The 46,427-nt window shown below is 49.9% G+C and carries 33 protein-coding genes and 2 pseudogenes; 20 read left to right on the forward strand and 15 right to left on the reverse strand.

Translation table 11 applies throughout. The features are described 5' to 3' along the window. The coding region (locus AC1S52_RS25910; RefSeq protein ID WP_482031935.1) for an HNH endonuclease at positions 1 to 420 on the reverse strand (420 nt) is incomplete at its 3' end. Positions 421 to 495: 75 nt separating this feature from the next. Further along, the gene (locus tag AC1S52_RS25915; RefSeq protein WP_224344736.1) at positions 496 to 708 is read right to left on the reverse strand and encodes a hypothetical protein; all 213 of its coding nucleotides are present in this window, start codon (positions 706 to 708) and stop codon (positions 496 to 498) included. Positions 709 to 805: 97 nt separating this feature from the next. Here AC1S52_RS25915 and AC1S52_RS25920 point away from each other — a divergent pair, with 97 nt between their 5' ends. Next, a complete protein-coding gene (locus AC1S52_RS25920) occupies positions 806 to 1,201 on the forward strand; it encodes a hypothetical protein (RefSeq protein WP_482031936.1) in 396 nt (131 codons plus the stop codon). Positions 1,202 to 1,286: 85 nt separating this feature from the next. Here the strand turns inward: AC1S52_RS25920 and AC1S52_RS25925 are convergent, their stop codons facing one another. Further along, the gene (locus AC1S52_RS25925; protein WP_482031937.1) at positions 1,287 to 2,204 is read right to left on the reverse strand and encodes an AraC family transcriptional regulator; all 918 of its coding nucleotides are present in this window, start codon (positions 2,202 to 2,204) and stop codon (positions 1,287 to 1,289) included. Between the two features lie 178 nt (positions 2,205 to 2,382). Here AC1S52_RS25925 and AC1S52_RS25930 point away from each other — a divergent pair, with 178 nt between their 5' ends. Both AC1S52_RS25930 and AC1S52_RS25935 read left to right on the forward strand, forming a co-directional pair. Beyond that, positions 2,383 to 3,150: an SDR family NAD(P)-dependent oxidoreductase gene (locus AC1S52_RS25930; RefSeq protein WP_482031938.1), complete on the forward strand. Its 768-nt coding sequence runs from the start codon at positions 2,383 to 2,385 to the stop codon at positions 3,148 to 3,150. Positions 3,151 to 3,183: 33 nt separating this feature from the next. After that, positions 3,184 to 3,921: an SDR family oxidoreductase gene (locus AC1S52_RS25935; protein WP_482031939.1), complete on the forward strand. Its 738-nt coding sequence runs from the start codon at positions 3,184 to 3,186 to the stop codon at positions 3,919 to 3,921. Positions 3,922 to 4,136: 215 nt separating this feature from the next. On the opposite strand, the gene AC1S52_RS25940 is transcribed toward AC1S52_RS25935, so the two are convergent. From AC1S52_RS25940 to AC1S52_RS25950, 3 genes are all read right to left on the reverse strand, one after another. Then, positions 4,137 to 4,673, reverse strand: a complete 537-nt coding sequence (locus AC1S52_RS25940) for a DUF4174 domain-containing protein (protein WP_482031940.1) — start codon at positions 4,671 to 4,673, stop codon at positions 4,137 to 4,139. 84 nt (positions 4,674 to 4,757) lie between these two features. After that, entirely contained in the window at positions 4,758 to 6,236 is a 1,479-nt protein-coding gene (locus AC1S52_RS25945) for an alpha/beta fold hydrolase (RefSeq protein WP_482031941.1), read from the reverse strand. Positions 6,237 to 6,500: 264 nt separating this feature from the next. Then, a complete protein-coding gene (locus AC1S52_RS25950; RefSeq protein ID WP_482031942.1) occupies positions 6,501 to 6,785 on the reverse strand; it encodes an HNH endonuclease in 285 nt (94 codons plus the stop codon). 251 nt (positions 6,786 to 7,036) lie between these two features. On the opposite strand from AC1S52_RS25950, the pseudogene AC1S52_RS25955 reads away from it, so the two are divergent. After that, positions 7,037 to 7,507, forward strand: a pseudogene (locus tag AC1S52_RS25955) (transposase); the annotation flags it as partial. A gap of 78 nt (positions 7,508 to 7,585) precedes the next feature. Here the strand turns inward: AC1S52_RS25955 and AC1S52_RS25960 are convergent. Continuing rightward, entirely contained in the window at positions 7,586 to 14,395 is a 6,810-nt protein-coding gene (locus AC1S52_RS25960) for an amino acid adenylation domain-containing protein (RefSeq protein WP_482031943.1), read from the reverse strand. A 682-nt stretch (positions 14,396 to 15,077) separates the two neighbouring features. Between AC1S52_RS25960 and hppD the strand changes: the two genes are divergently transcribed. From hppD to AC1S52_RS25985, 5 genes are all read left to right on the forward strand, one after another. Then, positions 15,078 to 16,163 carry a 4-hydroxyphenylpyruvate dioxygenase gene (gene hppD, locus AC1S52_RS25965; protein WP_482031944.1) on the forward strand — a complete coding sequence of 362 codons (1,086 nt, stop codon included), beginning with the start codon at positions 15,078 to 15,080 and terminating at the stop codon, positions 16,161 to 16,163. A gap of 172 nt (positions 16,164 to 16,335) precedes the next feature. Next, positions 16,336 to 17,460, forward strand: a complete 1,125-nt coding sequence (gene tyrA, locus AC1S52_RS25970) for a bifunctional chorismate mutase/prephenate dehydrogenase (protein WP_482031945.1) — start codon at positions 16,336 to 16,338, stop codon at positions 17,458 to 17,460. 376 nt (positions 17,461 to 17,836) lie between these two features. Further along, positions 17,837 to 18,955: an iron-containing redox enzyme family protein gene (locus AC1S52_RS25975; RefSeq protein WP_482031946.1), complete on the forward strand. Its 1,119-nt coding sequence runs from the start codon at positions 17,837 to 17,839 to the stop codon at positions 18,953 to 18,955. Between the two features lie 105 nt (positions 18,956 to 19,060). After that, a complete protein-coding gene (locus AC1S52_RS25980) occupies positions 19,061 to 19,804 on the forward strand; it encodes a class I SAM-dependent methyltransferase (protein WP_482031947.1) in 744 nt (247 codons plus the stop codon). 109 nt (positions 19,805 to 19,913) lie between these two features. Beyond that, on the forward strand, positions 19,914 to 20,123 hold the full coding sequence (locus AC1S52_RS25985; RefSeq protein WP_482031948.1) for a hypothetical protein: 210 nt from the start codon (positions 19,914 to 19,916) through the stop codon (positions 20,121 to 20,123). A gap of 222 nt (positions 20,124 to 20,345) precedes the next feature. Here AC1S52_RS25985 and AC1S52_RS25990 read toward each other — a convergent pair whose 3' ends face one another. Together AC1S52_RS25990 and AC1S52_RS25995 are read right to left on the reverse strand one after the other, a co-directional pair. Continuing rightward, complete coding sequence (locus AC1S52_RS25990) at positions 20,346 to 22,829, reverse strand: VIT domain-containing protein (protein ID WP_482031949.1); 2,484 nt, start codon at positions 22,827 to 22,829, stop codon at positions 20,346 to 20,348. A gap of 301 nt (positions 22,830 to 23,130) precedes the next feature. Then, on the reverse strand, positions 23,131 to 23,304 hold the full coding sequence (locus tag AC1S52_RS25995; protein ID WP_482031950.1) for a phage integrase N-terminal SAM-like domain-containing protein: 174 nt from the start codon (positions 23,302 to 23,304) through the stop codon (positions 23,131 to 23,133). A 453-nt stretch (positions 23,305 to 23,757) separates the two neighbouring features. On the opposite strand from AC1S52_RS25995, the gene AC1S52_RS26000 reads away from it, so the two are divergent. Continuing rightward, positions 23,758 to 24,306, forward strand: a complete 549-nt coding sequence (locus AC1S52_RS26000; protein WP_482031951.1) for a hypothetical protein — start codon at positions 23,758 to 23,760, stop codon at positions 24,304 to 24,306. Then, positions 24,303 to 25,463, forward strand: coding sequence for a hypothetical protein (locus tag AC1S52_RS26005; RefSeq protein WP_482031952.1), 1,161 nt, complete (start codon positions 24,303 to 24,305; stop codon positions 25,461 to 25,463). Before AC1S52_RS26000 ends, AC1S52_RS26005 begins: the two co-directional genes overlap by 4 nt. Positions 25,464 to 25,752: 289 nt before the next feature. Here AC1S52_RS26005 and AC1S52_RS26010 read toward each other — a convergent pair whose 3' ends face one another. Continuing rightward, positions 25,753 to 27,006, reverse strand: a complete 1,254-nt coding sequence (locus AC1S52_RS26010) for an IS110 family RNA-guided transposase (protein ID WP_482031953.1) — start codon at positions 27,004 to 27,006, stop codon at positions 25,753 to 25,755. A gap of 485 nt (positions 27,007 to 27,491) precedes the next feature. Here AC1S52_RS26010 and AC1S52_RS26015 point away from each other — a divergent pair, with 485 nt between their 5' ends. From AC1S52_RS26015 to AC1S52_RS26025, 3 genes are all read left to right on the forward strand, one after another. Further along, complete coding sequence (locus AC1S52_RS26015) at positions 27,492 to 28,019, forward strand: AbiV family abortive infection protein (RefSeq protein ID WP_482031954.1); 528 nt, start codon at positions 27,492 to 27,494, stop codon at positions 28,017 to 28,019. 406 nt (positions 28,020 to 28,425) lie between these two features. Next, a complete protein-coding gene (locus AC1S52_RS26020; RefSeq protein WP_482031955.1) occupies positions 28,426 to 28,575 on the forward strand; it encodes a DUF5615 family PIN-like protein in 150 nt (49 codons plus the stop codon). A gap of 129 nt (positions 28,576 to 28,704) precedes the next feature. Further along, positions 28,705 to 30,462 carry a Rieske (2Fe-2S) protein gene (locus tag AC1S52_RS26025; protein ID WP_482031956.1) on the forward strand — a complete coding sequence of 586 codons (1,758 nt, stop codon included), beginning with the start codon at positions 28,705 to 28,707 and terminating at the stop codon, positions 30,460 to 30,462. Between the two features lie 90 nt (positions 30,463 to 30,552). On the opposite strand, the gene AC1S52_RS26030 is transcribed toward AC1S52_RS26025, so the two are convergent. After that, on the reverse strand, positions 30,553 to 31,164 hold the full coding sequence (locus tag AC1S52_RS26030; protein WP_482031957.1) for a YdeI/OmpD-associated family protein: 612 nt from the start codon (positions 31,162 to 31,164) through the stop codon (positions 30,553 to 30,555). Beyond that, positions 31,130 to 31,792 carry a helix-turn-helix transcriptional regulator gene (locus AC1S52_RS26035; protein WP_482031958.1) on the reverse strand — a complete coding sequence of 221 codons (663 nt, stop codon included), beginning with the start codon at positions 31,790 to 31,792 and terminating at the stop codon, positions 31,130 to 31,132. Before AC1S52_RS26035 ends, AC1S52_RS26030 begins: the two co-directional genes overlap by 35 nt. Positions 31,793 to 31,899: 107 nt before the next feature. Between AC1S52_RS26035 and AC1S52_RS26040 the strand changes: the two genes are divergently transcribed. Beyond that, complete coding sequence (locus AC1S52_RS26040; protein WP_482031959.1) at positions 31,900 to 32,127, forward strand: nucleotidyltransferase domain-containing protein; 228 nt, start codon at positions 31,900 to 31,902, stop codon at positions 32,125 to 32,127. On the opposite strand, the gene AC1S52_RS26045 is transcribed toward AC1S52_RS26040, so the two are convergent. Continuing rightward, positions 32,076 to 37,013, reverse strand: coding sequence for a PAS domain S-box protein (locus tag AC1S52_RS26045; RefSeq protein WP_482031960.1), 4,938 nt, complete (start codon positions 37,011 to 37,013; stop codon positions 32,076 to 32,078). The two genes, AC1S52_RS26040 and AC1S52_RS26045, sit on opposite strands and share 52 nt — an antisense overlap. A gap of 507 nt (positions 37,014 to 37,520) precedes the next feature. Here AC1S52_RS26045 and AC1S52_RS26050 point away from each other — a divergent pair. From AC1S52_RS26050 to recD2, 3 genes are all read left to right on the forward strand, one after another. Continuing rightward, complete coding sequence (locus AC1S52_RS26050; RefSeq protein ID WP_482031961.1) at positions 37,521 to 38,123, forward strand: PAS domain-containing protein; 603 nt, start codon at positions 37,521 to 37,523, stop codon at positions 38,121 to 38,123. 4 nt (positions 38,124 to 38,127) lie between these two features. After that, the gene (locus tag AC1S52_RS26055; protein WP_482031962.1) at positions 38,128 to 38,487 is read left to right on the forward strand and encodes a response regulator; all 360 of its coding nucleotides are present in this window, start codon (positions 38,128 to 38,130) and stop codon (positions 38,485 to 38,487) included. A 319-nt stretch (positions 38,488 to 38,806) separates the two neighbouring features. Then, entirely contained in the window at positions 38,807 to 41,044 is a 2,238-nt protein-coding gene (gene recD2, locus AC1S52_RS26060; protein WP_482031963.1) for an SF1B family DNA helicase RecD2, read from the forward strand. 279 nt (positions 41,045 to 41,323) lie between these two features. Here the strand turns inward: recD2 and AC1S52_RS26065 are convergent, their stop codons facing one another. Further along, positions 41,324 to 45,118: a DUF4347 domain-containing protein gene (locus AC1S52_RS26065; protein WP_482031964.1), complete on the reverse strand. Its 3,795-nt coding sequence runs from the start codon at positions 45,116 to 45,118 to the stop codon at positions 41,324 to 41,326. A gap of 404 nt (positions 45,119 to 45,522) precedes the next feature. Here AC1S52_RS26065 and AC1S52_RS26070 point away from each other — a divergent pair, with 404 nt between their 5' ends. Further along, a complete protein-coding gene (locus tag AC1S52_RS26070; protein WP_482031966.1) occupies positions 45,523 to 45,666 on the forward strand; it encodes a S26 family signal peptidase in 144 nt (47 codons plus the stop codon). A gap of 36 nt (positions 45,667 to 45,702) precedes the next feature. On the opposite strand, the pseudogene AC1S52_RS26075 reads toward AC1S52_RS26070, so the two are convergent. Further along, a pseudogene (locus AC1S52_RS26075) lies at positions 45,703 to 45,900 on the reverse strand (IS3-like element ISAcma13 family transposase); the annotation flags it as partial. A gap of 6 nt (positions 45,901 to 45,906) precedes the next feature. On the opposite strand from AC1S52_RS26075, the gene AC1S52_RS26080 reads away from it, so the two are divergent. Continuing rightward, complete coding sequence (locus tag AC1S52_RS26080) at positions 45,907 to 46,302, forward strand: transposase (RefSeq protein ID WP_482031965.1); 396 nt, start codon at positions 45,907 to 45,909, stop codon at positions 46,300 to 46,302. Positions 46,303 to 46,427 lie beyond the last annotated feature (125 nt).

Here is a 46,427-nt window from a genome sequence, read left to right on the forward strand (position 1 = left end):
GCGATCGGCTTTGCATGAATTGCACTTCTCGCAGGCGGTCACCACGTTGTCCCAGGTATGGGTTCCGCCTTTTGAGCGGGGAATGACGTGATCTAGCGTCAGACGCTTGGTGCTGCCGCAGTATTGACAGGTGTGGTTGTCACGGCGAAAAACTTCCCGACGATTGACTGGAGGAAGCTTCCAGTGCCGCTCAGGATTATCACTCGTCAAACGAATGTGATCTGGGATTTGTAGTACGACACTGGGGGAGCGTACTTCCCACTGCTGGGTACTGCTAAACTCCAGAGTTTCTGCTTGCCCTGTGACGAGCAAAACAATTGCCCGTTTAAGGTTGATGCGTGCTACAGGTAGGTAGTTCTTAGAGAACACTACAACCTGGTTCTGGAGTATTGGAATTTTCTGTCGCTGTTCGGTCTGCATGAGTTTTCTCCTCAAAAAATAACCCCCGCCTCTGATGACCAGGAGCAGGGGTTGGGGAAGTTGATATAGCTTTCCCTATGTCGGTGTCAGGGTTGCCCTGCACCTGCCGCTGCTAGTGGGTTGATCCGGATTGAGCCATCCGGTGATATTGCTATCAATGCCTTCGCTGACGGATTTACCGCCGCCAAACCGATACGTCCCCTCAAACGCAAACAGCGCCGCTGCTCTACCCGAACAATGTTGGGGTCGAACATGGACGCTGGTTAAGGTGGCGAGGATGCGTATCATGGAAGGCTGTAGTATTTGTATTACAATTCTGGATGTCTAATACTACACTTGTAGTATTAGATTGTCCACCCTTAATTGAAATTCAGGATGTTCGGTTATGGATACACGTAAACGAGGTAGCACTTCGGAAATGCAGGTGACAAGTATCCGACTGGAACCAGAACTTAAAGAGCGATTGCGGGAGATTTCTAGAGAACAGGGCTATCAAACCCTGATTCGGGAAGTCCTTTGGCAGTTTGTGGAGCAACAGGCGGTGTCGGATGAGGTGAGTTGGCGTAGCCTCTCAAATGGAGAGTCGTATTCTGTTGAGGACAGGGGATTTTCTTCCCATTCCTCACAATTATCAATGTCAGATGTTCGAGCGACGTTTAGAGCAATCGCGCAACAGAAGGAACGGTGTGCAATTACGGATCAACTCATTGAGCCGCAACAACCGATGTGGTTAGGACTAACGATCGCAGGTGAACTTGTTCCCATCCGCTTGAGCGAGTAAGGGTAAGTCAGCATGAACTAAAAAACGGGTTAAACGACGTTCGGTTGGCTTGATACAGTGTGAGAGAGTTGTCGTTGAACACTGCTCACGCCATTCTCAAACGCTCAATATCTTTAATCGGTGGTGCACCAAACATTCGAGAATACTCACGGCTAAACTGTGAGGGACTTTCATACCCAACTTGGTAGGCAGCAGTGGTCGCATCAGCATTTTCGGCAAGCATCAGCCGACGTGCCTCCACCAGTTTTAGCTGCTTCTGATATTGCAGCGGACTCATCGAGGTGACTTCCTTGAAATGGCGATGGAATGATGCAGGAGACATATTCGCTTGCTCAGCTAATTCCTCAACCCGCAGCGATTTTGTGAAATCAGCCTTGATTTGTTTGATCACATCGGCGATGCGCTGCATGTTACTTCCTGATGTAGCGATTTGACGGACGGCTTCACCTTGTTCGCCCATCAGAAGGCGGTAATAGATCTCACGAATTATCATCGGTGCTAGAAAAGGGATGTCTTGCGGCGTATCTAAAAGACGTGTCAGTCTGATGGCGCAATCCATCAATAGGGCATCTACATCGCTGATAAACAACCCTCTGACTGAGCTTTCTTTTTTATTCGTGCTGGGTCGAACTTGGGCAATAATGTCGCAGAGTTGGGCTGGGTCTAAATTCAGCTTGAATCCTAGATATGGCTTGTTGGGTGTGGCTTCGAGCACAAATCCATTGAGGGGCAAATCGACCGAGACCACTAGATATTGACCCGCACCATACTGATAGGCTTCTTCACCCAGCAACGCTTCTTTTTTGCCTTGAATCACGATCGCCAAAATCGGCTCACACACTGCACACATCGTTGTAGAGACAACGGTTTCTCGCATGAACTCTAACTGAGCGATCGCCGTTGGGTGAGCGCCGTTTCCCTTACCGTCCGTGTGTCGCGTCACTAATGCTGCCAGTTCTTGGCACGCACTTCTGGTTCTATCAGACTTCGGTAAATCAATCATTCTGTTAGTTTCTGATTGTTTTAATCGCCCTCATGCACTCATTATAGAGAACATTCTCGCCTGTCCCGAACCAATTTGAGAGGATTAGGCAACACTATGCGAGATTTGTGTATTTAGAGCCAGCTTTCTCACTTCTATGATGAACCCATGCTCAAGACAGCAGTGAAAGGATAAGGCAATGGCACAAAACACTAAAAAAATCGCTTTGGTGACCGGATCGAGTCGCGGATTGGGCAAAAATACTGCTTTAGCGTTGGCTAAAAAAGGAGTTGATGTGATTGTGACCTATCGCAGCAACGAGGCAGAAGCCCAAAATGTTGTCGCTGAAATTGAAGCACTTGGTGGTAAGGCAATTGCGTTGCAACTAGATACGTCTAACACAAAAACCTTTGATGATTTTGCAACACAAATCCAGCGAGCGCTTCAGGAAAAATGGCAGGTAGAGCAGTTTGATTTCCTCGTTAACAATGCGGGAATTGGGGTTTATGCACCATTTGTAGAGACGACTGAAGAAGACTTCGATCGCTTGATGAACATTCATCTGCAGGGCGTTTTCTTCCTGACCCAGAAGTTGTTGCCGTTGATCAAAGATGGCGGGCGGATTGTCAATCTTTCGTCTGGTCTTGCCCGATTTGCTTTACCTGGTTATGCCGCTTATGGAGCAATGAAGGGGGCGATCGAGGTATTGACCCGATACATGGCGAAGGAATTGGGACACCGACAGATTGCGGTAAATGTGGTAGCTCCAGGTGCAATTGAAACGGATTTTGCCGATGGTGCAGTGCGTGACAATCCACAGATAAATCAGTTTATCGCCTCGCAAACAGCGTTGGGTCGAGTTGGGCTTCCCGACGATATTGGAGGGGCGATTGCAGCTTTACTCTCCGAAGACAACCGATGGGTCAATGCTCAGAGAATCGAAATCTCTGGCGGCATGTTTCTTTAATTCACACCAACTAAAACAAACAGGAAAATCAAAATGTTAAACGTAGAAAACAAAGTGGTGGTCATTACAGGAGCTAGTAGCGGTATTGGTGCAGCCACCGCAAAACTGCTGGCAAACAATGGGGCAAAAGTAGTTCTGGGCGCACGTCGCAGTGATCGACTGGAAGCACTTTCCAAAGAGATCCATGCAGCGGGTGGAATCGCTGAATATCAATCGCTCGATGTGACACAGCGGAACCAACTAGAGGCGATCGTCCAATATGCCCAGCAAAAGTTCGGTCGGGTCGATGTTTTGATTAACAATGCAGGCATCATGCCATTATCTGCCCTCGATCAATTGAAAGTGGAAGAATGGGATCGCATGATTGATGTCAATATCAAAGGAGTTTTGTACGGCATTGCCGCCGCACTTCCGATCATGAAAGCTCAGAAATCAGGTCAGATTATCAATCTCTCTTCAATCGGTGGACATGCCGTGTCTCCCACGGCGGCGGTTTACTGTGCGACGAAATTTGCGGTTGGTGCGATCTCAGAAGGGTTGAGACAAGAAGTGGGGGGTGATATTCGCGTCACCGTCATTTCACCAGGAGTTACAGAATCTGAGTTAGCTGACAGTATCACAGATGAAGCTGCCCAAACCGGAATGCGGGAATTCCGCAAAGTATCCATTCCCGCTGAGGCGATCGCCCGTGCCATCATGTTTGCGATCGCACAACCAGATGAGGTGGATGTGAGTGAAATCATCGTCAGACCCACAGCCAGTCCTTACTAACCCGACCCATTGAAGACTCTACAGGGCTAATCGGCGATCGCCATACCACTGGCTCAATTCCTGCTCAATTTCATCCAGAATAGCGATCGCCTTCCTGATTGATTCTGCATCTACCGTCAACAACACAGACACTGGCTAACTCGTTGCTGTTGCTTCGCATTCAAGACCGCACCAGAGGTGAACAACCAAGGCAAACAAACACTCCTCACTATAAACTACTGACGGGAGCGCATCTCCTGCTGACGCATCGGCATTGCATCGATCGTGTGGAATAGCATCGCTAAATCAATCGGAGTTTGGCTACGTTGCTTCTCCGTACCATCCTTACCCACAAGAATCACTGCGAACTCTTCAGGAGGAATCCCAAACTGTTGTCTCAGGCTCTCCGCTGATATTGCACTGAGCGATCGCCCATCAATCTGGCTCTCTCCAGTTCCCAAAATTTGCACCAGTTTCAGATCGCGATCGTTGGTTCCTGCCACATCAGCCTGCCATACCTGCATCTGTTGGCGATAATCCGCTGAACCAGCCGAGGGGGCAAAGATCAACAGGACACGGTGTTGCCATTGAAAGTCGCTCAGCTTAAATTCAATCCCCTGAGAACGACTGGGTTTTGCTGCGGCAACACTGGCTACCTCTGGTGACCGAGAATGAGAAGGGTTTGGCGAATCACTCATAGCAATAAAAGGCTGAGGAGAGGCACAGCCCTGTAGGAGGGACAAAAGGACAACGAGTACAGTTAAAGACTGCATTGGGGAACGGAGATAACTTTCTTACTGTAACCAGATCGCTGCAAGAGTATCTAATTCCCAAGGGAGAATTTGAGAGTACGCAGGTCAGGCAGAGAGGGGAAAACCTGCTGCCAGCAACCAACCGAAGAATAAAGCAGAGCCGATCGCATAGATCCATGCTCGATTCAACAAACCTGCAACCAGAGACAAGATTCCCATCAGTGGCGGAAATAGCGGCAACAGCAAAAACATAAATCCCAATTGAGGCAAAAAGTTGAGCGTCAACACGAAGCCGCCAATCAAAACGGCACTCTGTCCCAGCCACCAGAGAATGCGTTTGCCGACCCCAATATTCTCTTGCACGATTCCCGCCGCCAGAAACCAGGGAAAACAGGCGATCGCCACGGGCAACCACACTCTTAGCCGAATTGGAATCAGCCACCACTGAAGCCAAGTCATCTGTGCCAATGCACCAAAGGCAATCCAAAGGATGACAAACAGCGCAACTCCCAGCCCAACAGCACGCAGGGTAGGACGAGGTAGACGCGCCAGCACTCCCAGCCAGGTTAACCCGGCAATCAAAAACCAGACTCCAACCGCTCCACCGACTTGAACGCCACCCAGATTTTGGAGGTCAAACCGTAGGCTCAGAAGTACCAACCCTGCGGTTGCTGCCAGTGGTGCAACGATTAAGCCCGCCCATCGTCGGATAGGAGCTATTTTTGCGGCTATCGATGGAGAGTGGGTTAGGAGGGGTGAGATTGCTGCTAATCCGATTAACCAACCTAGCAGGTGTAGTCCATACCAGGCTATGCGGCGGTCGCGGTAGCGTTGACTCGTCAAATCGCGATACTGGCTACCATTTGCTCTGCCAAACGTTGCATCCAGCCACCGCAGTGCTGCCTGATGACTACCATCACTGAACAGGATTGTGATGTGTTCAACACCCGGAATGACCACCAGTTCTCGCCCCTGCCCTGTTGCCAGGTTTGTGTTTTCTCCCCCCGCCTGTGCCAGCAATCGCTCGGCATTGACCACAAATCCTCCCTCTCCATTCCCTGCCTGTAGTTGTAGATTTCGGGGAGATTGGGGAGTTACATTCGCCCCCGTTGGAGAAACCGCAACGGTTGCCGCAAAGCGATCGCGCTCACGAATGCCAGCATTCATCACAATGCCGCTGCCCATCGAGTGCCCCAGGAGTGCCAAGCGACTTGGGTCAACCTGGGGTTGTTCCAGGAGAGCTTGCAAAGCCACATCCAGATTCTGCTGTAGCTCATAACGCTGTAAGCGAGTTCCATTCGCGCCATGCCCATCAAAATCCCAGAGCATGACCGCATAACCTGCATGAGCCAGGACGTGCCCGTAGCCCAACATCAACTGTTTGGAGCCTGCAAACCCATGTGCAACCAATACCCCTGGGACTTCACTTGCCCCTTGAGGAGCCAGGTAGAGCAAAGGAACTGCCTCTTTTTGGAACGATCGCACCTCCAGTCCAGAGTGGGCGACAGCGATCCCCAACCAAGACGAAACAACCAGCAAAATCGCGAGTACCAGGAGTCCCAAGCGTTTATAGTTTAATTTCACAGACTTCAGCCAACGTCCAAACACCACCTACTGGTGTAACGCAAAATAATCTTAAGGATTGGGAACTCTACTCAACATCCCGAAGTTGGAAATTTATTGTAAAAAGTAAAAACAATTTTTTCTGGGCGATCGCCCCACCACTGCGATCAAACCAGCATTCCTTGAGCGGTGAGGCGAACTGAAACCGTGAAACTCACCACTCCAGTTCACCCGTGCGTGACAGATTGCCAATCTGGAACTAATTTTAACGGCTTCAAGCAAAAGTCAACGCTTTCGATCTATCTTCACCCGCTTAGTCGGGTCTTGCTTGTGAACCCATGCGAAGAATTTTTGTAGCTGTGGGTCTTGCTTCAGTTTTTCCAGCGTATTCAGATGTAGTGCCAGATGGGAGTTGTTGTAGAGCGTATGGATTTGTCGGTGGCAGGCAGAGCAAATTTGAATCGTGGGACTGGGGTCAAGCCCTTTGCGTTTCGTCTTTTGACGAGGAATCAGGTGGTGTTCGGTGATATCGGGCATTTCTCGCTGGCAAAGTTCGCAGGACTGCGGCATCGTTCAGGAATCAGTGGATAATGGGGAACAGTGACACATAACTTGATCCTAGCGATCGCCCTCCCGGTCCAACACTACCAGCCTATTCGGTTTACCTCCAACACACAGTCTGCAAGGATTTACTCCATGACGAAGTAAATGCCTCCTTTGGGGGCTATCGTCACTCTCTATCAAATCAGAGCTACGGAGATTTGCTCATCTCCTTATATTCGATTGGGACAGATTGAAGACATTTTTATTCACATCGGTCTCTAGTCGTTCGTTTTGCCGACCTGGAATTGAGTTCCGATGCGGGGATTTTACTGGCTCGACAAGCCGAACACCAGATGCAAGTTTGCCAAGGGATTGTCGAATGCATTGAGGAGTGGCGCGACCCCAACAAAATTACGCATAGCCTACAGCAGTTAGTGAGTCAACGAGTGTATCAGTTGGTGGGAGGCTACGAAGATGCCAATGACAGCAACCAACTGCGACATGATCCAATTTACAAACTTGCCTGTGACCGCCTGCCGCTTGCCCATCAAGCGCACCTAGCAAGCCAACCGACCATCACTCGCCTGGAGAACCCCATCAGTAAACGGGAAGTCCGCGGATGCGAAGCCGTATGGTTGATGGCTTTATCAGGCAATATCCGCAGGCACCGACAGACATTGTGTTGGACATTCTTGAGTGCTGGACCCATTTGTCCTCCTTTCTCACCTCTCATGAATAATGCAGGCTAAGCTACTTCGCTGTAGGGATAATGGCTAGTTGTTTTGGTAGTAACCCATTGCTTTGAGTGGTGGCAGGCAAGCAATCCACTACGCCGCCTGTTGGACGGACAGATCGGGGGATTGCGCCGGTTTCGACAACGCAGTGTCTATATAAGCCTGCATTTTGTCAGCAATTTGTTGCACATTCGGTTCCTGGAGCATACTGGAATGCCCACCGGGAACCTCATACACCTGTACGCCCTGGGTCACTCGTGGTCCCCATCCCAGCAGAGGGTCACTGAACATTTCGCTGAAGGGGGTGTCGTCAATGGCGGTGCCATCAAAGATGTTGTTCTTCTTGGTTGCCCGGAACAGCAAAATCTCACCTTTAAACACACGGTCGGGGGCATATTCCCGCTGGGCTTTGCCCAGGACTGGGCGAACCGGAATGTTTTTCAGAAATTCGGGCATCGGTAGCCCCTTATCCAGGCAGTAGCGGAATAGCTGAAGCTTCAGGCGATCGCGAATGTCCCCAAACTGCCTCTGAATTTCATAGGTCATCAGATTGGTGGTTTTACGGATTGCCTGGGTCAGAACATAAAGTCCCCGTTGGTAAGCTTTCAGATGTTTGCTGTCATGGAATACCTTGGAAAAACTGTCCAGTCGTTCCCCTGAGATATAACCGGGGCGCATGGTAGCTTCCACATCCGCTGCATCCAGAATGGCAACCATACCAAGGTCGTGACCTTGAATTTGGAGTTGGCGGGCAATTTCAAACGTGATAATGCCCCCAGAACACAGTCCGCCCAGGAAATAGGGACCCTGGGGCTGCACCTGCCGAATTTGTTGAATGTAGTAGTCCACGATGTCTGCAATCCGGGTGTGGAGGATGGGATGCTGGTCACAACGATAGGGTTGCACCCCATACACTGGAATTGCTGGGTCCAACCGATTTGCCAGGGTGCGATAGAGCAAGGTTTCGCCATCGCCATCATGGATTAAAAACAGCGGTGGTTTGCCCTGCCCTTGCTTCAGCAGCACGATTGATTTCTGGGCAGAAGGCTGGTCAGTTTGGGTGGCGGGTGCCAGCGTTTCGGCAAGCTGGGCGATCGTCGGGGCGCTAACCAATGTGCTCAAGGGGAGATGTTTGCCCACCAGTTGCTCCACCTGCGCCCACATGCGAACGGCTAAGAGAGAATGTCCACCCAATTCAAAGAAATCATCTTGAATACTAATTGGCTGAACTCTTAACGCTTCTTCCCAGAGGGCAACCAACTGGCTCTCTAGCTCATTTCTAGGGGCAGCGTAGGTGCTCTGATCTTCTCCACTCAGGCACAGGTCGGGCACCGGTAAAGCCTTCCGATCTACTTTGCCATTGGGGGTGAGGGGAAAGGCATCCAGAACCACAAAACCAGCGGGAACCATGTAAGCAGGTAATTGCTGTTTGAGAAACTGCCTCAGATCCATTGAGCTGGGAGCCAGATCGCCTTTAACCGTCAGATAGGCAACCAATCGCTGATCTCCCGGTACGTCTTCCCTCACTACGGAGACTGCCTGTTTCACCCCAGCGTGCCGCTCCAGCACAGATTCAATTTCGCCTAACTCAATTCGGAAACCCCGCAGTTTCACCTGATTGTCGATCCGACCCAGGAATTCCAGGGTTCCATCCGGGCGGAACCGTGCCAGGTCTCCGGTTTTGTAAAGGCGGGCACCGGGTTTCGGGGTAAAGGGATCGGGAATAAACCGTTCTGCGGTCAACTCAGGACGATTGAGATAGCCCCGTGCCAGTCCGTCGCCGCCAATATGCACTTCACCCGGTATGCCAACTGGAACAGGTCTAACGGAACCTTGAGGTAACTCCTCTAATACATAAATCTGAGTGTTGGCAATGGGACCGGCGACTGGCACAGCACCCGCCCCAGATTCTACCCGACAGGCGGCTGACCAGACGGTGGTTTCCGTTGGTCCGTACATATTCCAGAGGGAGCCACCCCGTGCCAGGAGTTGATCCGCCAGGTCGCGGGGCATCGCTTCCCCGCCGCACAGCATTTTGAGTTGGCGATCGCCCAGCCAGCCACCACTGATCAGCATCCGCCAGGTGGCAGGGGTGGCTTGCAACAGGGTTGCCCCCGATTGAACCATGAGAGCAGAGAGGCGAGCAGCATCGGCAGCTACTTCCCGACTGGCAATCACCGCCCGGGCACCCACCATCAACGGTAAGTAGAGTTCCAGAACCGCAATATCAAAGGAGATGGTGGTAACTGCCAGCAGCACATCTTGATCCGTGAGTCCTGGTTGGTGCCGCATCGAGTTGAGGAAGTTGACCACCGTATGGTGGCAAAGCTGCACTCCTTTGGGCTTGCCGGTCGAGCCGGAGGTATAGATGGTATATGCCAGGTTCGCGGGACCGACACCGCTGTTAGGATTATCACCAGGCTGTTGGGCGATCGCCTCCCAGTCAGTGTCGATGCAAACGATCCGCACAGGCTGCTGTGAAAACTGGTCGCAAAGTGTCCGTTGGGTCAAAAGTAGGGGTAATTGGGAGTCTTCGATCATCAGTGCCAGACGATCTTTGGGATAGGCGGGGTCAAGCGGGACGTAGGAGCCACCCGCCTTCAGAATACCGAGCAGTCCCACCACCATTTCCAGAGAGCGCTCCAGGCAGATACCCACCAGTGATTCTGGTCCCACGCCCATTGAGCGCAGATAGTGTGCCAACTGGTTCGCCCGCTGATTCAGTTCCCCATAGGTAAGATGGCTGTTCTCAAATACCATCGCGATCGCATCCGGTGTCCGGTTCACCTGGGACTCAAACAACTGATGGATGCAGGACTCTGGTGGATAGCTCATCTCAGTATCATTCCACTCCACCAGAAGCTGATGATGTTCCGACTTAGTCAGCAGGGGTAGTTCCGAAATGGGCTGCTCTGGATGGGCGGCGATCGCCTGCAATAGCACCTGGAAGTGCCCAATCATGCGGGTAATGGTTTCCCGTTCAAACAGATCACCGTTGTATTCAAAATCGGCTACCAGACCCGCTTCCGTTTCTTCTACCATCAAAGTGAGGTCGTATTTGGAAGTGCCGTGGTCTACCCGCCGTGGAGACACCTCCAAGCCAGGAAGATCCAGCGACTCCGCAGGCATATTTTGCAGAATCAGCAGGGCTTGAAACAGGGGGCTATAGCTCAGGTTCCGTTCTGGTTGCAGTGCCTCTACCACCTGGGCAAAGGGCACATCCTGGTTGGCATAGGCATCCAGGGCAACCTGTTTCACTCGCGCCAACAAGTCTAGAAAAGTGGGATTGCCCTTCAGATCCACCCGCAGTCCCAGCAGGTTAATAAAAAAGCCAATCATCGATTCAATTTCACTCCGCTTGCGGTTAGCAACCGGCGAACCAATCACAATATCCTGGTGCCCACTGTAGCGCGAGAGCAGGGTAGAAAAGGCTGCCAGCAGGGTCATGTACAGAGTGGCACCCGTGCGCTGGCTGAGTTGCTTTAACTGGCGGGTTAGTTGTGCATCCAGCAGACAGGATTCCGTACCGCCTTGGAAGGACTGCATGGCGGGACGGGAATGATCCGCAGGCAGTTCTAATAGGGGTGGCGCACCGGCTAACTGCTGTTTCCAGTAGGCTAATTGCTGCTCAACAAAGTCGCCTGCCAACCAGTTCTGTTGCCAGTGGGCAAAGTCGGCGTACTGAATCGGCAGCGGTTCCAGGGGAGAAGCTGCCTTCTCCAGGAAAGAAGGGTAGAGTGCTGCCAGTTCTTGCCGGAGCAGCGCCAGGGACCAACCATCGGAGGCGATGTGATGCATCGTCAGCAGTAGCACATACCTATCGGCTCCCAATTGCAACAATGTGCCCCTTAACAGCAAATCATTTGCCAGGTTAAAAGGACGTTGTGCCTCCTCCGTTGCCAGTCGGTCAACTTCTGCCCTGCGATCGCCTTCTGGTAAAGCTTGTAGGTCTACAACCGGTAGGCAGAATGGCTGGGGTGACAGAATCCGCTGAATCGGTGCCCCATTGACCACGGGAAAAGTGGTGCGCAGGGCTTCGTGCCGCCGCAGAATTTCGGTCAGACTTTGCGCCAGTGCTGGAATATGTAAAGTGCCTGTCAACTCAAAGGCAAGGGGAATGTTGTAGGCAACATCACCACCCTTCATCTGGCTCAGGAACCAGAGCTGTTCTTGGGAGAAGGACAGGGGCAGGGTTGTTTCCCGCGAAATGGGGACAATCGGTTCCAGTGCCGCAGAGGGGGTATCGGACTCATAGAGGGGAGTGAGATATTCTGCCAGGGCGGAGATCGTGGGTAATTCAAACAACCGACTGATGGAAACGTCCAGTTTCAAAGCTGCCTGCAAGCGGTAGATGACCTGAGCTGCCAGCAGGGAGTGTCCCCCGATCGCAAAGAAATCATCCTCAATGCCCACCTGCTCCAGCCCCAGGGTTTTTGCCCAGATGTTTACTAGAAGCTCTTCCAGATCCGTTCTGGGTGCGACATAGGAGGCGCTATCCACACCGGGTTTAACCAGGGTAGGGGCGGGTAGGGCACGGCGATCGATCTTCTGGTTCGCGTTCACTGGCATGGCATCCAGCACTTCAAACGTCGCGGGCACCATGTAATCGGGTAATTTCGTTTGCAGGAAGCGGCGCATCTGCTCAACGGTGGGTTTTTTCGCCTCATCCAGGACAACATAAGCGACCAATCCCTCTTCCCCATTCCACAGTTCGCGGGGAACCACTACACTTTCACGCACACCGGGAAATTGGCGCAGAGTGACTTCAATTTCACCCGGTTCAATCCGAATCCCCCGCAGTTGGATCTGGAAATCACTACGACCCAAAATTTCCAGGTCGCCATTGGCATTAAACCGTCCCAGATCGCCCGTGCGATAGAATCGTTGTCCATCGATTTCGACAAATTTCTCCTGGGTCAGTTCTTCGCGATTGAGGTATCCTTTCGTGATACCCGCTCCACCAAAATAGATCTCTCCAACTATACCGATGGGAACCAGACTTTGATGGGAATCGTACAATCGCACAGAAACATTATCAAAGGGTTTACCAACCCAGGTTTTGGTGACGGTATGTTCTCTTACAGCCGGGTAGGTACAGCCCATGCAACTGACTTCACTGCAACCGTAAATCACAAAAACTTCGGCATTCTGAAACACACGCTTCATCGTTTCCAGTAAATCGGCAGAAACCAAGTCGCCGCCGGAGGAGACGTGTTTGAGTTGATTAAATCTGGCAATGTCTAAACTATTATCCTGGATGTATGCCAGCAGTTTTCTGAGCAAGCTAGGTGAGGCATGAATGACGTTTACTTCTTCTAAGGTTTGCGTCATTCGTTTGAAATCTAAAATGTGATCTCGTTCCAGAATGACGAGTCTGCCACCCGCAACCAGGGGTGATAGTAGCTCGAAAAAAGTGATGCTAAAGGTAAAGCGGGCGATCGCAGGCATCACCATGTCCTGGTCAAACCCGTATTTGTCCTGCGCTACCCGGATGTAATTCACCAGATTACGGTGGCTTGCCATCACCCCTTTCGGCTTACCAGTGGTGCCAGAGGTGTAAACGATATACGCGGTCTGATCCAGGTCAGTTTTAATTTCAGGCTCGCAGGTCGGAAATGATGCAATCGTTGACCAGTCTTGATCTAAACAGAGGGTATGGTCTGCGATCGAGGGTAGATTCGGTAAAAGATGGGATTGGGTGAGTAAAGCCCTGGGTTGGGTGTCTTCTAAAATAACGGTCAGCCGATCCACTGGATAGGTTGGATCTAGTGGCACATAAACCGCTCCCGCTTTAAACACACCCAGTAAAACGATCGCAATATCTAAACAGGGTTCAACCGAAACCGCCACTCGATCTTCTGCACCAATGCCAAGACTATTTAAATAATGGGCAAGCTGATTAGCGCGTTGATTGAGCGCTGCATAGCTGAGGCATTGATTTTTGAATGTGATCGCGATCGCATCCGGTTGCTGAACGGCATGAGCCTCAACCAATCGGTCAATTGGGATCTCAGGGTAATTGGTGTGTGGGCTTTGCCATTCCATCACTAGCTGATGTTCCTCGGTGGTTGTGACAAGAGGCAACTGGGCAATGGGGCAATTGAGATTACAGATAATCCCCTCAATTAGTATCTGAAAGTGCCCACAAAAACGTTGAATGGTGTCTCGTTTGAACAGTCCAGCATTGTATTGTACCGTGGCTGAAATCGTTTGTCCCCTTTGAACAATCAAGAGATGCAGGTCTGGGCTATCCCCTAACGTCGAGGCTTGTGACTGTAGTGCGGTCAGCCATTGATCTGGCTTTTCCTGGGGTAGACCCTCTACGTAGGTGAGCGCGATCGGTAACCTGGGGTGGGAAATAACTTGACGATGAACCAGTAGCCGATTCTGCAAGGCTTTTGACGTGCCTAGCAGCGGAACTCCTTTCAACGCCACTGAGGTGTAGCCGATTAATTCTCGAATATTTAAAGGCTCAGAGAAGCGTGTACAAATTTCTGTTGTGAAATGGCTGTCAGTGCTTGGTTCCTGCGTTGTGAAGTGCAGGTAAATGGTTTCCTGCTGCGTGTATCGATGTAGCAATGCACTTAAGGCAGCTAACAGGAGCGATCGCCCATCGATACCTTCCTGCCCAGCCTCTCCTTTAAGAAACGCCGTTAAGCGATTGGGCAGGATAACCGACTGGCACTCAGGTTGATACTGGGTTGTGGAAGTTTTGGGAAAATCGTACAGCGATCGCAACAGTGATTGCTCCTCATCGGTTCTTTGCTGGAACAAGTCTTCCTGAAGGCGATGATTAGACTTAATTTGAATCGATGGCTGCATCAGCAAATCTGTGTTCCTCCTTTCATGCCCTTCAGGTAGACCTTCAGCACCAGAAACAAACTTTCGATTAATAGCAATCACAGTGAAACTCCTAAAGTCCCCATAACAAACTTCTTCAAAGCCAATTAAAAATACGCAAAGAAACGGTATATTTTCACAGCTATCAGGTAAAGATTTAGCAAACCTGAACCATTAGAGAAACCGAAAACATACCGAGAAAAGCCTTTATCACCCAGGGAAACTTTTGAAAAGAACCTTCCAAATAAAAATTGGTTCTGTTCCTAGCATTGAAACCTAACATAGCTCTGGCTCTTCCAACCAGTTTCCCTCCCAGAAATTCATCAGAAAATCATTGAAATAACAGTCATATTACGGAAAACTCTGAGGAGTGGGTTGACTAGCCGCCTAAGTATCTTTTGAAACAGCCTCATTAAACAAATACTGAATCGCAGATAAGATGAAGCACAATTAAAGCCTGGTCAAAGTAAAGCAAAATCATTGGTTCCCTTGGCTTGGAGGGTACTTCATGAGATAGAAGCAAAATCCCAGTTTTTGTTTATGCTCTGGCAAAGCCTTAATAATTTCGCCCTTTTTGATGAAGACTACGTAGATTCACTGGCAGCTTTTCTTCCTGGCGGAATATGGTGGAATCTCAGATTTGCAAGAAACCCTTCTCAGGAACTCGTGGGACTTAGATTATCTTCGATATAGACTTTTCCCCTCTACTTTTCTTTCTACTACGCCATATTTTGAGGAAGTTGTAATGAACGACATCTGCCCAATTAAAGGATTGGATCATCTGGAGTTTTATGTTGGTAATGCTAAGCAGGCAGCCAGCTATTACTCAAAGTGTTTTGGCTTTACCACCACGGCTTATCGGGGATTAGAAACAGGTGAACGGAAAACAACTTCCTACGTCATGGAGCAGGGAGACATTCGATTTGTTCTAAGTTCAACTTTAATTTCAGACCATCCCATTGCTCAAAGCGTGTTGAAGCATGGAGACACGATCGCCGTGATTGCCCTGGAAGTTCCAAATGCCGCCGCCGCTTATCAGCAGGCAGTTGCCAGGGGCGCAGTGGGTGCCATTCCACCAACTCACCAGGAAGATGAATATGGCAGGTTTCAGTATGCTGCCATTTGTGCCTACGGAGATACCCTGATTAAATTTGTCGATCGCAGCCAGTATGCTACTAACTTTGCACCGGGCTTTGTTGCTCGTACTTCCGCCCCTACCCATTCAATGGGATTGCGATCCGTTGATCATGTCGTGGGGAATGTGGAACAGGGTGAAATGGATCGCTGGGTCGATTTCTTTGTAGAGACAATGGGATTCGATGTGCGGATGCATTTTGATGATCATGCCATCTCCACAGAATATTCTGCTTTAATGTCAAAGGTGTTGGAAAATGGTGGCAAAACTATTTTCAACATCAATGAACCGGCTGAGGGCAAACGTAAATCCCAGATTCAGGAGTATCTGGATTTTCACAATGGTCCTGGTGTGCAACACATTGGTATCGCTACGGATGACATTGTGCAAACAGTAATTCAATTAAGGCAGGCAGGGGTCGAGTTTCTTCCTATCCCCAAAACCTACTACGAGGATCTACCCGATTGGGTTCAGGACATTCACCTTCCGGTTGCACAACTGGCAGAGTTGGGGATTCTCGCGGATCGGGATCAGGATGGCTATCTACTGCAACTGTTTACCAAACCTGTCGGCGATCGCCCCACCCTCTTCTTTGAAATCATTGAACGCCACGGCTCCCGTGGATTTGGAGCCGGAAATTTCAAATCCCTGTTTGTGGCTCTAGAACGAGAGCAAGCACTACGAGGAAACCTCTAGAACTATCCTACAGCGCAGAACCGACAGTAGGGAGAAGGATGAACGATGAACGATGAAGGATGAAAGCAACTAACAACTCTCCTCTCACTCCTCACTCCTCACCCACCACTCCACCCTGCGGGAACGCCAAAGGCGAACACTCCTCACCCACCACTCCTCACCCACCACTCCCATGCCCCTTCCTGAGCATCTCCAGCAAATCGATCGCGACTTAATCAACCTGTTGAATAAACGGATTGCAGTTCTGGCTGAGTCCAAACCGCCTTCAATTCAAGAACAACTGTCCAGCTACAGGGCGCAATTAATGCAATCTGGGATTCCAGAATCTACCTGGAGCGGTATTGTTGCAGGTTGTATGGCAGCGTTAGCCAGCACCCCATCTCTACACCCGCCGCAACAGCCACGCCGAATTACGGTTGTAGGAGGGCGGGGTGCAATGGGCTGCTTTTTTACAGAACGGCTGTCCGCTGCCGGTCATGATGTCAGTGTGCTGGAGCATGATGACTGGGGTAAGGCAGATACTTTGTTGGGAATGGCAGACCTGGTGCTGATCTGTGTCCCCCTGAAGGCAACGGTAGCAGTAATTCGCAGAGTTGCCCCCTACCTCTCGGCTAACACCATCCTGGCAGATATTGCCAGTACCAAGCGTGAAAGTGTTGAGGCAATGATGGAGTGTCACGCCGGTCCTGTGGTGGGGCTGCACCCTATGTTTGGTCCGGGAGTCGGTTCCTTTTTGGGACAGAAGGTGATGGTCTGCCCAGGACGCGAACCTGATGTATTCCAGTGGTTGTTAGATTTGATCGCGGCGGATGGGGGCAAACTCGTGCCCTGTACCCCAGAAGAACACGATCGCATCATGGTGTTTGTCCAGGCGATCCGTTTCTTTGCCAACTTTAGTCTAGGTACTTTCCTGGCAGCGGAAGGGCTGGATATTGAGCACAGTCTTGAGTTTGCCAGTCCCCTCTATCGGATTGAAATCAATACGGTGAATCGCTTACTGGCACAGGATGCGGCCCTCTATGTGGACATTTTGCTGGCATCGGATGAACGCTGTGAAGCGATTGAACGGCTGGTGAAAACCTGCGATCGCTTAGCAAAACTTCTGACTCAAGGTGACCGAGCAGCTTTAATTAGTGAATTTGAAACTGCCCGGACTGCTTTTCGAGATGATGCAGGGCAGGCACTCAAGGAAAGTAACCATGTGATCAATCACCTGAGTGCCTTTCTAGCGGCTAATGAAGTCGAACACCATTCATACTTTGATTCGGCACTGGTTCCGCTGAGTGACAAGACATAAAGGCTTAATATTGCTATATTACAGCGGTTCAGGCAACACCCCAACTCGATGACAATTCATTCCCACCGCTTTGAGGAAGTGATGAGTCCCTTCAATTCTAATGTCAGAGTTCTGGTGACAAGGATATGTCAACCAATGCTATGAGAAGGTTCCACGCCAAGTGCAGGTAATCCCTATCTCAGACTCCAAACACAAAGTTGACAGACCGCTAGCGATTCCCCTCACCTGACTCCCAACACCCTTCACATTCTGTCTGAAGATGGACGGAAGACTAAAACCAAATTGGATATGGTTGGAGAGATTGCGGTAATAACACTTTACGCCGCTTTCGCTGGTCACATTGGGTAATGTCTGAGAAGGTTTTGGGTATTGTAATATGACAATTGCTTTGAGTCCCGATCGCAGCATCAATGGGATGTCAAAATCGCTGCCATCTGCTTTAAAATTTCCTGATTACGCAGAAGTAGAGCAGCAGTTTCTCCAACTTTTGGTCATCGAAAATTTAGACCAGCAGGTTAATGAACGACCTGAATTGGTGAACAAATTTGAATCTACGATCGCATCTGCTCTGGAAACGGCTTATACCGAGCATTCTACAGCGGCAGATGCAGACATTGCCCATCTGTTTTTGCAGCGAATTCTCTACCACATTAATCGGCTCAACCTTTTTTGGTATGACGATTTGCAGCATTACGACAATGAGCGCTCATTTTACCTGCAACGGGTTCGCAATCGGATCGAAGAACCGTGGCAAGCCTGGGAATTAAAGCAACTGGATGTCGAGTCACTGAAGCAACTGGATGTCAACCAGGTAAAGCAGGTATTGACTGAACGGGGAAATGCAGACTTAGATCCACCCATTACCGAGAATAAGCGTTACCTGCGGGAAGAAATGCCGCTGGCAGGATACCGACATCTGTTAGCGATCGCCTCTCTCGATGGGCTGGTTGAAGCCAGTCGCCTGTCTCGGATTTTGGGTGGTGCCAGCAACGAAGTGCAGGCAACCCTGATTCGGGTGTTGTTAGAAGAATATGGCAATGGTCGGTTGAACCGCAAGCATTCCACCTTCTTTGCAAAAATGATGGCGGAACTGGATCTCAAAACAGAGCCAGAGAGTTACTTTGACATCGTACCTTGGGAAGTGTTGGCGACGATTAACCAAAATTTTCTGTTGACAGAACGTAAGCGTCATTTTCTGCGTTACAACGGCGGACTGACCTATTTTGAAATTGCCGGTCCCACTTTCTACACGGATTACCTGCTGGCTGCCCAACGCTTAAAGCTTTCGGACGTTGCCAGTGGCTATTGGGAACTGCACATTCGGGAAGATGAGCGGCACGGTCAGTGGATGCTGCAACAGGCGGGGCTACCCTTAGCCGAGATGTATCCAGCGAAAGCTTGGGAACTGGTTCTGGGGTACGACCAGGAGAAATTTATGGGCGATCGCGCGGGTGATGCGGTCATCCGGGCAATCAAGCAAACCATGCGTGGCTGAAAAGCAGGGTGGCTGGACACAAAGTTTTAAGCATCCAGCACCTTTTTCATCCCCAGAATTAGCAACGTCGCAAGTCAAATTAAAGATAGAAAACGAGATTTTTCCATGAAAGAAGCACTGTTGACCGTTAACCAAACGGTTAAATCCTACTCGCCTAATGACATTTTCTTTTGCCCTGAAGAGTCTCAGTTCTACTCCCAGTGTTTAGAGAAGATGGTGCTCAATCGCTGTAATTCCCTGGATTCCATCATCGAATTTGGGGCAGGGGATGGTAGTCCTGTGATTAACTGTCTATTGAAAATGAAATTTAATGGACTGATTCAAGGTTACGAATTGAATCAGGCTTCCTCTGAACTGGCTTTGTCGAGAATTGAGCAGTATCGCTTGAACCAGCAATACATCATTCACAACAAATGCTTCTTCAAACATTTACCGCCGAATGTTGACTATCTGATTTCTAATCCTCCTTATCTGCCCGCCCCAGATAACGATCTGCATATGCCTGCTCTACACGGTGGCACCGATGGCGCAGCGATTTCTAAACAGCTTTTGACTCTAAATTGCGACCACGTTTTGCTGATGCTCTCGGCATACTCTAACCCGATTGAAACTGTTGAACATGCGATCGCCCAGGGTTACCAGCTGATTGATTTCATGGTTTCACCTCTAAAGTTTGGCTACTATAGCAGCGAACCTAAGGTGAAGAACGCGATCGCAGAGTTGCGGCAAAACCGTAAAGCATTTTACTCCCAGAACATTTACCTGTTGGCAGGTGCTCTATTTAAGAAAAAAGCGCCGTCAGATGTGGATTTATCGACGGAATTTCTCCAGATCATGACGGCGCTGTAACCAACTATTAACTCCCAACTAAGTAGACAGACCTAATTAAATGTAAGATGCCTCCAAGCCGCCCTCACCCCCAACCCCTCGCCCTTTGGGCTACTGTGTATACACAAGTATGAAAGTTGAACCGGTAGGTGATCGCAGAGTCAACGGTGAATGCCAAAACCCTGCTTGGGGGCTGCCCCCCAAACCCCCCGTTGCAGAGGACGGTTGCGTCCCCCGCACCCCCTCCAAAACGATGCGATCTCGTCGTCAATCGCAACCTTCATCCCACTGGGTCTTTAAGCAAGGGCAAACGGATGGCAAGGGGAGCGGTTGGTTTTGAAGTTTAAGGCATTTTTAACTGATTCTCGTCGCACTAGACTTGAAGTCCCAACGCTAGACCCTTTCGGGGGGTTTGGGGGAGTTAGGACCCCAAAAGGCGGGGGACTGGGGGGAAGTCCCCCAGAGCCAGTTTCTAACGAAGCCGAGATCTGTACACACCGTAGCCTTGTATGGGAAAAGGGGTTAGGAGATGAGGGTCTTCAGTTTAATTTCACCCACCTACTTACTCAACCCGAAGCACAATCCGAACATTGCCTATGATCGTGGTTGGAGATCGCCAGATCAGGAGTAGTTTCCGAATTTCGTCGATTACGGTTTGTTCGGTCAGGGAAGAAGCCTGTTCATCCAGTACCACATGCCTTACCCGTCCTTGCTTGACCTGAAACTCAAACACCAAGTCACCGCTGAAGCCTGTTGGCAATTGTGCCGATTGTAGATGTTGGGTCAGAAGGGCGATCGCACGCTGATCCAGTCCAGTCACCTGAATCACTTGCAACTGATTAACTGGAGTACCCTGCTCCCAATTAGCAGGTGATAGGCTAAACAGTTCCACTTCTTCACCCTCACTTACTTCAACACTCATATCGCTTACCCTTGCAAAACCTGCACGATTTTCTTCTGGCGACAACTCTTCTACCGGAAGATCTAGCGAAAAATCATCAAGCCACCCCTCTGTGCTTGACCAGGCCAGTTCCAGGTCAGACAGAGATGCTTCGGGTGTCTGGCTTGGGCGAGCGATACTTTGTTTTCTACGCAACCCACCAGGGGCAGCCACGCCTCCCATTGTTGCTGGAGCATAGACAGCCTGACCAACCCCAACCTGACCAAAGATTCCCTGATGCTGAACCCCCTCTGGCATTTCCACGGGCACCTGTACCGACACAGAAGCCCAGTCCGGATTGACGCGCACCTGATCGCTGACGGCAACAAACGCGGTGTATTGCGATAGCAGTTGGTAGGCAAGGGCAGTATCAGTCACGGCTTCCACCCCTACTTTTTTCTCGCCGCTGACCATTTGATTCATCAGGTCTTTGATCCGCGCCCTTCCCCACAGTTGGGCAACCGCCGGATTTCCAGCCTGGTCAAAGTTGAGGGGAAAAGTTTGTTGGTAGCGCTTTCCACCAGCGGACATGCCTGTAATATGTAGCTTTCCAGGCTGGCGATCGCCCTTGCGCCCAAATAACACAAGTGGTTGTTCGGCAAATAGATCGGGAGCAACGGATGGATAAAGTACGGGAGCTTCGCCTTCACCTTCCCACCGCAATTCAATATTAGTCAGCACTGGATTGTTGATCTGGCGGAAAAACGTTTCTGTCACTGCCTCCACTGACTCATCATGGCGAACCACACGAGCCATGCCCCTACCAATTTCGGCAATTCGGTTTAGCAGAAATCGATTAACAGAACTGCCTGCACCGAAGCTATAAAGGCGGTTGCCTGGTTTCAAATTTCGCTGCACTTCTGCCAGAACTTGATTTTCATTGCCAATGTAACCATCGGTCAGCAGGACGATACTCCGTAACCGTTCTAAATTGGTGACTGGGAAATTCAGGACGGTCTGTATCCCTCGGAGCAGTTCAGTTCCACCATTGGCAGTTAATCCATTCACATACTGAATAGCCTGTGCCCGGGTTTGGGGGGTACTGGGTAAAGGTACTGGCGAAAACTGCCGGGTGGTATTGGCAAAATCAATGATGCTAAATGTGTCATTGGGATTGAGTCCATTGATGAAACGGCGCATCAATTCCTGACACTGCATCAGTGGCGCACCCATTTGAGAACCAGATGTATCGATCAGAAATATCACATCTTTAGGAACGACCTGCTCCGGCTGGTACTGAAGCGCTGGTATGAGATACAGGGCAAAGTGTCCACCCCGATCATCGGTTTCAGTCAATACCGTTGCCTGTGTCCGATCGCCGGCCACCTGATAGCGCAAAATCAGGTCTTTGTTGGGAATGGTGTCTGTTCCGCTTAGACTGACCCGTGCGATCGCTCCCTGCCGCTCAATATGAATCAGGTGGGAGGGCGATCGCAAATCTCGAATTTCCACCCCAGCATCAATTTCCACCGTCACATTAATGTCATGACGGGAGCGGGTTCCTGGCGGCAGAATGGGAGCATTCAGGTGAGACGCATCTGGCACCAGATCTGTATCTTGATTTTGAGTCAGGGGGTAGGGAGCCGAACCTCCACCAACCGTATTGTCTTCAATCCGGGTTCCTGGAATGTAGCGGGGACCGACCACCATGGGAAACACAAATTCGTAGTCTCCGCCCACAAACTTTAAGCTATCGGTGTAGCGAATGATCACATCAATTTGCTCACCCGGTTGGATATTGGCAAGGGATTGGGTAAAAATATTGTCCCGCTCCTGCTCCAACAGTCCGGCGGTACGACCCTGTCGTTTTGCCTGCTCGTAAATCTCCTGTGCTTCCTGGCGTTTTTTGATGCTGCCCTGAATGGTGCGATCGCCAATCCGAATTAGCATGTCATCTACGGCGGCTTCATCCGGTAGGGGAAAGATATAAACGGCTTCTAGCCTAGTTGTGAAGGGATTTTCAAAGCTCTGGGTGACTTCTACCCGCGAGAGATTTCCTGTCACGGTTGCCTGCACTTCCGTATGCTTGAGTGGAAATGCAATCCGTTCCTGGTCTGGAGTCTGAACGTATAAACCACCAGGCTGGCGTTCAAAAGTTTGAGTCATAGCGGTAACCTCCCTACGCTATTGTCTTATGTTTCCAGCGTAGGCGCGTTAATTAGCTAAACAGGCTCAGTGTTGTGCTCAGTCAATGCTCAGTCGTTGGCTCACTATGCCCATCTCCAGCCAGTGTTAGCGGCTTCTCTCCATGCATTTGCCTCAAACCATTTTGCCTCTTGCAGCCAGCGACTATCTGGATTCACTTCTTCGATCGCGGCTTCTGGACTAAAAAGCGGCTATTCGCCCCCACTACCACGCGATCGCCCCTTACAAATCAGCTCTGGCTTTCCCCGGACGGGTTACCTATTCAGCGGACTTCTGACTCCCTTACCTCACCCATTTCGTGAGGATGGCGCTTATTGTGAAACAGGATGTAACGACGAAACCATTGCACGTAAGTTTCTTCAGTGCGGTAGGCGTAGTGCTTGAGACGAATCGCATCCCGCACCTGATCCAGCAATTTCTTAGGAGGTGGCTGCATAGAGATAAGTAGATGTACCGCGTATCCAATAGTACATTTGATTATCTCCGTAAGGAATCTGGAATTATGCGGAAAGATTCTCGCGAATCAGCTTAAATTTCGTATTATGCGGAAATAATGGGCGTAAGTAGTAATTTGGGATCTTAGGCTGAATCATTCTGCCTATCCGCCCAATTTGGGATCTTAGACGGAAAAATTCCGTCTACTAATAGTTGGCCTGCTTAAGTTCTCAGTGGAGACAGTATTGAGAGGCTGTTTGTTAGACCCTAAAATCCAAGTCGCCTCAAAGTTACCAGTAGGCAGTGCTTTGAAGTTAGATTCTTACTGGGACACTTCAGGCTTGTCTATAAAGTCCCAGAATTCTATATCGCGTATTTGATCTTGGACATTCACCACATCACCCAGTTAGATTGGTGAGAGGAAAGAAATCTGTTTTTACTTGAGAGGCTAATCTTGACTGACAGTATCCCACCTCTATTACCTCTACAAAGTCTAGCCGAACGGCATCACGCTCTTCCTCCTCCAGTTGCCGAGTATCTACTTCAAGCTGCAAGAGTCTGCTTTGATCGGCATCATGTATCACCCAAAGAATTTACTTTGGAAGATGATAAAGTCGAATCTATAGCAAGGGTGGAATGGGAAACAACAGATGATAGAGCTAAGGGAGCATGGGATAAGGACGATGCCACAGAGGTTGGAGCCTGCGCTGTTGCAATTGCAGCCATAGAACTCACAAGAACCTTGTTTGCCATTCGACGTATGTCAAAAGGGACTGGTGCGGATTACTATCTTGCCCTGAGGAGCCAAGATTTAGAGGATTTGGAGAATTGTTTTCGATTGGAGGTTTCAGGAACACACTCTGATAAGCCAGAGGTTACCAAACGACTTCGTATAAAGATTGAACAAACACGACGGGGAAATAGCAATCTACCTGCTTTAGCAGCCATAGTCGGTTTTAAGGTACAGTTAGTTTTACTGCATACAGTTGATGAATCATCATGAGTTGGTTAGTGCATCATACTCGTAGTGAAGAGTATGCAAGCCAAGCAGAGCAATTTTTCAGACAGCGAGAAATTAATCGCGCTGGTAAACTGTATCGTTTGGCTGCGGAAGCAGAGACACATGCCCTAAATAATCTTGATGAAAGCAAAACACGAACTATTGGTATAACGGCTGTTAGTGCAGTATCTCTTTACTATAAAGCTCAGGAATTTGCACTGGCAAAACGTATTGCTCATAAGTGGCTAGCTACTGAATCTCTACCATCTTTTGCAATCGACGAGCTAGAAGATCTTTTACAAGTTATTCGTTATGAAGAATCCCGCGCAAAATCAGGAATTCAATTTATAGAAGGCGAAGTTTTAGTTTCAGTGAGCGGAGGGGAAATTTTATATGGTGCAGCTCCATTGGAGCTTATATTACATAAGGTTGAACGAATTAGAAGTATTTTCTATCGAACAACAGAGTTTCTCCTAGAAAAACCTCATCGAACTCGCGGATTACCAAGTCAAGATGTAAAAGATCAATGTGATCCTTGGTTATTCCAAGCTCCTGCTGGAAGCTATCAATTTGAAGTTCGAGTTCGCAGACCAAAAGACTTTGAGCAATTAATTTTAGATGGCATAGTAGATCCTGAATTGCGTGTTGAGCAAATCACTAAAAAATTTCTTGAGATTGTCAGAGCAACTACGCAAGATCCCGAAGGAGAGTTGATCGAAATTGTACCTCAAGAAAACTATAGGGAAACATTTTTGAAATTAACTCGCGAGCTTGCACCTCCTGTTTCAGGTAAATCTTTTGATCAGATGGAGATCAAGTCCACTAGCGATATGGATTCACAACCTGTTGTTCTCCGTCCCGATACTCGCGAAGCGATCAAAAACGTTTTGAGGAAACCAGAGATAATTTCTCAGGAAGTTTCTGAACATAAAATCAGGCAATTGAAAGGAACACTTCGTGGCTTGCAATTGGATAAAGACTGGATTGAAGTGAATATTGATGGAAAAACTGAGACGATTTATGAGGCTAAAGAAATTGATGATGTGATTGGACCGATGGTAGATCGTCGAGTTGTTGTGGAAGTCTTAGAACGCTCTGATAGACCTGTAGATAAGAAATATTCTCTACGCGACATTCAACTTGAAGAAGATTTGCTTTGAAACTTAATTCCATTCATGAGTAGCACGCATCCCAACATAGTCCCTGAGGTAGACGGAGTCAATAGAGAATTCTAAAGTATAGTGTTCAGCTAAGTTCTAGCCTTTTTGAGCACGAGAAGTTAGCTGGGATTGAGTCATAGATAGTTTTTATTCTCAAATCCAGTTTGAATCAATTCCTATTTTTAGACCTGCTTTATCTCTTCCTCATCTTTTTCTATTTGCTTGTGTATTCTCCTTTTTGATGTCTAGCTGATTCTTCGTCCAGTGGATGAACTATAAACCTGAACTCCTAAAGTGCTAATCGCTTGACCAGTGGTGATTGCTTTCGTTGCAGAGCCGCGACATATTTCTCCTCATCGTAAGGAATGTTGTCCTGCCAACAGCGCCACAAAATCCTCCCCCACTTGTAAGCCAATGCACGTATCGCTTTTTGATGGCTTTTACCCGCTTGTTTCTGTTGTTCATAAAACACTTGTGACCAAGTTGAAAACCGCCTTGCCTGGTTGACCCATTCCACAAACGTCTGTCTCAAGAAAATGGGACAAGACCAGCGCCAATGCACCCACCGCTTCTTCCCACTTTCCTCTTTAACTGGAGCAATCCCGATGTAGCTCATAAAGGCTTGGGCTGAGGCAAAGCGGGAACGATCTTCTCCAAACGCCACCAGTAATCGCGGGGCTAAATGAGGACCTGCCCCTGGCAATTCGGCAAATAAGGGTGCATCAGGGATTGCCTCAAACAACTGAGCAATCGTGTCATTAAAGCGGTTCAGTTGCTCGATGATGACCTTCAAAAGAGCAACCAGTGCCAGCGTCAGGGCTTGAGCGGGCACGACGATCACCTCGTCTGGCGTCAGCGGGGGACCTGCCTGTTGGATTTGTTGAATGCGACGGGTGATCGCGGTTTGCCTGATCCCTCCCCGAGAGCGGAAGAAGTCCGTTAACTGTTGCGGGGTGGCAGCTTGAGCGGATTGAACCTCTGGAAACTGTTGGAGAAAGTCACAGAAAACCAGAGTATCTTTATCCTCAAACCAATCGAGGACTTGAGGATAATAAGATTTGAGGGAGGCGGTGATGCGATTGGTTAGTCTGACCTTCTCACCCACGAGCATTCGCCGCGACTCCACCCATTGTCTGAGCGCACGGGTCTGGGGACAGCCTGCCACCCAAGCCTTCAGCTTCTCAGAATGCTTTTGCATCAGCTCGACCAGGATACGAGCATCCACGGGGTCAGACTTGGCACGAGAGGGTTGGAAAGCTTTGCGATAGTTTGCCACTAAGCGAGGATTGATCGGAAACAAGACTAGATTGTCATACTGGCAGAGCGCATAGAGTAACGGACCCCGTTTCTGTTCCAGGGCAACGGCAATCTTCCCGTGACCATATTGCGCTCTCAGTTGATTGACCCAATTGAGCAGGTCTTGCGGACGGGTGCCGATGAGAGATTCTTTCCAACTACCAGAGGCACAATCATAGAGGGCAATATCGTGTTTACGGTCTGCCCAATCAATTCCGATGTAAGCCACATAGTTGTCAGTTGTCATGGTAGATTAAAGTCCATTGTTTTTTGTGGAAGTGGGAGTCCCCGCCGCCTGCACACGCGAAAAGATTATGGAAACGGTTAAAGCCTTGTTCCCTGAGAATTCGTTAAGTTGTGATCGGACAAAGATGGAGAGGCGATACGATATGTTAGTAGTCATCAAATGACTTCTGGTGCATAGTCGTCCTCTATACCTGGTAGGTTCTCCCGCTTTTTACTCTAAGCTTTCGGTAGTCAATTCCGATCAAAAGTGAGGAGCGAACGATATGTTAGTAGACATGAGGGCTGTCATCCGCTGCATGGTCGTCTCCTCTGCTTTTATTGCTCGTCTCCCCATAAAGTCGCTGCACCGGAACGCAACGATATGGTCGGTTGAGTTGAAAAAGTTACCTGCGTCCGGTGAGCTTGGTCGTTATGCCGCTGAGTCCTCGGTGGGGTGTAACCGTAATCTTTTCTGTCAGCGCCACTTGATACAAAGTTACTTTGCTTATGATTAGTGAGCAGCATCGAGAGCATCTTGAAAAGTACTGGGTGCTTAGCCAGCGCTTTTTCCAAGAAGGTGATTATGCTCTTGCCACTTTTTTCGCTATTTCACTGATCGAAGAAGTAGGAAAAATTATTATTTTGGGCAACGAGAACATTACAGGAAATTTTGATAAGCAAGCATTTTATAGGCATCAAAGCAAATACATTTATGCGGTTTCCACAACATTGCTAATAAATTCGCGTGTTAGTCGAATCTATGGAGAGAATGAAAATCGTTTTGCAAAATGGTTTCGAGAAGAGGAAATATTTAAACTTCGGAATAAAGCTTTGTATGCAGAAATAAGTCCGGAAGGAGTATTGCTGCCTAGACAAATGATTGATCCTAAAGATTCTTTTCTTCTCGTGTGTATTGGAGGTGAGATATTGGCTGAAATTCAGGAAACATACACAGGGTCAGGAACTAATGTATGGAAGCGTCTTATAGACGAGGTTGATATCTTTAGAGAAAGTAATTCGCACTATATGATATGACCAAAACGCAGCATAACAACGTTGTTGCATCGGACTGCTGATTTGTACTCGTGTCGAAGCAAAGTTGGTTTGCTGCCGCTGAACAGCAACGTTAGCCCTCAAGTCCTCGGTTAGGGCTGAGCATGAGGCTTATCTGTCAATAGTAGTATGTACAAGTGTGCATACTACTATTGAGATGGCTTACCAATGGAGTAGAGACAAGGCAGTAGCCAATCTTTGCAAGCATGGTATCGACTTTGCTGATACGGTATCTCAAATCTTGCACCTTTCCCAATAAGCCAGGCAAGGCAAGGATTTGAGAACAGATTCTTGCTGACTACGATGACCTCGAATCAGATGATATTCTTGCCGTTCTTCTGTTTGCCGCTCGTCTGAGTCAGGTTAAGAGCATTCACAAGCTGGCATCATGAAGTTTCTCGTTGATGCCCAACTTCCGATTCGACTTGCCCGACTGTTGCGGGAAGCTAGTTATGACACCATCCATACTAGAGATGATTTGCTGTCTCAGCACAGTTACATTGAATTGAGTAGAGACTCCGTGATTGTCCATCAATAAGGCTAAATAGAACTTAGCTCAGTTGGTTTGTTGCTTTTTCCCAATTTCCGATATAAGAAACTAAAGAAAAACCTTTACAAACTAGAAAAACTTGCTTAGGATCTTTCTAAAGATATTCCTTTATAAACTATGACAACTACTTCAGATCGACCAAAATCCCTCATTCGTGCGGCAAGCCTGGCAGAACTTCAGGAGAAAGGGCAGTTGCTTGTTCGGCTGAATCAACAACCTGTTGCATTGTTTTACAGTAACGATCGCGTCTATGCCATCGATAATCGTTGTCCGCACATGGGTTTTCCGCTGCATGGCAGTGTTTGCAAAGACGGGATTGTTACCTGTCCCTGGCACTATGCCCGGTTTGACCTGGCAAGTGGTGGCACCTTCGACTCCTGGGCAGATGATGTGCGCTCGTTTCCAGTGCAGATTCAGGATGGGGAAATTTGGGTGGATGTTGCCCCATCGATGAATCCTAAAGCGCATCAGCAACAGCGCTTGCAAGATGGTTTAGAGCAAGGGATTTCGCTGGTGATTGCCAAGTCAGTCATTGCGTTGCTAGACCTGGGGGTTGCACCAACAGAACCGTTTCAGCTTGGCTTAGCCTTTGGCACTCGCTACAACAAAACCGGGTGGGATACTGGACTAACTATGCTCACCTGCATGATGAATTTGCTGCCCTATGTGGATGAGAGCGATCGCTCCCGCGCTCTGTATCAGGGACTTTCCGCTGTTGCCCGCGATAGTGCAAACGCACCGCCCCATTTTCGAGTCCATCCGCTACCAACGACAAACCTGGACTTCCCCACCTTAAAAGCCTGGTTTCGCCAATTTATCGACCAGCGCGATCGCGAAGCCGCCGAGCGATGTTTGGTGACGGCGTTACAGGCAGAAATGAGCCGCAGCCAGATTGCCGAAATGTTGTTTGCAGCGGCAACAGATCATCGCTACCTCGATATAGGTCATGTGCTGGATTTTATCAACAAGGCATTGGAAGCATTAGACATAATCAATTGGCAAGAAGCCGATTCCGTGCTGGCAAGCCTGGTGGCAGGATTAGCGAATGCCACCCGCATGGAGGAATCCAGTTCATGGCGTTATCCAGTCGATCTGGTGGCGATTCTGGATGCAGCATTTGAACAATTGCCTGGGGCACTGGCAACGGGGCAATCTCACCGGGGTCAGTGGACTCAAGCCACAGAGTTGTTGCCTGTGCTGTTGGGCGAGGATGCCCAGGCGATCGCCGATAGTTTGCTGAATGCGTTGCGATCGGGTTGTACGGAGGCAGAGTTAGCAGAACTCGTCACCTATGCCGCTGCCCTGCGGGTCGCCCGGTTTCACACCAATAATGATCATGGGGATTGGCACAGTGCTCACCATCCCTTTACCTTTGCCAATGCGGTACAGCAAGGGGTTCGCCGAGTGCCGACGCTTGAACTTTTAAGGGGCGTGTTTGACGCGGCAATGAGTGTCTACCTGAACCGATTTCTCAATGTGCCCCCTGCCCGCTTACCAGAACCCAAAGATACCGTTGCCAATCCAGAAGCGTTACTGGAGCAGTTGCCTGACCTGCTCGATCGCCAACAACAAGTCAACGAAACAGGGCGATTGGTAGCGAATTATCTCTACAGTGGCGGCAATCCCAAGCCGTTGATGGCAATGCTGGCAAAACTGATGCTGCGGGAGAATCGCGATTTCCATGTGATCCAATCCATTGAAGCTTCATTTCGCCTCTATAGCCAGTTGGCTGACCCACTGGAAGCGGTGCCTGTGCTGGTGGCAACCGCACGATACCTGGCGGCTCATGCCCCCACGATGCGATCGCAGGAGCAAACCTATCAGATGGCGTATCGGTTGCATCGGGGCGATCTGTTGTTTGAGGAAACGGAATAGCTTATTTCAGAGTGGCTCTCAAACAGGTAGACAACGGATTTGGGGGGCAGGGTACGGCGGACAGGGGATGGGTTATCCTGAGTAACCGCTCTATTTGCGCCATTGATTCGCTCGAATATTCTGATCGGCTAACTGGGCTGTTTCTTGAATCCGTTTAGCGCGAGTTTCTGGTTTCTTTGCTACCGCAATCCACTCCAGAATTCCGCGTTTGACGGATTTGGGAAATGCTTCAAAGTTCTGCTTTGCCGATTCCCAGGCAGTCAGTGCCTGTTCCAAATCCGGTGGAATTTCCAGGGCTTCGATCGCGTCCAGTGCATTCCAGGAACCATCCTGTTTGGCAGCTTCCACTTTTGCCAGACCCGCAGGCATCATTAGCTCCTGTTCAATCAGGCGCTCGACCCGCTCCTTATTCAACCTTGACCAACCTGTGCCTGGTTTTCGGGGAGCAAACCACAACAGCGATCGCTCATCATCCAATTTGTTCGGTTTACTGTCAATCCAACCAAAACAGAGAGCTTCTTCCACCGCTTCCTCATAGTCAAATCGGGGTTTGCCAGTACCTTTCTTGTAGCTAATTAACCAAACCCCTGAGCGGCGTGGGTAGTGTTCTGCTAACCAGGCACGCCAGCCGGCACGAGTTTCGGGGTGGATGGAATTATCAGGAACATTACCCATTGTTGAATTGCCTGATCTGATAAGCACAGCGCCGTTCTCCTGCAACAATATGCTCTACTCGTTGAACGCTAACCTCGTCTCCTAACAGAGATTGAAAGGTTTCCAGTTCCTTATCACAGAGTCCCGTGCAGGCGGTGGCGGCGGCACAAATGGGACAGTGATTTTCCACCAGCAAAAATGATCCATCTGGCTGGATTTGCACTTCTGCCATATACCCTTCCTGGCTGCGGATCTCTGCCAATTTATTTAAGCGTTGCTTCAGCGATCGCTTGCCTTTCATTTGCTGGTTATAACTTTCCAGTTGTTGCCGGGTTCGTTCCTCTAGCAAACGGTCTAACCCTGCTTCACCAAAGGCGGCTTTCGCAGAATTTAGCAAACTGAGCGTAAGTTCGGCATAGCCGTCAGGAAAGAGGCGATCGGCGGCGGCGGTCAACTGCCACAGCTTTGCGGGTCGCCCCATTGGACGGGATTCTTCCTGATAGTTGACCAGTTGTTCATTCTGCAAGGCATAGAGATGCTGCCGTACTGCCATCGCCGTAATCTCTAGCCGAACGGCGAGGGCTTCTGCATCCAGACTGCCCTCCTGTTTCAATAGGTGGACGATCGCCCGTTGTGTCCGTACAGGCATTGCTTGAGTTTGCGTTTTCTTTGCCATATTTAGTTCTTTACCATACTTACAAAGTAAAGAATTCTCTTTATCAAGTCAATGGCGATCGTTCCTTCAATTCATCCCCAAAACAGCACCACCAAACATGGTAGGCAGTGCGATCCCAGTATTTCTCCATTATTCTATTTGGCTCCTATGGCTGGGGACAACCCACCGAAGACTCTGATGTTGATTTATTGGTAATTTTGCCGTTTGAGGAACTGCCTGTTCAAAAAGCGATTGCCATTCGCCAACAAATTAAAGCTCCCTTCCCGTTAGACTTGATTGAATCTCAATCATTAATCAGATCCCATACGTGCATCAAAAATGTTTCCGAAGAGTAAGGTTTGGGCAAAAAGATATCTGCACCCGTGGCTAAAACTGATGTCTGATTGGCTGCCAACCCGCTTACAGCAATGATTTTAACCAGCGGATTGATTTTCTTAAGCCGTTGAATTAATGAAATCCCGTCCATTTTAGGCATCATGATATCCAGGATGACCAATTTAATTTGAGCTTGATGTTGAGTGTAAATTGCGATCGCCTCTACGCCATCATTAGCAACTAACGTTTTATAGTGATAGCTTTCTAGCAATGCCTGGGTGCCCCGTTGCACGGCTTCATCATCATCGACAATCAAAACCAGTTCCCCATTCCCAGTCAGCGGTTCCGCTAGCTCAATGGTGTCGGTGACCGCTCCTTCAATCACAGGTAAGTACACCTTGATTTGAGTGCCGCGCCCAACTTCACTGAAGACTTGCAGAAAACCTCCGTAGTTTTCCACAATTCCTAATACGGTCGCCAGTCCCAAGCCGGTGCCCTGACCAGGCGCTTTAGTGGTGAAAAATGGCTCGAAGATACGGTCACGCACTTCTGGGGAAATTCCAGTCCCCGTATCGGCAATCGTCACCATCACATAGTTGCCAACCTGGGCTTTCAGGTTCATTTGGGCAAAGGTTTGGTCCACAAAATAAGGCTCCACCGAAAGGGAGAGAACGCCCCCGTCAGGCATGGCATCACGGGCATTGACACAGAGATTGATAAAGACCTGATGCAGATGGGTCGAATCAGCCAAAACCAAACTGAGTGACTGGTTAGGCATATTTTGACGAATGCTGATCGATTTTGGAAACGTTTGTTGAACAACGTTAATGACTTCCTGCAACAAGGGGGCGACCTGGATGGGGCTGCGTTCTCCGCCGGTTCCGCGTGTGAAGGTCATAATTTGTTTGATCATGCCTGCACCTCGTTTGGCGCTATCCTCTAAAACTTGCAACATCTCCAGCGATCGCCTATCCAGATTTGGCTGCTTCAAGCGCAATAACTGAGCAATGGTCAGAATTGGGGTCAAAACATTGTTGAGATCGTGGGCAATCCCACTGGCGAGGGTGCCCATACTTTCCAACCGTTGAGCACGGTAAAACTGGGCTTCCAGTTGTTTTTTTTCGGTGATGTCGGTCGAGATGCCACAGATAGCGTAGGGTTTGCCTGCCTCGTCGCAGAGGGGAAACATGACAGTGATATAGGTGTGCAACTTTCCGTCTGGGTGAGGCACGGTTTCTTCGATTTGCAGAAGTTGACCTGTTTCCAGCACAGTTTGGTGATTAGCCGCAAAGGCATCGGCAATCTCGGTGGACCAGAACTCGTAAATACTCTTGCCAACCAACTCTTCTGGAGCCTTAGCACCCAATTCGGCACAAATGCGATTGGCAAATAGGAAATGGTTTTGGGGATCGAGCAGATAGATAGCGGCTGGAGAATTGTCTAAAATCGTCCGTAGCCGCTGTTCACTGTCTCGCAGAGCCGCTTCTGCCTGCTTACGTTCTGTGATATCCTCACCAATGCTGACATAGCCGATGGTTTCCCCTGTCACTGACTTCATCGCCGCCGCCTGGGTCGCCACCCATCGAATGATGCCCTGGGGAGTCAACAACCGAAACTCATGGAAAAACGGACCGTTGCCTTGAACATAGAGATTCCATGCATTAAACAGCCCCTCTTGTTCGTCAGGATGAACGGCATTCAGCCATCCGCTGCCGAGGGAATCTTCAAAACTGAGTCCTGACATTTCTTGCCAGCGAGCATTGTTATAGAGGCAAAATCCATCGGCGTTTGCCTGACAAATTGCAATCGGGGCAGCGGCATTAAGGGTGCGGAACCGTTCTTCACTTTCCTCCAGGACGGTCTGCATCTGCTTACGGGCAAACAACTCGCGCCGCGTTTGTTCATATAGTTCCGACTGTTGAATGGCAATGCCGAACGTTGTCGCTAATTGGCGCAGGAGATCAATTTCGGAGGGTTGCCATTGGCGGGGGGCAGAACACTGATGGGCAATCAGCAAGCCCCAGAGAACCTCTCCTTGAAAAATTGGAACGATCAGGTTGGCTCTGACCTGAAACTGGTGCAGTAGCTCAACGTAACAGGGTTCCAGATTTTCCGCATGGATATCAGGGATGGATGTAATTTGCCCCTGCCGATAGGGTTCAATGTAGCCATCGCGAAAACAGGGATCAGCGATGGTAGTGGATAGGAACGATTCCCACTCTGCCCCAACCGATTCCATGATCACATCCCCCTGCCAATCGGAGCGAAACCGGAAGATGATGACGCGATCGCTGTTCAATAGCGCTCGAACCCGTTTCACGGTGCGAGACAAGACATGCTCCAGACTCAGCGATCGCCGGATGTCCTGGGAAATGTCTGCCATCAGTTGTTCTCGCAAAAGCTGCTGCTGAAGGTTTAGTTCTGCCTGTTTCCGATCCGTAATGTCATGATTGACCATAGTTACAACCCAGTAATCTGCCTCCCCTTTCCGCGACGTATAGGAACTGGAAAACCAGCGAATTGAGCCGTCTTTTCGGCGGAACCGATACTCGGCAGTGGTATCCCGTTGGGCAAAAAAATCATCGAGTAGAGGCATTAAAATTTGTTCCCGGTCGTCGGGTAAGACCTGGGATATCCAAAAATATTGATCGGCAAATTCTGCCAGGGAATAGCCATACAGCCTTTCACATCCAGCAGACCAATATTCATATTCCCAGTCTCGGTTGGCATACAGTCGCAGGCTGCAAATGGCGGCGATCGCACTATCCAGAATCCGGCTCAGTTTCGCTTCGGAGGCATGGAGGGAAAGTTCTAGCTGCTTGCGATCGCTAATATCCAGGTTGATCCCGCTCAGGCGCATCGGTTCACCCTCCGGATTCAGGGTTAGATGCCCCAGACTGAGTATCCAGCGGACCCCTCGTTGGGGATGAACAATGCGAAACTCAAGCTGGAGGTCGGGCTGGCGTTCTTCCATCGCATGTGTGACATAAGCATTCACCCAGGGGCGATCGTCTGGATGCAGGATAGTGTTGTACCAGTCTTCGTAGTTCAGCACACCATCGGCGGGATCCAGTCCATAGATGCGATAAATTTCAGGCGACCAGGTGATTGTACCCGTTTCAATTTCCCAATCCCAGGACCCTGCATGGGCACCCGACATTGCCAACCGCAGCAGTTGCTGATTTTGGTATAGAGCACTTTCGGACTGTTTACGCTCAGTGATGTCGCGGAACAGAATAGCGACCTGGCGACGTTCCGGTTCTCCAACTCGAAAGGCATAAACGTCATACCAACGGTGTAACTGCTCAGCGCGATTCTCAAAGCGAACAGACTCACCAGTAAACGCAATGTTGCCGTAAATTTCAAACCAATACGCTTCATGGTTGGGTGCCAGTTCGCGCATCCGTTTTCCCTGGGCATCGATCAGTCCGGTCTGTTGCTCGAAGGCTGGGTTGATTTCTAAAAAACGATAGTCAATCGGCTTGTTGTTCTCGTCGAAGATCATTTCGATGATGTAAAAGCCCTCATCAATCGAATTGAACAGGGTACTATACTTGGCTTCCGATTCGCGTAAGGCGATTTCAGCTTGCTTGCGATCGCTAATATCGATCACTGAGCCGATATAGCCCTTAAGTTGACCATCCGCTCCAAACCAGGGGCTAGCCGTATCAATCACCCAGCAATATTCACCATCATGACGACGGAGGCGATAATCTAGCCGATATTCCTCCTGCCGCTGGTTGGCATCCAGAAAAATTCTTCTCGCTCCATCGCGATCGTCGGGGTGAACCACCTCCAGCCAGCCAAACCCCAGCCCCGCTTCCCTGGTTTGTCCAGAAAAGTCACACCAGCGTTGGCTCAGGTAAGTGCAATAGCCCGTTGGGTCAGTTACCCAAACTATCCCAGGCGCATGGTCTGCCATATTGCGAAAATGCTCCTCACTTTCGCGGATGGCAACCTCAGCTTGCTGGCGTTCGGCTTGTAGAAGTTGCAGTTCAGCCGTGCGTTCTGCTACCAGTTGTTCCAGCGCGTCGTGAGAAACCTGTAATTGCTGGCGTTCTTGCTCAATGGTTTGATAGGCAGTCTCTAATTCTTGATTCTTCCGATGCACTTCTGCCTGGGTCGATCGCAGTTGCTCCAGGGTTATGCGCAATTCTTCATTGACTGCATTGAGTTCAGCAATCTGGGGTGGGGTTAGCTGGTCGGCAGGTTGCGGAACCAGAGCGGACGCATAGAGGGGATTCAGTTGATAGCCTACCCGGTACTTGGTTTTAATCAAATCTTTGGGCGCACCCACAGCGGTTAATTTTTGCCGCAACTCCTTAATATGAACTCGAACCGCTTCCTCTCCCGGAGAGGCTAAGGAATTCCAAGCATGATCCAGGATGGCTCTTGCACTCAATACACTCTGTGGATTGCGCAATAATAATTCCAGAATGGCATATTCCTTCGGGGTTACCGAAAGTAACTGGCTACCATAGGCGACTTTACGGCTACTGGGATCAATGGATAAATGCTCCCAGGTTAAGACGGGTTGGCTGGTGATGTTGCCTCGCCGCAACAATGCCTGCACCCGTGCAATCAATTCCTCTGTATCAAACGGTTTGACCACATAATCATCGGCTCCGGCATTCAGCGCGATCGCTTTTTGATGTCCGTCTCCCTGACCTGTCAACAACAAAATCGGAGTCTTTAATCTTTTCCGGCGTAACTGCTGGCACAGGCTGATACCATCCAAACCAGGCAGAATCACATCCAGTAAAATCAGGTCATACTCATAGGCATCTGCCATCTGCCAGCCTGTTTCACCATCGGCTGCCATATCTACCGCATAATTGTATCCAGCGAACAAGAACTGTAAGGCTTGTGCAACCGCTCGATCATCCTCTACAACCAGAATTTTCACCGTGGACTCCAGAGCAAACTGCGATCGACTTGAAGCAATGGGTCGATTGTACAGGGACTAAGGGATGTGCCCCAAAATAAAGTACCCGCTAGACAATCTGCTCCACGATGGATTCCCGCCTGCGCGGGAATGACGTTGGGACTTTATTAATTTGCGAGTCCCTAACGGGCAGAGGGTATGGCATCCTTTTCTAAGAAAAAGCGCTCTTCCCTGAACTATTTTCCTATTCCTCACAATTTCCTTACAACTGATCCCGAAACTATAGATCAGGAGTTGCAGCATCTCTTTGCCGTAGCTTCCCGGACAAAGGGCAGACACTCCATAAATTCCCTCCGGTTGCCCCCGCCCTTCTCCTGGTAGACAGAAGTCACCCCATCCTGATTTCCGTCTATCAGGAAAAGGGATAGGAGGGAGATGGTTTGGCTCAATCTCAAAGAGAGGTCAGTCTACTTTCCCCTGACCGTCCACTTGCACTTTCGTGTAGAAAGTCCTTAAGGAGTGAAAAAGGTGAACACCTGCGACGCACGCTGTTCAGATAATTCTTCCGCTCCATTACCTCACCGCCTGAGCGAAGCTTTAGGACGGCTTCAAACACAGACACCTCCCACCCTTTTAGGTAGGGTCTACGTCTACGATTTGATAGAGCAGCGCACGCTCTCTGCCAGTTGCTCTGTTGCAGCCATGCTAGGCTATACAGCCGACGAAATTGATCGGATGGGTTCAGTTGGGCTAGCCAGTCTGATTCACCCCAATGACCTGAACCGCGTTTCTGACCATTACCAGCGTTTTACCGCCCTGCAACCCGGCGAGGTGATCACGGTCCACTACCGGATGAGACAAGCCGATAAAACCTGGTGTTGGCTACGCTCCGAGGAAACCCCTTTGGTCAGCGCGATCGACGGTTTTCCTCTTCAACTATTAGGGATCGTTGAAGTCATGACCCGGCGGTCTACCACCCACCCTGGAAAGCTGACCTTATCGCGTAAATTGTTTGGTAGGCGCGTGAGACTGTCCCGCAGGCAAAATCCCTTACTGCAACAGGCAAGGAACCCCAGGAAGTCCGTTATTCGCTTCACTCTATATCCCATTGACTATGTTCCATTGAACTGAGGCTATGAAAACCATTCTTGTCATAGATGACAATGATATATTTCGATTCGTTATAGCCGAATGGCTAAAAACTGAAGGATTTCATCCGATTACTGCGGAGGATGGTTTTGATGGGGTACGGCTTGCCCAATTCCATCAACCTTCTCTAATTTTTTGTGACGTTAATATGCCTGCAATCAACGGGTTTGAGGTGCTAAAAGAATTGCATAATGACCTGAGTACCGCCCACATTCCCTTCTTCTTTCTGACTTCTGAAGTCCACCTGAATTTAAGTACCCTCCAACAGTTAGGAGCCAGCGGCGTCATCTCGAAAGAAGCAGGAATCCCTGAGCTACGTCAGGCACTGACGACTATAGAAGTTTGACATGGGCGATCGCCTCAATGCTGCATGACCTGTGACTGGACTGGACTGCATTTCATGCCACACGTTTTCTATCCTGAAAAAAGCATCTGCCTTAAAGCTAAAAACTCTATTACCCACTCTCCGGCGGGCTGACATGATGCTGGGGCGTTGCTGAATCTGGAAATAGACCGCTGGCTATACTACGGTTATTAGCGTTGCGCTTAAACCAGGTGGTTATAATACATTTGTGCCAAAAGCCTATCTGAAACCTTCCTGGGTTTAGTCCTGGGGTTTTGTAGATAAGGCTTTCGGATAGGCTTTAAGAGTCAGAGAGGCTACATTGAACCCGTCACAGCCAAAACCAGGCACCTACCAGGCTCCTCCCGTGGAGTCCCTGCAAGGCGTGGTCGAACGGCTCACCTACCACTCGGAAGAATCTGGTTACACGGTTGCCCGCCTCAAAGCCCCTCGCACCAGTGAACTGGTCACTATCACTGGCAACTTTGCCAACATCCAGGCAGGGCAAACTCTGCAACTTAACGGGGTCTGGAAAGACCATCCTAAATATGGTGCGCAGTTTCAGGTCACCCAATACCGGGAAACCAAACCAGCGACCCTGACTGGGGTTGAAAAGTACCTGGGGAGTGGGCTGATTAAAGGGGTAGGACCTGTCACTGCCAAACGGATCGTTGCCCACTTTGGGTTGGAAACCCTCGATATTATTGAACACCAGATTGACCGTCTGGTTGAGGTTCCCGGCATTGCCCAAAAGCGAGTGAAGTTAATTCAATCCGCCTGGGTGACTCAAAAAGCGATTAAAGAGGTGATGCTATTTCTTCAGGGGCACGGAGTCTCTACCACCTACGCAGTCAAGATTTACAAACAGTATGGCGATGCCGCGGTTGAAACCGTTACTCACAATCCCTACCAACTGGCAACCGATGTCTATGGTATTGGGTTTGTGACTGCCGATGCGATCGCCCGCAACCTGGGAATTGCACTCGGTTCAGAGTTCCGTTACCGCAGTGGTATTCTGCATGTGTTAGGGGAAGCTGGGGAAGAAGGGCATTGCTTTTTGCCCCAGAATGAACTGGTCACCTGGGTCGTTAAACGGCTGGCAATAGCTGACCACCAACCGCAACCAGAACAGGTGTTGCAGTTGATTGGGCAATTGGTCAACGATGGGGAATTAGTTCGCTCTGAAACTCCCCTGGAACACCTGCAAGACTTTGCCTGCTACGCTCCCACCTTTTATGGAGCAGAAACGAAACTGGCAGAACGCCTCACCGATTTACTCCATCAACCGCTGACGGTCGATCTGCCTCGCGTTCAGCGCTGGATCGATCGCTTTGTAGAGAAAACAGGGACACTTTTATCAGCCCAACAACGGCAAGCCGTGGAGATGGCTGCCCAACAACGAGTCTTGATCCTAACCGGGGGACCCGGCACTGGCAAAACGACCACCACCCGCACCATCGTCGCACTATGGAAAGCAATGGGCAAAGCGATCGCCCTGGCATCTCCTACGGGAAGAGCCGCCCAACGGCTGAGTGAACTGACCGGACAGGAAGCCAAAACAATTCATCGTCTGCTGGAATTTGACCCCAGAACTATGAAGTTCAAGCGGGACATGGATCATCCCATCCCCGCTGAAGCAGTGATTGTCGATGAAGCTTCCATGCTGGATTTGTTCCTGACCAACTCATTGCTGAAAGCAATTGCACCAGAAGTCCAACTGCTGCTGGTGGGGGACATTGACCAACTGCCCAGCGTCGGACCGGGAGCCGTTTTGCAGGATTTAATTGCCTCTCAACAGGTGCCCGTTGTGCGCCTGACCCAGGTGTTTCGACAGGCGCAAACATCGGCAATTGTTCGCCATGCCCACCAGATCAATCAGGGGCAGATGCCCAGGTTGGAGGGTGTTTCCAATACACCCCAGTCGGATTGTTTATGGCTGGCGGCATCGGAACCAGCACATGGGGTGCAAGCTATCCGTGAGCTAATCACTGACCTGATACCGAGTCTTGAATTTGACCCAGCACGGGATGTGCAGGTGCTTTGCCCGATGACCAGAGGCGACGTAGGCACCCGTAACTTAAATCAGGTCTTACAACAGTTAATTAATCCACCCACCTCTGAAAAAGTTGAACTGGTACGGGGTGGGTTGACTCTGCGGGTAGGCGATCGCGTCATTCAAAAGGTGAATGATTACAACCGGGAAGTGTTCAATGGTGATTTGGGCGTGATTGCTGCGATGAATCTGGAAGAACAGGACGTGACCGTACAGTTTGGCGATCGACGGGTCACCTACGACTATGCTGATTTGAATGAAATTACCCTGGCTTGGGCAGTGACAATTCACAAGTCCCAGGGAAGTGAATATCCAGTTGTAATCATGCCCTTGTATATGCAGCATTATCTGATGCTATCGAGAAATCTGCTCTATACAGGGTTGACCCGTGCCAAGCAACTGGCAATTTTGGTGGGACCCCAAAAGGCGATCTCGTTAGCAGTCCGTCAAATCAAGGCTCAAGAGCGGCACACACTCCTGGCTCTAAGACTGCAAAAATTGGTTTAGTGATCTGTCAAGAATTATTTTTTGGGTTGGAAAAATTCAAAATAATCACCTCTTTCCTATCTCAAGCTCACCAGCACAAAGTTGTAAGGTCATTGGTCATTGGTCATTGGTCATTGGTCATTGGTCATTGGTCATTGGTCATTGGTCATTGGTCATTGGTCATTGGTCATTGGTCATTGGTCATTAGTGCTTTGCCGATACAAGTATTGCCCTATAAACTACAAAATCGCCCATCAGAAGAGTTCTGACGGGCGATCGCGCTATGAGTTGGTGAGACCGTTATAGTGTCACGATGAAATTGGTGGAGTTCAACTGCGAGGCGGTGATGCCATTCAGGTACGCCAGCACTTCATTGGTGCTAGTGCGACGGATGCGGGTTTGGGTACCCACCTGGTCGATCGTCAGTTGGCTGTAGGTCAGTCCTCCCGACAAACCGATCAAGTCCTCACCCCTCCTAAAGTCGAGGATCGTGTCGGTGCCATCACCCGATGCCAATATGAACAGGTCATTGCCATTGCCACCGTGGAGGGTGTCGTTGCCTGCACTCCCGCGCAACACATCATTGCCATTGCCACCATTGAGGGTATCGTTGCCATCGCCGCCATTGAGGGTATCGTTACCATTGCCACCATTGAGGGTATCGTTGCCGGCCCCGCCATTGAGCGTATCGTTACCATTGCCACCGTCGAGGGTATCGTTGCCATTGCCACCATTGAGGGTATCGTTGCCATTACCACCATTGAGGGTATCGTTGCCATCGGTGCCATTCAGAGTATCGTTGCCATTGCCACCATTCAGGTTTCTGCCTACGGCAATGCTGAACGTCGTTGAGGTGGTGGTGGTGCCATCGCTCACGGTGACGGTAATTGTCGCTGTGCCAAATTGACCCGATGCTGGAGCTAGGGTCAAAGTGCGGTTGGCAGCAGAACCTCCCAGGACAAGGTTGCCATTGGGGATCAGCGTCGGGTTGCTGGAGGTTGCCGTGACGGTCAGCGCACTAGCAGCCGTTTCGACATCGCCAATCGTGAAGGGGATGGGAGCGATCGCTGTGTTTTGTGCGGTCACTTGGTTGGCGATCGCGCTAATCGTTGGCGCATCATTCACTGGCGTAATCACCAGGTCAAAGGTGTCGGCAACAGATAAGGCTCCATCGGAGGCGGTGACTTTAATCGCTAGCGTGCCGTTGAAGTTGAGCGGTGGGGTGCCCGAGAAGGTGCGAGTTGCCGCATTGAAGCTGAGCCAACCGGGCAAAGCAGAGTTATCAGCCAATGTTGCATTTAGTGTCAGAGCGGAACTATCCACATCGCTGAAGGTGTTGGCGGGAAGGGTGAAATTCACCGCTGTATCTTCAGGGCTGGACTGGTTCGCGATGGGGTTGGCAACCACGGGGGCATCGTTGATCGGGGTAATCACCAGGTCAAAGGTGTCGGTGGCAGAAAGGGCACCATCCGATGCAGTGACTTTTATCGACAAAGTGCCATTGAAGTTGAGCGGTGGGGTACCAGAGAAGGTGCGGGTTGTCGGGTTGAAGTTCAGCCAACCAGGCAAAGCGGAGTTATCGGCCAGGGATGCGCTCAGCGTCAAAGGGTCGCCATCGGCATCGCTGAAGCTGTTGGCGGGAAGGGTGAAGTTCACCGCTGTGTCTTCGGGATTGCTCTGATCTGCCAGCAGATTGGCGACCACAGGTGCATCGTTGACGGGGGTGATGGACAGGCTGACGGTTGCGGTGTTGGAGGCAACGGTGCCATCACTGAGAGTGTAGGTGAAGCTGTCGCTGCCGTTGGCGGTGGGGGTGTAGGTGAAACTGCCGTTCGGGTTGATCGTCAAGCTGCCGTTGGTGAGACTGATTGCCGTACCGACATTGGCGGCGCTGCCGTTGACGCTGGCAACGGTGAGCGAGTTGCCCTCCGCGTCACTGTCGGCCCCGTTGGGAGTGGTGTTGGTGATCACGTTGCCCGTCAGCACGGTGTCTTCATTGGTGGTGAAGCTGTCGTTGGTGGCAACGGGAGCATCGTTGACAGGGGTAATGTTAAGGGTGATGGTTTGGGATTGGGTATTGGTGCCAGCGGTGACGCTGTAGCTAAAGGTCCCTGCACCGCCATTGGCATTGGCGACAGGCTTAAAGACCAATCCTGCTAACTGGGCAGTGGTTAAACTTTGATTGAGGGTCACTGCCGTGGTGCCATCTGCAAGATAAACAGCCCCTTTCGTCGCATCCGGCAGCCCAGTGATTGTAATGACCGGGGTGGGCAAGGGAGTTTGCAATTCAAACGCACCAATATCGACCGTGCCGCCCACGATGCGAGCAAAGCCAGTGCCCCGCTGATCAAAATTGGTATTGGCAGGAAGGAGCGTATTTCTCCCGGCATTGACTGCCGGATTCGGGGCTGTTGGAGCCGTGATACCGAGTGAGGTGGAAGATGCATCTTCCAGGAGGGTCACCGTTTTGTTGGCTTGAACGGTCAGGGTCAGGGTGGGAAGCAGCGCGAGGGTTTGGGTGGGACCACCGTTGTTGGCAAGCGTGGTGTTGAGAATCTGGTTCAAGCCGACAGTCGGAGTGACATAGGTGAGGATGAAACCAGGGATAGACAACAACGCCTCATAGCCGCTACTGCCACTATACCCAAACAGGTTATTGCTGCCGGTACTAAAGTCGGTGTTGAAGTCGTAAATTTCCCTGCCAGTGGGAGCGCTGTTGCCTGCCACGAGGCTGTTATTGATGGTGAACTTACCCAAAAAGTTGTAGATGCCACCGCCCTCATCTGTTGCCGAATTACCGCTGAAAGTGCTGTTGTTAACGGTGAGAACTGCGCTGTCGTCTCCGTTCAAAGCGTCGTTGAAGATCGCACCCCCGCCTATAACACCTGCGGAATTCCCGCTAAAGGTGCTGTTGTTGACGGTGAGGGATGCTGTGCCAGTCAAAGAAGTACTGTCGATCGCACCGCCACCCGCAGTCGCCGAATTACCACTAAAGGTGCTGTTGTTAACGGTTAAGGTGCCATCATAGTTGACGATGGCACCACCATAACGGGCTGAACTACCGCTGAAGGTACTGTTGTTCACCGTTAAGGTGGCACCTTGACTGAAGATGGCACCACCGTCGCTAACACCATAAACAGTTGCGTTTCCTCCAGTGAGGGTTAATCCATTTATTTCTACGGCTGCCCCGCCGCCAAGTTGAAAAATGCGGCCCGCATTATTGCCACTAATCGTAATGGCATTTGCCCCGTTAATCGTCGTCAAAGCACTATCTGTCAGTCCCAGTTGTCCACTGGTGAGGGTAATTGCGCCGCTGACTGAGAAGTTGATCGTGTCGGCACCAAAGGTTCCCGGCCCAACATCAGTATTGATAGCAACGTTGTTATTTGCCGATAGAATTGCTTCCCGTAGGGTGACGACTCCATCTACTGCCACAACATCTGCCAGACTGGTCACAGTAATCGTTGCCAGGACGTTTTGGTAGGCTGCCTGCGCCCAGCCGGAGAGAAACTCCGAGGCTTCAATGTTGCCTGCGTGATACTCCAGTTCCCAGTCAGCATCCAGGTCACTATTACCTGTCAGGTCAGTCGAGGCGGCGACATCAGCTCCAGTGAGGCTGGCAATCTGGCTGACAAAGCTTTGTCCGATCGCATCCGCTGCCAGGTTACAACCAAAGAAGAGTAAATCGGCATCTTCGCTCAACGACCCAGCCCAGGATTGCAAAATCCCAGCATAGTCCAGCAGGTTAGCGCTATTGAGGGTGGTATTGCCCAGTTGCAAGGCTCCGGCGCTACCGTGAGAAAACACCGATACAGTGGACAGGTTACTATAGGTTGCCAACACCTGGCTAATCTGGCTCAGCTCATTCCCAACAGGATTGAGCAGATAGACAGCAGTATTGGGACTGAGTCCATCCACCAGAGTTTGATAGTCGGGCAAGGCGGCATCGACAAAAGCCACGGCGGTGTAACTGCTGCCCGTCAGGGAGTTGACTGGTGTGAGCGGGTCGCTCAGGGGAGCCGGTGGCACCAATGGGGTATCGAAGACGGGCAGTGGACGCGCGATCGCGGATGACTTGGCTGTGGAATTCAGCATTCAGTTCAAAAGCTCCTTAATCGGTTAAATGAATTGGTTCAATGGAACACACGGTTCAGGCATCAACATTTCCTTGCCACCGCATCCATCAAGGACGAGATCGCAGCGTTAACGGCATCCAGCCATGACAAACCCAGCCTCTGCTGCGACAAAGCAACAGAGGCACATAACAATTCGGGCAATGGTCTTCCCCACAGCCCTTAAAACGTCTCTAACCCAATCAAATTAAGGGTTTGTCAGAGATTGACAAACCCTAATTTTCTGTAAATACAAACTCATGCATTACTGTAAGGTATCGTTTAACACGATGCAATTCTGATTGCGTAAATCTACAGGTATTTAAATAAATCTTCTTGAAAATTTTACCCAGCGATCTCAGCACAGGGCGTAACTACACGGAATCGATGGTAGATTGGCAAACCGACCAGTATTGTGTTCTTGGAGATAACCGAAATCACAGCTACGACAGCGACCTATGGGGATTCATGCCAGAACCAAATGTAATTGGTCGTGCGGCACTACAAGTCATCCTCTTTCTTACGCACTGAAATGAACCCTTCGATTCGGACAGTGAATTGAAGAATTTAAGGAAGTTCTTCCTTTGTACCACGATTTCTATTTTGTTGTTCATTCCATTTTCTTTCATATTCATCTGTTATTAGATAATCTAGTGATGAATAGATTCTTTCCTTCATATACACAGCCTCCAAAAACTGTTCAATCTGTTGATATGCTTCCGTGAAATTCCGATACTCTGATAAGTCAACTTCCTCCTCTTTGATTTGCCCGTGTCTGACCGGGTGTACATCGATGAGTCGGGGATGGATGAACGGGACGATTACGGGTACGGTTGGTGCGAACCTGGGGTGCGATTTGAAGCGCTCAAATCGGGGCGACGGGGCGGACGCATCAACCTGATAGCGGCTTACTGTGAGCACCAGTTGAGTGCCACTTTTACAGTGGAGGGGGCTTGTAATCGAGTCGTGTTTGAAAACTGGCTCGAAACGTGTTTACTGCCCACTCTGAAGCCTGGAAATGTTTTGCTTTTGGATAAAGCGAAGTTTCAACAGGGTGGACGGATTTCACAACTCTTTGTGTCGGGAGGCTGTGGTTTGCTGATAGACAGTGGCTATTCTCAAGATATCAATCGGCGTGTTAAGGGTTGGGGTTGTGGATCATCGTAGGCTGGCTGTGCTCTTGTATCTCAGGGGTGGGGGTGAACATAAGTGGGCGGGGCATTTCTACCTGCGGATTCTCCAGATTTCAATCGGATTGAAAAGTGTTGGGCTTGGCTCAAAAGCTTGTCTAG

The organism is Kovacikia sp. CALU 1929, assembly GCF_056784235.1.

Bases quoted from the DNA above. Each gene is read 5' to 3' on its own strand.
- AC1S52_RS25915 (WP_224344736.1), bottom strand. From the start codon at position 708: ATGATACGCATCCTCGCCACCTTAACCAGCGTCCATGTTCGACCCCAA.
- AC1S52_RS25920 (WP_482031936.1), top strand. From the start codon at position 806: ATGGATACACGTAAACGAGGTAGCACTTCGGAAATGCAGGTGACAAGT.
- AC1S52_RS25925 (WP_482031937.1), bottom strand. From the start codon at position 2,204: ATGATTGATTTACCGAAGTCTGATAGAACCAGAAGTGCGTGCCAAGAA.
- AC1S52_RS25930 (WP_482031938.1), top strand. From the start codon at position 2,383: ATGGCACAAAACACTAAAAAAATCGCTTTGGTGACCGGATCGAGTCGC.
- AC1S52_RS25935 (WP_482031939.1), top strand. From the start codon at position 3,184: ATGTTAAACGTAGAAAACAAAGTGGTGGTCATTACAGGAGCTAGTAGC.
- AC1S52_RS25940 (WP_482031940.1), bottom strand. From the start codon at position 4,673: ATGCAGTCTTTAACTGTACTCGTTGTCCTTTTGTCCCTCCTACAGGGC.
- AC1S52_RS25950 (WP_482031942.1), bottom strand. From the start codon at position 6,785: ATGCCGCAGTCCTGCGAACTTTGCCAGCGAGAAATGCCCGATATCACC.
- hppD (WP_482031944.1), top strand. From the start codon at position 15,078: ATGAACGACATCTGCCCAATTAAAGGATTGGATCATCTGGAGTTTTAT.
- tyrA (WP_482031945.1), top strand. From the start codon at position 16,336: ATGCCCCTTCCTGAGCATCTCCAGCAAATCGATCGCGACTTAATCAAC.
- AC1S52_RS25975 (WP_482031946.1), top strand. From the start codon at position 17,837: ATGACAATTGCTTTGAGTCCCGATCGCAGCATCAATGGGATGTCAAAA.
- AC1S52_RS25980 (WP_482031947.1), top strand. From the start codon at position 19,061: ATGAAAGAAGCACTGTTGACCGTTAACCAAACGGTTAAATCCTACTCG.
- AC1S52_RS25985 (WP_482031948.1), top strand. From the start codon at position 19,914: ATGAAAGTTGAACCGGTAGGTGATCGCAGAGTCAACGGTGAATGCCAA.
- AC1S52_RS25990 (WP_482031949.1), bottom strand. From the start codon at position 22,829: ATGACTCAAACTTTTGAACGCCAGCCTGGTGGTTTATACGTTCAGACT.
- AC1S52_RS25995 (WP_482031950.1), bottom strand. From the start codon at position 23,304: ATGCAGCCACCTCCTAAGAAATTGCTGGATCAGGTGCGGGATGCGATT.
- AC1S52_RS26005 (WP_482031952.1), top strand. From the start codon at position 24,303: ATGAGTTGGTTAGTGCATCATACTCGTAGTGAAGAGTATGCAAGCCAA.
- AC1S52_RS26010 (WP_482031953.1), bottom strand. From the start codon at position 27,006: ATGACAACTGACAACTATGTGGCTTACATCGGAATTGATTGGGCAGAC.
- AC1S52_RS26015 (WP_482031954.1), top strand. From the start codon at position 27,492: ATGATTAGTGAGCAGCATCGAGAGCATCTTGAAAAGTACTGGGTGCTT.
- AC1S52_RS26020 (WP_482031955.1), top strand. From the start codon at position 28,426: ATGAAGTTTCTCGTTGATGCCCAACTTCCGATTCGACTTGCCCGACTG.
- AC1S52_RS26025 (WP_482031956.1), top strand. From the start codon at position 28,705: ATGACAACTACTTCAGATCGACCAAAATCCCTCATTCGTGCGGCAAGC.
- AC1S52_RS26035 (WP_482031958.1), bottom strand. From the start codon at position 31,792: ATGGCAAAGAAAACGCAAACTCAAGCAATGCCTGTACGGACACAACGG.
- AC1S52_RS26055 (WP_482031962.1), top strand. From the start codon at position 38,128: ATGAAAACCATTCTTGTCATAGATGACAATGATATATTTCGATTCGTT.
- AC1S52_RS26065 (WP_482031964.1), bottom strand. From the start codon at position 45,118: ATGCTGAATTCCACAGCCAAGTCATCCGCGATCGCGCGTCCACTGCCC.
- AC1S52_RS26070 (WP_482031966.1), top strand. From the start codon at position 45,523: ATGGTAGATTGGCAAACCGACCAGTATTGTGTTCTTGGAGATAACCGA.